The organism is Streptomyces virginiae (genome assembly GCF_040638905.1).
In the GTDB taxonomy this organism is placed as follows: domain Bacteria; phylum Actinomycetota; class Actinomycetes; order Streptomycetales; family Streptomycetaceae; genus Streptomyces; species Streptomyces virginiae_B.
The window spans coordinates 1-43328 of the sequence record NZ_JBEZYV010000049.1 but is presented as its reverse complement, the minus strand read 5'-3'; the positions used below and the strand labels follow the sequence as shown (position 1 = coordinate 43328).

28 protein-coding genes and 2 pseudogenes are annotated in these 43328 nt (G+C 73.5%); 17 read left to right on the top strand and 13 right to left on the bottom strand.

Annotation, left to right across the window (positions count from 1 at the left end):
• Positions 1-183: 183 nt before the first annotated feature.
• Positions 184-369: pseudogene (locus tag AB0F82_RS35690) on the top strand (ArsR/SmtB family transcription factor); the annotation flags it as partial.
• A gap of 70 nt (positions 370-439) precedes the next feature.
• On the opposite strand, the gene AB0F82_RS35685 reads toward AB0F82_RS35690, so the two are convergent.
• Positions 440-691, bottom strand: a complete 252-nt coding sequence (locus AB0F82_RS35685) for a hypothetical protein (RefSeq protein WP_362635274.1) — start codon at positions 689-691, stop codon at positions 440-442.
• A gap of 307 nt (positions 692-998) precedes the next feature.
• On the opposite strand from AB0F82_RS35685, the gene AB0F82_RS35680 reads away from it, so the two are divergent.
• From AB0F82_RS35680 to AB0F82_RS35665, 4 genes are all read left to right on the top strand, one after another.
• Positions 999-3425, top strand: a complete 2427-nt coding sequence (locus AB0F82_RS35680; protein ID WP_362635272.1) for an MMPL family transporter — start codon at positions 999-1001, stop codon at positions 3423-3425.
• On the top strand, positions 3422-8122 hold the full coding sequence (locus AB0F82_RS35675; protein WP_362635269.1) for a type I polyketide synthase: 4701 nt from the start codon (positions 3422-3424) through the stop codon (positions 8120-8122). Before AB0F82_RS35680 ends, AB0F82_RS35675 begins: the two co-directional genes overlap by 4 nt.
• Entirely contained in the window at positions 8119-8835 is a 717-nt protein-coding gene (locus tag AB0F82_RS35670; RefSeq protein ID WP_362635267.1) for a 4'-phosphopantetheinyl transferase family protein, read from the top strand. The genes AB0F82_RS35675 and AB0F82_RS35670 overlap by 4 nt, the downstream gene beginning before the upstream one ends.
• A gap of 79 nt (positions 8836-8914) precedes the next feature.
• Positions 8915-11356: a SpoIIE family protein phosphatase gene (locus AB0F82_RS35665; RefSeq protein ID WP_362635264.1), complete on the top strand. Its 2442-nt coding sequence runs from the start codon at positions 8915-8917 to the stop codon at positions 11354-11356.
• A 15-nt stretch (positions 11357-11371) separates the two neighbouring features.
• Here the strand turns inward: AB0F82_RS35665 and AB0F82_RS35660 are convergent, their stop codons facing one another.
• On the bottom strand, positions 11372-12352 hold the full coding sequence (locus AB0F82_RS35660; protein ID WP_362635261.1) for a serine/threonine-protein kinase: 981 nt from the start codon (positions 12350-12352) through the stop codon (positions 11372-11374).
• 91 nt (positions 12353-12443) lie between these two features.
• Between AB0F82_RS35660 and AB0F82_RS35655 the strand changes: the two genes are divergently transcribed.
• Positions 12444-12797, top strand: coding sequence for a hypothetical protein (locus AB0F82_RS35655; protein ID WP_436842250.1), 354 nt, complete (start codon positions 12444-12446; stop codon positions 12795-12797).
• A gap of 1276 nt (positions 12798-14073) precedes the next feature.
• Here AB0F82_RS35655 and AB0F82_RS35650 read toward each other — a convergent pair.
• The 4 genes from AB0F82_RS35650 to AB0F82_RS35635 all read right to left on the bottom strand — a co-directional run bounded on the left by AB0F82_RS35650 (position 14074) and on the right by AB0F82_RS35635 (position 20168).
• Positions 14074-17085 carry a helix-turn-helix transcriptional regulator gene (locus tag AB0F82_RS35650; protein ID WP_362635258.1) on the bottom strand — a complete coding sequence of 1004 codons (3012 nt, stop codon included), beginning with the start codon at positions 17083-17085 and terminating at the stop codon, positions 14074-14076.
• 106 nt (positions 17086-17191) lie between these two features.
• Positions 17192-17851 (bottom strand): response regulator transcription factor, encoded by a 660-nt coding sequence (locus AB0F82_RS35645; RefSeq protein WP_362635256.1) that lies wholly within the window; start codon positions 17849-17851, stop codon positions 17192-17194.
• Positions 17839-18966: a sensor histidine kinase gene (locus AB0F82_RS35640; protein ID WP_362635253.1), complete on the bottom strand. Its 1128-nt coding sequence runs from the start codon at positions 18964-18966 to the stop codon at positions 17839-17841. The genes AB0F82_RS35645 and AB0F82_RS35640 overlap by 13 nt, the downstream gene beginning before the upstream one ends.
• 224 nt (positions 18967-19190) lie before the next feature.
• Entirely contained in the window at positions 19191-20168 is a 978-nt protein-coding gene (locus AB0F82_RS35635; protein ID WP_362635251.1) for a helix-turn-helix domain-containing protein, read from the bottom strand.
• A gap of 99 nt (positions 20169-20267) precedes the next feature.
• Between AB0F82_RS35635 and AB0F82_RS35630 the strand changes: the two genes are divergently transcribed.
• Together AB0F82_RS35630 and AB0F82_RS35625 are read left to right on the top strand one after the other, a co-directional pair.
• The gene (locus AB0F82_RS35630) at positions 20268-21296 is read left to right on the top strand and encodes a saccharopine dehydrogenase NADP-binding domain-containing protein (RefSeq protein ID WP_362635248.1); all 1029 of its coding nucleotides are present in this window, start codon (positions 20268-20270) and stop codon (positions 21294-21296) included.
• A gap of 87 nt (positions 21297-21383) precedes the next feature.
• Entirely contained in the window at positions 21384-23015 is a 1632-nt protein-coding gene (locus AB0F82_RS35625) for an alpha/beta hydrolase (RefSeq protein ID WP_362635245.1), read from the top strand.
• 328 nt (positions 23016-23343) lie between these two features.
• Here AB0F82_RS35625 and AB0F82_RS35620 read toward each other — a convergent pair whose 3' ends face one another.
• Positions 23344-23979, bottom strand: a complete 636-nt coding sequence (locus AB0F82_RS35620; protein ID WP_356814258.1) for a TetR/AcrR family transcriptional regulator — start codon at positions 23977-23979, stop codon at positions 23344-23346.
• A gap of 57 nt (positions 23980-24036) precedes the next feature.
• The gene (locus tag AB0F82_RS35615) at positions 24037-24657 is read right to left on the bottom strand and encodes a sigma-70 family RNA polymerase sigma factor (protein ID WP_362635243.1); all 621 of its coding nucleotides are present in this window, start codon (positions 24655-24657) and stop codon (positions 24037-24039) included.
• Positions 24658-24804: 147 nt separating this feature from the next.
• Between AB0F82_RS35615 and AB0F82_RS35610 the strand changes: the two genes are divergently transcribed.
• Positions 24805-25809 carry a MerR family transcriptional regulator gene (locus tag AB0F82_RS35610; RefSeq protein WP_362635241.1) on the top strand — a complete coding sequence of 335 codons (1005 nt, stop codon included), beginning with the start codon at positions 24805-24807 and terminating at the stop codon, positions 25807-25809.
• On the opposite strand, the gene AB0F82_RS35605 is transcribed toward AB0F82_RS35610, so the two are convergent.
• The 3 genes from AB0F82_RS35605 to AB0F82_RS35595 form a co-directional block, all read right to left on the bottom strand.
• Entirely contained in the window at positions 25800-27176 is a 1377-nt protein-coding gene (locus tag AB0F82_RS35605; RefSeq protein ID WP_362635238.1) for a cryptochrome/photolyase family protein, read from the bottom strand. The two genes, AB0F82_RS35610 and AB0F82_RS35605, sit on opposite strands and share 10 nt — an antisense overlap.
• Positions 27173-28741, bottom strand: coding sequence for an SDR family oxidoreductase (locus tag AB0F82_RS35600; RefSeq protein ID WP_362635235.1), 1569 nt, complete (start codon positions 28739-28741; stop codon positions 27173-27175). The genes AB0F82_RS35605 and AB0F82_RS35600 overlap by 4 nt, the downstream gene beginning before the upstream one ends.
• 101 nt (positions 28742-28842) lie before the next feature.
• Positions 28843-29841, bottom strand: coding sequence for a GlxA family transcriptional regulator (locus AB0F82_RS35595; protein ID WP_362635232.1), 999 nt, complete (start codon positions 29839-29841; stop codon positions 28843-28845).
• A 205-nt stretch (positions 29842-30046) separates the two neighbouring features.
• Here AB0F82_RS35595 and AB0F82_RS35590 point away from each other — a divergent pair, with 205 nt between their 5' ends.
• Complete coding sequence (locus tag AB0F82_RS35590; protein WP_356814276.1) at positions 30047-30640, top strand: isochorismatase family protein; 594 nt, start codon at positions 30047-30049, stop codon at positions 30638-30640.
• Between the two features lie 871 nt (positions 30641-31511).
• Here the strand turns inward: AB0F82_RS35590 and AB0F82_RS35585 are convergent.
• Positions 31512-31871: a zinc ribbon domain-containing protein YjdM gene (locus AB0F82_RS35585; RefSeq protein WP_362635230.1), complete on the bottom strand. Its 360-nt coding sequence runs from the start codon at positions 31869-31871 to the stop codon at positions 31512-31514.
• 100 nt (positions 31872-31971) lie between these two features.
• On the opposite strand from AB0F82_RS35585, the gene AB0F82_RS35580 reads away from it, so the two are divergent.
• Both AB0F82_RS35580 and AB0F82_RS35575 read left to right on the top strand, forming a co-directional pair.
• A complete protein-coding gene (locus AB0F82_RS35580; protein ID WP_362635228.1) occupies positions 31972-33600 on the top strand; it encodes an AMP-binding protein in 1629 nt (542 codons plus the stop codon).
• Between the two features lie 132 nt (positions 33601-33732).
• Positions 33733-34944, top strand: coding sequence for a serine hydrolase domain-containing protein (locus AB0F82_RS35575; protein WP_362635225.1), 1212 nt, complete (start codon positions 33733-33735; stop codon positions 34942-34944).
• Positions 34945-34978: 34 nt separating this feature from the next.
• Here AB0F82_RS35575 and AB0F82_RS35570 read toward each other — a convergent pair whose 3' ends face one another.
• Positions 34979-35281: a hypothetical protein gene (locus tag AB0F82_RS35570; protein ID WP_362635223.1), complete on the bottom strand. Its 303-nt coding sequence runs from the start codon at positions 35279-35281 to the stop codon at positions 34979-34981.
• A 273-nt stretch (positions 35282-35554) separates the two neighbouring features.
• On the opposite strand from AB0F82_RS35570, the gene AB0F82_RS35565 reads away from it, so the two are divergent.
• The 5 genes and pseudogenes from AB0F82_RS35565 to AB0F82_RS35545 all read left to right on the top strand — a co-directional run bounded on the left by AB0F82_RS35565 (position 35555) and on the right by AB0F82_RS35545 (position 43178).
• Positions 35555-37618 carry a galactose-binding domain-containing protein gene (locus AB0F82_RS35565; RefSeq protein WP_362635220.1) on the top strand — a complete coding sequence of 688 codons (2064 nt, stop codon included), beginning with the start codon at positions 35555-35557 and terminating at the stop codon, positions 37616-37618.
• Positions 37619-37758: 140 nt separating this feature from the next.
• Positions 37759-38406: a TetR/AcrR family transcriptional regulator gene (locus AB0F82_RS35560; RefSeq protein WP_362635217.1), complete on the top strand. Its 648-nt coding sequence runs from the start codon at positions 37759-37761 to the stop codon at positions 38404-38406.
• A gap of 312 nt (positions 38407-38718) precedes the next feature.
• Positions 38719-40527, top strand: a pseudogene (locus AB0F82_RS35555) (DNRLRE domain-containing protein); the annotation flags it as partial.
• Between the two features lie 267 nt (positions 40528-40794).
• Positions 40795-42678, top strand: coding sequence for an amidase domain-containing protein (locus AB0F82_RS35550; protein WP_362635276.1), 1884 nt, complete (start codon positions 40795-40797; stop codon positions 42676-42678).
• Positions 42675-43178, top strand: a complete 504-nt coding sequence (locus AB0F82_RS35545; protein WP_356814274.1) for a hypothetical protein — start codon at positions 42675-42677, stop codon at positions 43176-43178. Before AB0F82_RS35550 ends, AB0F82_RS35545 begins: the two co-directional genes overlap by 4 nt.
• Positions 43179-43328 lie beyond the last annotated feature (150 nt).

Here is a 43328-nt window from a genome sequence, read left to right as displayed (position 1 = left end):
CAACCACTGATCCCATGGCAGACAGTCTCCCCGCGGGGACGGTCCGCGATCAAGGGCCGACGTCGTCTCTAGCTCAACCAAATGAGATGACTTCTAAGGCAGAGGTAGACGAGGGCGCGGGCGCGGTGAGGGCCTTCGCGGTGGGTGCCGGGGTAGCGGTCGGCGGCCTGGGCGAGCCAACGGCACAGCACCAGGGAGCTGGCCCATGCCTGGGAACTGTCACCGCCGGAGGTGTCCCGTCATCTCGCCGTCCTGCGCCGCGCCGGTCTGCTCACGGCCCGTCGGCGCGGCCGGTACGTCCGCTACACCCTCAACCTGCCCGACCTGACGGCGCTGGGCGCCGACCTGCTGGCGGCCGTACTGCGCTGAGCGGAGGCGGACGGCACGGCGCAGGTCCCGGCCGGACTCGCGGCGGCGCGCCACCTTCCCGCGGCGCATTTCACCCACCGGGCCTCGGTCCCGGCTTCAGGTCCCTTTTGATGCGCTCCTCGAAATCCGGCCTTTTCACGGTCACCGTGGAATACCCCGTGTGAATGGCGCCCGCGGCGTCCGGGGGAAGGAGCACGACGGCCGGGCGCGGGGTTGCGGCGGGGGCGGCCATCGAGGTCGCCAGCAGGCCGATGCCGGTTCCCACCAGGGCCACGGAGGCTCCGGCGAGAACGACACCGCGGATCCAGGAACACTCGAACACGACGATTCTCCATCCGATTCAGGGAACGGCCGCCGGGGATTTCCGGTGAAGGCGTACGTCGAATACACCCCGGTCCACGTGCGGGCGTCATGCCACTGGAACGCGTGACTTGACGCCCGGGGGAGATCCCTGCGGCCCTCCGCCGACCCTCTTTCCGGCGGGTGCACCTTCTGTCAAGTAACGAATGGCCGGGACTACGGCCTCTCCCCCGCCCCGGGCAGGGTGGCAATCGACCGTCCTGCGGAAAAGCAGGAGCGAAATGCGATCCGGACCGGAGGCCCCGATGTTCCGTCGTGCAGGAAGCTTCGTGACCCGTCGTCCCCGACCGGTCCTCCTCGCCGCGCTCGTTTTCCTCGTGCTGTCCGCCGTGTTCGGCGCGGGGGCGACCGGCCGGCTCAAGACGCAGGGGTACGACGATCCGCGGTCCGAGTCCAGCCGCGCCGCGGCAGTCGCCGCCCGGCATTCCGGGGCCTCCCCCAACCTGGTCGTCGTCGCGCAGGCCCGCGGCGGCACGGTCGACGGCCCGGCGGCCCGGAGTGCGGGCGAGGCCCTGACCCGGCGTCTCGCCGCCGAACCGCACGTGAACGCGGTGACCTCGTACTGGACCGGCGGCGCGGCCGAGCTGCGCAGCCGGGACGGACGCGCGGCCATGGTGGTCGCGCACGTGGACGGCGAGGGGGACCGGCTCGGAGCACGGGTCGAGCGGCTGAGCGAGGAACTGACCACCTCTGCCGACGCCGGGGTGACGACGGCGCCCCTGACGGTGCGGGTCGGAGGGCCCGCGCTCGTCGACGCCGAGCTCCAGCACCTCTCGGAGTCCGACCTGAAGCGGGCCGAAGCCGTCGTCCTGCCCGGCACGCTGATCCTGCTGGTCCTGGTGTTCGGCAGTGTCGTGGCCGCCGCCCTGCCCCTGCTCATCGGCGTTCTCGCCGTCGTCGGGACCCTGCTGGCCCTGAGCGTCCTCGGCAGCGTCACCGACGTGTCCGTCTTCGCACTGAACCTCACCACGGCGCTCGGCCTGGGCCTGGGCATCGACTACGGGCTGCTGGTCGTCTCCCGGTTCCGCGAGGAACTCGCCGCCGGCTACGGGCAGCGCACCGCCGCCCTGCGGACCGTCCGCACCGCCGGCCACACCATCGCCTTCAGCGCCGCGACGGTCTCCGCCGCGCTCGCCACCCTGCTGGTGTTCCCGCCGTACTTCCTGCGTTCCTTCGCCTACGCGGGCATCGCCGTCGTGGCGATCGCCGCGGTGAGCGCCGTGACCGTGCTGCCGGCCCTGCTGGCGCTGCTCGGCCGGCGGGTGAACGCCTGGGCGGTGCCCTGGCGCCGCCGGGTCCACTCCGGGTCGCGCTCACGTTTCTGGGAGGGGCTGGCGCGGATCGTCGTACGCCGCCCACTGCTGGCGGCGCTGCCGGTGATCGGGCTGCTGGCGCTGCTCGCCGGCCCGTTCGCCCACGCCGGGTTCGCCACTCCCGACGACCGGGCGCTGCCCGCGGGTTCGGCCGGCCGTCAGACCGGTGACCTGGTGCGCGACGCGTTCGACATGAAGGGCGCCGGTGCGCTCACGGTCCTCACCACGGGTACGGCGTCCCCGTCGGCGCGGGAGGACCACGCCCGCCGGCTGTCCGCGCTGCCGCAGGTCGCACAGGTCGTGACGCCGGAGGGCACCTTCCGCGGCGGGGCGCCCAGCCCGCTCCCCGGCTCCACCCGGTCCGGCGAAGCCCGGTCCGGCGAAGCCCGGTCCGCCGGTGCCCGGTCCGGCGAAGCCCGGCCTGCCGGAGCCCGCCCCGCCGACCCCCGGTCCGCCGACGTCGTCGACGGCCACGCCCGGCTCACCGTGGTGCCGCTGGTGGACCCCCGTTCTCGCGCCGCCCAGCAGCTCGTGCACGACGTCCGGGCGACCCCCGGCCCGGCCGGCACCGAGGTCCTCGTAGGCGGGCCGAGCGCGGTGCTGGTCGATGCCAAGGCCACGGTGGGAGACCGGATTCCGCTCGCTCTCTGCCTGATCACCGCGACCACCTTCGTACTGCTGCTCGGCTTCACCCGCAGTCTGCTGCTGCCGCTGAAGGCCATCGCGCTGAACGCCCTGAGCCTCGCGGCGGTGCTCGGAGCCATGACGTGGATCTTCCAGGCGGGCCATCTGCACCACCTGCTCGGTTTCACCCCCGGGCCGCTCAGCACCACCATGCCGGTACTGCTGTTCTGCATCGTCTTCGGCCTGTCGGTGGACTACGAGGTGTTCGTCCTCGCGCGCATCAAGGAGGCGCACGACGCCGGGCAGGACGACGACGCCTCGATCGTCTCGGGCATCGCCCGCACCGGCGGCATCGTCACGACGGCCGGCGCGCTGCTCGCCTTCACCCTGTTCGGCTTCGGCACCTCCCAGGTCTCGCTCCTGCAGTTCTTCGGGATCGGCGCGGGTCTCGGCGTCCTCCTCGACGCAACGCTCGTCCGGGGCGTCCTCGTACCGGCGCTCATGCGGCTGGCGGGCGGTCTGAACTGGTGGGCGCCCTGGCCCCTGCGGCGCGGGGTGGCGTGCCCGGCGTCCGGTCCGCCGCCGGACCGCCCGGCACCCACCGCGCGCCTCCCGGAGTGCGCCGTGTGCCGGCCGCGGCCCGCACCGCAGCCCTCCCCGGCCGCGGTCCCCGCCCTCAGCTGCCCCACCTGCCCCACCGTCCCCACCACCCCGGCTGCCGTCCGGCCCGGGCACCACGACAAGGAAGACCCGTCATGAACGACATCGCCATCGTCGGACTCGGCTGCCGCTTTCCCGGAGCCCGCGACGTCCGCGCCTACTGGAAGCTTCTGATGAGCGGGGAACGGCAGTTCTCCGCGGTCCCGGCGGAACGCTGGAACCACCGCCCCTTCCACGAGCCCGGCAACCCGTCGGCCCCCCATGCCGCCTACACCGACCAGGTCTCCTTCCTCGACGACGTGGACCGCTTCGACGCCCTGCACTACGGGGTGCCACCCGCCCGCGCCCGGGCCATGGACCCCCAGCACCGGCTGATGCTCGACGTCACCCGCGAGGCCCTCGACGACGCGGGGCTGGGCCGGGGCGACTTCGACCGGGAGAACACCGGGGTCTTCTGCGCGATGTCGGTGTCCGACTACAAGGACGTCATGACGGCCCCGATCCGGGCCATCGCCCTGGCCGACCAGGCGCGGCGGTCGGCGGCCGACGAGGACGGCGTCCTCGAAGCGGTCAAGGAGCACGCCGGACGCCTCGGCACCGTGCAGCCCTTCAGCCTGCCCGGGAGCCTGCTCAACATGGCGGCCGGCACCGTCAGCCGGCAGTTCGACCTCGGCGGCCCCAGCTTCGCCGTCGACGCCGCCTGCTCCGGTTCCCTGGTGGCCCTGGACCAGGCCGTCGCCCAGCTGCGCCAGGGCGGCTGCCGGATCGCCGTCGTCGGCGGCGTCTACGTCAACCTGACCCCCGACAGCCTGATCGGCTTCTCCACGCTGCGCGCGCTCTCCGCCACCGGGGTGTGCCGCCCGTTCGACGAGGAGGCCGACGGCTTCGTCCTCGGCGAGGGCGCCGGGGCCGTCGTCATCCGGCCCCTCGTGGACGCGCTCGCCGCCGGCGACCGCGTCTACGCCGTGATCAAGGGAGTCGGCTCGGCCAACGACGGCGCGTCCCCGGGACCGCTGGCTCCCGCCCCGGAGGGCCAGCTCCGCGCGCTGCGCCGGGCGTACGACGACGCCGGCGTCGCCCCGTCCTCCGTGGGCTTCCTGGAGGCCCACGGCACCGCCACCCGGTCCGGCGACCGCGCCGAGGTCGAGGCGCTGCGGCGGCTGCGCACCGAGTGGCCCGACGACGACCCCTCGCTGTGCTACCTCGGCGCGGGCAAGGCGCTCATCGGGCACTCCCTGGCCGCCGCGGGCATGGCGGGGCTGATCAAGACGGCCCTGGTCGTCCACCACCGCACGATCGTGCCGCAGCCGGGCACCACTCCCCACCCCGACCTGGGCATCTCCGCCGCGGGCCTGCGGTTCGCCGAGAGCGCGCGGCCCTGGCCCCGTACGGGCGGCCCTCGGCGGGCAGCGGTCAGCTCCTTCGGCTTCGGCGGTACGAATGTCCACGTGGTGCTGGAATGCGCGCCCGCCCCGGCGGCCGCACCCGCCTTCGCACCCGCACCCGCACCCGCACCCGCCCCGGCGGCCAGTAGCACGACGGTGACCGTCGGCGGCGCGGGCAGCACACCGCAGGTCCTCCTGCTCTCGGCCGGCGACGCCGAGCTGCTGGACCTGCACATCGGCGACGTACTGGACTCGGTGGAACGCGCCCCCCGCACGCCGGTCGGAGCGCTGGCGCACACCCTGGGCGGGCGCGCGCCGTTGAAGGCCCGGCTGGCGGTCGTGGCCGCGGACACGGACGAGTTCGTCCGGCGGCTGCTGCGCGCCCGCGCGCGGCTGGCGGACGGTTCCCGCGGTGACCTCGGCGGGGGTGCCTTCGCGGCGGATGCTCCCCTGCCGGCCGCGCGGCGCCGCATCGCCTTCGTCTTCCCCGGTCAGGGCAGCCAGCGTCCGGGAATGATGCGGGACCTGTACGAGGGGTTCGCCGGCTTCCGGGCCGCCTTCGACGCCCTCGGCTCCGTGGCACGCGACGACGCGGGCCTCGACCTCGCCGGGCTGCTGTACGGCGTCCCGGCGGCCGCCGACGGCGACGGCGACGGTGGCGGTGGCGGTGGCGGTGACGAGGAGCTCAGGCGGCGAATCGCCGGCACCGAGGTGTGCCAGCCGCTGCTCGGTACCGTCCAGATCGCCGCCACCCGGCTGCTCGCCGAATGCGGTGTCGCCCCGGACCTGGCGCTCGGCCACAGCGCCGGGGAGTTCGCCGCGGCCGCGGCGGCCGGCGCGCTCGGCGCGGACGAGACCGTCCGGCTGCTGGTGCGCCGCGGCGAGGCCCTCCGGCGGGCGGAGAACGGTCTGCGGGGCGGGATGGTCGCCGTACAGACCGACAGGGAGACCTGTAGGCAGCTGGTCGTCGGCATCGACGACGTGTGGCCGGCCTGCTTCAACCAGCCGCGGCAGGTCGTGGTCAGCGGCACGCAGCAGGGCCTGGCCGTCCTGCGGCGGGCCTGCGCCGAGGCGGGCATCGTCACCGTGGAGCTGGACGTCTCCAACGCCTTCCACTCACCGCGGCTCGCCTGCGCCGAGGAGGCCGTGCGCGCGGACCTCGCCGGCCGCCGCGTGAGCGCTCCGGTCCTGCCGTTCGTCTCGTCCGTGAGCGCGGAGCTGTGCGCCGACCCCGCGGAGCTGCGCGAGCTGTGGGCGCGGCACGCCTCCGTCCCGGTGCGGTTCGGCGATGCCGTGCGCGCCTCGTACGACGCGGGGGCGCGGCTGTTCCTGCAGGTGAGCGGTGGCGGATCGCTCCTCGACCCGGTCCGCCGCAACCTCGCCGACCGGTCCGACGTGCACGTCGTCGCCGCGAGCGGCACGACACCGGACGGCGGACGCGACTTCGTCCGGGCCCTCGCCCGGCTCGCGGTCCTGGGCGTCCCCGTCGACCCGCGCGTCCTGGTCCCGGCGGAGGTCCGCAGGCTGGTCGACCTGCCGGTGGCGAGGCTCGCCGGGCAGTCCTACTGGGCCGGGCGGCCGGCCCCGTCGAAGGAGGACCAGGCGGACCCGGTGCCCCACCCCATGGACGATCTGCGGCAGGCGGTCCGGCAGCAGGTGGACCTCATGTCGCGCCTCTCCGCAGCCGAGTCCGGCTGCGCGGCGGCCGCAGGCCCGGCGGCCACCGCGCAGCCCGCAGTGCCTGTCGCGGAGCCCGCAGTGCCTGTCGCGCAGCCCGCAGTGCCTGTCGCCGAGCCCGCAGTGTCCTACGCCGAGCCCGGACCGGCCGGGGACGCCGGCGAGGTCACGGAGGCCGTGTTCGCGCACATAGCCCGGATCAGCGCGTTCCCGGTGGGCCACCTGCGCCCCGAGCAGCTGCTGGTGGACGACCTCGGCTTCGACTCCCTGATGCTGACCGACCTGTTCACCGCCCTGCAGCGGCAGTGGCCGCTGTGGACCTTCGACGAGCGGGCCGCGGACCGGCCGACCGTCGGGGGCGTCGCTGCGGCCGTCGCGGGCGTCACCGGGAGCACCACTCCGGGAGCCGTCCCCGAGCAGCGCGCCGCAGGCGACGTACCTCCGGGGCCGGCTGCCCCGGAGCCCGTCCCCGAGCCGGCACCGGAGGCCGCCGCAGTGCCCGCGGCGCTGCCCGAGCAGCACACACGCATCGGCTGCTTCCCGGAGGTCACCGCCCACGCCGAACGCATCGGCGCGTTCTCCGGCACCGGCCTGTCCAACCCGTACTTCGTCGTGCACGAGGGCGGTATGACGGACACGACCGTCGTCGACGGCCGCAGGCTGCTGTCCTTCTCCGGCTACAACTACCTGGGCATGGCCACTCACCCCCGGGTGAACGAGGCCGCGAAGGAGGCGATCGAGACCTACGGCACCTCGGTGTCCGCCAGCCGGCTGCTGTCCGGCAGCCGCCCGCTCCATCTGGAACTGGAGGCCGAGCTCGCCGACCTGCTCGGCTGCGAGGCCTCGGTCACCCTGGCCAACGGGCACGCCACCAACGTCACCGTGATCGGCCACCTCCTCGGGCCGGGTGACCTCGTCGTCCACGACTCGCTCGCCCACGACAGCATCCTCCAGGGCTGCAGGCTGTCGGGCGCGACCCGGCGGCCGTTCCCCCACAACGACGCCGCCGCCCTCGACGCCCTCCTGCACCGGGTCCGCCACCAGTACCGGCGGGTGCTCGTCGTCGTCGAGGGCGTCTACAGCATGGACGGCGACATCGCCGACTTGCCCGCCCTCGTCGAGGTCAAGCGACGCCACGGCGCCCTGCTGATGGTCGACGAGGCGCACAGCCTCGGAACGACCGGCGCGACGGGCGCCGGCGTCGGCGAGCACTTCGGCATCGACCGCCGGGCCGTCGACCTGTGGTCGGGCACGCTGTCCAAGGCCCTCGCCGGCTGCGGCGGCTACGTCGCCGCGAACCGTCCGGTCGTCGAGTACCTGCGCTACACCGCTCCGGGCTTCGTCTACAGCGCCGGCATGACCCCGGCCGACACCGCAGCGTGCCTGGCCTCCCTGCGGCTGCTGCGCGACGAGCCGGAGCGGGTGGCGCGGCTGGCGGAGAACGCCGCGCTGTTCGTCCGCCTGGCGCGCGAGGCGGGCGTCGACACCGGGGACTGCCACGGCACGCCGGTCGTCCCGTGCATCGTCGGTGACTCGCTGAAGGCGCTGCGCCTGGCGGAGGCGCTGTTCCGGCGGGGCGTCAGCGTCAACCCGATCCTCCACCCGGCCGTACCGGAGGAGATGGCACGGCTGCGCTTCTTCGTCACCCGTGACCACACGTCCGGGCAGATCCGCCACACCGTGGCCGCACTCGCCCAGGAGCTGAGCGGGCTCGACGCGGTGCGTGCCGCATGAGCGGCGACAGCGCCGTGCGGCCCGGTTTCCCGCCGCTCGCCCCGGGCCCGGTCCACCGGTGGGGCGGAGCCGCCCTCGTCGTGGCCCGGCGCTCCGGACCGTACCGGCCACCGCCCCTCTCGGAGGCGGAGCGGCGGGTGCTTCAGGCGCTGCCGGCGTGGCGGCGGGCCGAGTGGGCGCAGGGCAGGCTGCTCGCCAAGCGCCTGGTGGGGGAAGCGCTCGCCGTGCCGCCGGGCGAGGTGGAGGTCCTGCCGCGCGACGACGGCAGCCCGCGCGTCGTGGTCGGCGGCGTCCCGGTGCCGGCGGTGCACGTGTCGATCAGCCACACCGCCCGGCATGTGGCGGCGGCCCTCGCACCGGATCCGGTCGGGGTGGACCTGTGCGAGACCGCCTCGGCGGCCGCGGTACGCCGCGTAGCGGACCACGTCCTGTCCCCCGGGGAGCTCGCCCTGGTCGCCGCGCACGGTCCCGAGGCCGCGGCCGCCGCCTGGGCTCTGAAGGAGGCCGCGGTCAAGGCGGACCGGAGCTCCGTCTTCGGTGCGGCCCCGCGCCGCGTCGTGCTCCTCGGCCTCGGGCCGCCCGTCCTGGCCGGACGGCGCCGCGCGATGGTGTGGCGGGCGGGCGACGCGGTCCTCGCCCTCGTGCTGGCGCACCGGCCGGCCGGACACCCCTCACGGCAGCACTGCGTTGGTGCTCCTTGCCCCGGCGGATGATGCTTGTCAGTGGGGCCCCTGGCCGTGCAGGTCCCGTGGGACAGCGGTGACGGATCTAGCGAGGGCGAGATGAGCGGCGATGGAGCAACTTCCCACCCCTCCCGGTGAGCGGCCGGAGCAGACCGATGCCCCCCAGCAGCCCGCGTACACGGCGACGGCCGCCGTCGACGAGCAGGGCATCGTGACCGAGTGGGGTGAAGGCGCCGCTCGGCTGCTCGGTTACGCGCCCGCCGAGGTGGTAGGGCGGGCCGCCGAGTTCCTGCTGGCCGATCCCGTCGGCGACGAGGCGCGCCGTATCCCGCCCGAGCAGGAGCGGTGGAGCGGCACCGTGGCGCTGCGCCACCGGGACGGCAGGCGCCTGGAACAGGGGCTGCTCGCGCACCGCTGGACGTCCACCGGCGGAAGCACCAAGTGGTACGTGGTGTCCGCGGTGGCGGGCGGGCGGGGCGGTGACGGCTCCTCGTGGGGCGATCCGCTGCACGAGTGGTCGTTCTCCCAGTCGCCCTGCTTTCTGGCGGTGTTCGACGCCGATCTGAGGCTGGTACGGGCGAACGCGGGCATGGAGCGCACGCTGTCCCTCACGGAGTCCGAGATGCTCGGGCTGCGCCTGCCGGAGATCGCCCCGGACCCGGTGAGCGAGGAGACCGAGCACCGGATGCGCCTGGCGCTGGAGTCCGGCGAGCCGCAGCACATGGAGGCCTTCGTCCGTGCCACGGGGGTCAGCGCGGAGCACGGCTGGGCGACGTCGGTGGCCCCGCTGCGGGACCGGGACGGTGTCGTGCGCGCCGTGTACCTGGCCGCGCACGACCGGACGGGGGCCGAGGTCGAGACGCAGCAGATGATCCTTCCGGACGCCGCCGGCGCGCGCATCGGGACGACCGGGGACAGCACCCGTACCGCGCAGGAGCTCGCCGACGTGGCGGTACCGCGGCTCGCCGACTTCGCGGTCGTCGACCTGCTCGAACCCCTGCCGCGCGGCAACGGCCACGCCTCCGGCCCGCCGTCGGGTCCCGTCACCGTGTGCCGTACCGCGGTGCGGTCGGCCGTCGAAGGCAGTTCCGAGGGGCGGGTCGCTGTCGGTGAGACGGCCGTCTACGCACCGTTGTCGCCGCCCGCCGAATGTCTGGCCTCGGGTCATGGTGCCGTGTACGCGACGACCGCCCCGGCGGTCGCGGAGTGGATGGCGCGCGACCCGGCGGCCGCCTGGCTCGGTGCGCACGGGGCCCATTCGATGCTGGTGGTGCCGATGCACGCCGACGGCGTCCGTCTCGGCGTGGCCGTCTTCGGACGCCGCAAGAGCCGGGAGCCCTTCCTGCCGGAGGACCTGACGCTGGCCGAGGAGCTCGCGGGCAGGGCGGCCACGAGCATCCACACGGCGCACCGGTCCGCGCGGGAGCACACCAGCACCATGACGCTCCAGCGCAGTCTGCTCCCGCAGACGCTGCCCGACCACCCGGCGCTGGAGACGGCCTCCCGCTACCTTCCGGCCGGTACCGAGGCGGGTGTGGGCGGCGACTGGTTCGACGTGATCCCGCTCTCCGGTGCGCGGGTGGCCCTGGTCGTGGGCGACGTCGTCGGCCACGGCATCCGCGCCTCCGCGACGATGGGCCGGCTGCGCACCGCCGTACGCACGCTGGCGGACGTCGACCTGCCGCCGGACGAGCTGCTCACCCACCTCGACGACCTGATCATCCACCTGTCCGACGACGAGGGCGGCCGGGACGCCGTCGACGAGAGCGCCGGCGGCATCGGTACGACGTGCCTGTACGTGGTCTACGACCCGGTCACCCGGCGCTGCACGCTCGCCCGGGCCGGTCACCCGCCGCCGGCAGTGGTCTCCCCGCAGGGTTCGGTGTACCTCTTGGACGTGCCGGCCGGCCCACCGCTGGGCCTGGGCGGCCTGCCCTTCGAGACGCTGGAGGTCGACCTTCCCGAGGGCAGCGTGCTGACCCTCTACACGGACGGGCTGCTGCAGCCGCGCGAGCGGGACATCGACGAGGCCCTGGACGCGATGTTCGGGGCGCTCGCGCAGCCCGCCTCCACACTGGACACGGTCTGCGACCGGGTCCTGACGGCGCTGCTGACCCACCGTCCCGACGACGACGTGGCCCTGCTCGTGGCGCGGACGCGGGCCCTGCACGCCGACAAGGTCGTCGTGTGGGACCTGACCTCCGATCCCTCCGACGTCTCCCAGGCCCGCCGGCAGACCACGGACCAGCTGGCGGCGTGGGGGCTGGAGGAGGCGTCCTTCGTCACCGAACTGCTGGTCAGCGAGCTGGTCACCAACGCCATCCGGTACGGCGAGCCGCCCATCCAGCTGCGGCTGATCCACGAGAAGGACACCCTGATCTGCGAGGTCTCCGACGCCAGCAGCACGGCCCCGCACATGCGGCGGGCCCGGACCTTCGACGAGGGCGGGCGCGGTCTGCTGCTGGTGGCGCAGTTGGCCCAGCGCTGGGGCACCCGGCACGCCCCGGTCGGCAAGACCATCTGGGCCGAGCAGTCGCTGCTCGGCTTCTAGGCCGCTGCCCGGCTTCTAGGCCGGGCTGCGGAAGACGGGCAGGGCCCACTCGGGGGGCTCCGGAGGTGGTGCGGCCACCACCTCCGTGGCGCGGCGGGGCTTCTGGTCCGGACGGGGGCCGTTCTCCGCGGCGACCCGCAGGGCCGCCACGAACTCCAGGCAGGATCCGTACCGGTCCTCCGGGACCTTGGCCAGTGCCTTGGCGAGTACCTCGTCGACGGCGGGGGCGATGTCCTGGCGGCGCTCGGTCAGGGGAGGCGGCGCGTCGTACTGGTGCGCCCACAGCAGGGCCGCGTCCTCCTCGCGCACGAAGGGCGGCCCGCCCGCGAGGGTCTCGTAGACGACGCAGGCCAGGCTGTAGAGGTCGCACCGGCCGTCCACCGGCCGGCCGGAGATCTGCTCGGGCGCCATGTAGTCGAGCGTGCCGACGAACTCCCCCGCCGTGGTGAACCCGCTCAGCGACAGGGACTTCTTCGTCAGGCCGAAGTCCGTGAGGTAGATGTGCTCCGGGTGGTCCCGGTCGGGCCCCGCCGCGACCAGGATGTTGCCGGGTTTGACGTCCCGGTGCACCAGGTCGTGGTCGTGGGCGGCGTCGAGGGCGGACGCCACCTGGGCGGCGATCCGCAGGGCGGTCGGGACGGGGAGCGGGCCCTCCCGGTCCAGCAGGCCCCGCAGGTCCAGCCCGGGTACGTACCGCATGGCGATGTAGAGCACGCCGTCGGTCTCGCCGGCCTCGAAGATCGGCACGATGTGCGGGTGCTCGATCGAGGCGGCCACCCTGGACTCGTGGGTGAAACGGCGCCGGAAGGTGTCGTCCCGGGCCCGCTCGGGGGCGATCAGCTTGATCGCGACCGTGCGGTCCAGGCGCAGGTCCTTGGCGCAGTAGACGACGGCCATGCCGCCTCGGCCGATCATGCGCTCGATCTTGTAACCGGCGATCTGCTGCCCGACCAGCCCGGAGGGCCGGCCCGTGTACTGGCTCAGGTCCGCGCCCATCAGGCGCCCCCCTTCCTCAGCATTGAATTCTATCGAGTGCCCCCTCCACCCGCCCGACGGGCACATCCCAGGCATGAGGGGAAGGCGGCAGATGGCGCGCACGGGTCTGACGGCCGACCGGATCACCCGGGCCGCGGCCGACCTGGCCGACGAGGCCGGCATCGAGGACGTCACGGTGTCCGCGTTCGCACGGAGCTTCGGGGCACGGACGCGAGCGAGCCTGTACTCGCACGTCCGGAACGTCCAGGACCTGCGCGAGGGTGTGGCCGTGATCGCCGCCTTCGGCGACGCCTACCGGGAGTGCGCGCTGCACCACCCCGGGCGGTACGCGGCCCCGCAGATCCAGCTGAACCCGGCTCGGGCCGCCGCCTCCCCGGACGCCTGCGGAGCACCGAGCCGACATACGGGATGCTGCGCGGCTACGGCCTCGGCGAAACGGACATGACCGACGCGGTCCGGCTGCTGCGCAGGGGCGGGGGTCGTGCCGGGGAGTGGACCACCACCATTCGCCGGATGGCGGGGCGGCGCCCGGATGGGTGGCGCGGCCGGGGAAAATGGGGGGCCGGCACCCATGTGCGGGGAGCGCGGACGGCGTTGACTCGGGAGTGCCGATCGGCCGGCGCCAGTCCTACTCCAGCCGCGCGTCCCGCGCATTCGACCTTTCTAGGAGGTGAACCGGGTGAGCGTACTCAAGCCCCATCACACGGAGGCCCGCAGGACGCAGCGCGGCCCGGGATACCTGAACTGACCCGGCGGATCCGGGCGGGGGCGCTCCCCCGTGCCCCGGCCCGGATCCCGTCGTTCCCACCGGCTGCTGCCGGCGGCGCCTCGGACGATCACAGAGGCTGACAGCTCACATGCGCAACGAAAGAGGGGGCGACCGCTCCCCCTACGTCTCCACGACCCGAACGCCGGGCATGGTTCGTCCGCCGCGGCGACCGGTGGAGCCACCGGCACGTTCCGGCACCGCCGGAGCAGGACCGGAAGATCCACACCTCGGCGGGCCGCCGGCAGGGGCGCGAAATCGCCGCCCCGGTGATCGGCACCTGAGCGCACGCGGCACCGACTTCGAGGGCGCCCTCGATCCCACCGACTTCGCGATGCGGGGCGGAGGCCGACTCGCCACCGTCCACCCGCACGACGTCGAGGAGTTCAGGAGCTGCCTGGCCGGCCCGGCCCGCCTCCTGGGCGGCGGGGAGGGACCCTGCGTCCCGTCGGACACGCACCACCGGGACAGCAAGGCGCTGTACCTGCGCCACGGCCCGTTCCACGACGCCCGCACCGTCGACGTCCTCGGGCGCCGGCTGCCGCCCGCGCCGCGCCGGCCGACGACGCGGGGCCCCGGAGCCGTCCGTCGAGGCGGGTTCGGCGGGCTTGGCGAAGGTACTGCTGCGCTACCGGGCCCTGGCCTCGGCCCGCGCCGTCCTGCGCGGCCTGGACCTGCGGTCTCGGCAGGGTACGCCTGCGGTATGTCGGGGGTCACCGTCGCGCTGCGGCCGCGGCGGACTTCTCGGGCGACCCCTCGCACCGCGAGACGGCGCTGCGGCAGCTCGTGTGCGCGACGCCCACGGGCGGCCCCTGCTGGGGGGGTGGCCGGTGAGGATCTGCAGCGCTGCTCCACCGACTACCTGACCGGTTCTGTTCGGCGGGCGTGCGGCGGGCGTGCGGCGGGTGCTGTCCCGCATCAACTCCCTTGTTCGATCAGGGCGGATCAGGGCGGATCAGGCCGGCACGGGCGGGACGAGGTCGCGGGCGGCGGTGGCGAAGGCACCGCGGTTCGGGTGGCCGGTCTTCTGCAGGACGCTCGCCACGTGCTTCTCGACGGTGCGCGGCGAGATGTGCAGCCGGCCGGCGATGTCCCTGTTGCTGATCCGTTCCGCGACCAGCCGGGCCACCTCGAACTCGCGGACGGTGATGCCGGACCTGCGCAGGTGTGGCGGCACCTGCTCGGTGCCCGTGCGCCGCTGCCGGACGGACGCGCCCATCCCGCGCAGCAGGGCCCGGCCGACGGCGGCCGCCTGATGGTGGCCGGCGGCGTGGAAGTACTCCTCGGCCTCGCGCAGCCACTCGACCGGCGCGCCCCAGCCGTCCTCGTACGCCGTCCTCGCCACCAGCCGCAGGCACAGGCGGCGGGCCATGGGGTACGGGGCTGCCGCCGCCAGCGCCTCGTCCGCGACGGCCGTCGCCTGCTCACGGTGTCCTTCGCGGCCGAGGAGCACGGCGTGGGCGAGACCGGCGAACTGGCGGTTCCAGCGGGTGCCGCCGGCGCCGGCGTCCGTGAGGCCGCCGCAGTGCCGACGGCCCATGCGTCCGGCCAGTACGCCGAGGAGTACGGCGATGCCGTGCCGGCCGAAGTCGCCGGTGGCCGGGTTCTCGGTGTCGTAGGCGAGCGCCCGCGCCAGCTCCTGTTCCGCGGCGTCGTGCCGCTCCTCCAGCAGCGAGCAGAAAGCCCGGGCCAGTCCGTACGACATGGCGCGCAGGCCGGGCGCGGCGTCGAGGTACGGCTCCAGTCGCTCCAGCGCCCCGCTCATCTCGGCGCGGCGTCCTTGGTGGGCGTACCGTACGGCGTCGGCGAGCCGGAACATGGCGAGGGGCCGGTCCAGGCCCAGGCCGGAGGCTTCGGCCGTCCCCCGGCCGATCCCGTCGCGGGCCTCGTCGAAGGCGCACCGCTGGATGCGCTCCAGTGCGAGGGCGAAGCCGGCCTCGTGTGCCGGCGGCAGCAGGCCCCGGCGCCGGGCTGCCTGCCGGGCCTGCTCCAGGCGGGTCGGCCGCTCGTCGTGTCCGGCCGCGGTGATGGCCAGCTGTACGTCGGCCGCCGCGCGCGGCACGGGGAGTCTGTGGGCGAGGGCGATCGCGCGGGCCCGCTCGAAGTGGGCCGTCGCCGCGGACTCGTCCTGGGGCCGGGCCAGTTGGCCGAGCAGCAGCAGGGCTCCGCACTCGACGTCCGGCCGGCCGCCGGCGCGGGCGGCGTCCAGGGCCCGGCGGGCGAGCCGGGCGGCGGTGTGCAGCCGGTCGGGGGCGGGCCTGCCCAGCTCGGCGTGGGCGGCCGCGAGGTCCACCAGGGCGCTGTGGCCGTCGGCGGGACGGCCGGGGAGCAGCGAGCGGGCGGTGTCGAGCTGGCGCAGGGCTTCGGCGGGGCGACCGGTCAGGGTGGCGATGGCGCTGAACCGGGCGTGGATCCCGGCCCGACGGGCCGCGGGAATGCCCTGGTCGACGGTGTGCGGGGCCGGTATCCGGTCGAGGCGGGCCGAGCGGGCGACCGTGTCCAGCAGCATTTCGAGCACCGTGGCGTGCAGTTCGGGTGGCGCGGTGCCGGGTTCGAGGAGGCGGTGGGCCCGGGTGAGCAGTTCCAGGGCCTGCTCCGAAGGCTGTTCCGGGGTGTGTTCCGGGCTGGTCCCGTCCGTCGCCCACCGTGCCGCTTCGCAGTACAGGCGTACGGCTTCACGGACTTCGCCGGCGTGTTCGTACAGCCGGGCGGCGTGTGCGCGCCAGGCTCCGGGCAGTTGCGGGTGGAGCTGGGCCAGTGAGCGGGCCGCGCTCCGCGCGTGCCGGGCGCGTTCGCCCGGCCCGAGGTCGTCGAGGAGTGCCTCGGCCGCCAGCGGGTAGCGGAAGGCGTACCACTGGCTGCCCGGCCCGTCCGGTGTGATCAGGGACGAGGCGAGGGCGGCGCGCAGGACCTCGGACAGGGCCGTGTGGTCGACGCCCATGGCGTGCTCCAGTACCGGCAGGGGGAAGCGCCGGCCGAACAGGGCTGCCGTGCTCAGGAACCGCGTGCCGAGCGGCCCGAGCGATGCGGTCCGGCGCCTGATGTCGTCGGCGACGGTGGAGGGTACGGCCACCGTCCGGTCGCCGTGGTGGGCGGGGCGGCCGGCGTGGTCGCGGACGAGTTCCTTGACGACGAACGGGATGCCGGCGCTGCCGGTCACCGCGCGGTGCAGGAGTTCGGGGCAGACCTCCCCCGGTGCGACGCCGAGCTCGGCCGCGACGAGGAGGCGTACGTCGGGGTGGGTCAAGGGGGTCAGGTCGAGCGTCTCGGCCGCCTCCCGCCGGCGGGCGCGCAGGGCCAGTTCGGCCGCCGCGCGGGGGGCGGGCCCCGCGACGAGCAGGAGTACGGCCGGCTGGTGCCCGATGTTGTCGAGGAGGTACTCGACGACGGCCAGGGTGCCGGCGTCGGCGTCGTGCAGGTCGTCGAGGACGAGCAGGCAGCCCCGCTGCCGTCCGACGGCCGTGAGCAGACGAAGCACCGTTTCGGCGACGGTGAGGGGTGACGGTGCGCGGTACGCGGCGCCCGGAGCGTCCGCCGCGCCCGGGGTGTCCGCCGCGCCCCGGGTGTCGCTCAGCAGTCCGGCCATGACGGGGCCGTAGCCGCCCAGTTCCTCCGGACCGGGCAGCAGCCCGGCACGGGCGAGCAGGAGCAGCGCCTCGACGAGCGGCCGGTAGGGGACGGGCGGGCCGACGGTGCTGGCCCGCCCGCGTACGGTGACCATGTCCGCCGCGGCGGCCTCGGCGAGGGCCGCGGTGGCGAGCCGGGTCTTGCCGACGCCGGGCTCGCCGGTGACGAACAGGGCTCCGCCCCTCCCGGACCGGGCGGCGGCCAGTGCGGCCGCGATCCGCCCCATCTCTGCCGTACGCCCGACGAGGCGTCCCCGCCCCCGGTGCGGGCCGCAGACGGGGTCCGTGGCGGTGCGGTCCTCGGCCGGCCCTGCCGGCCCTCCCGACCCGAGTGCGGTCACCGGCTCGTCCCCTTCCCGGCGGGCCGTCCGAGGCACCGCCGGGACAACCGTACGAGAGGCGCGGGTGCCCCCTGAAGCCGTCCGTTTGGGGGGCTTGCGCCGGGCGTCAGCCCCCGTCGAGGCTGTCCTCCCGTACCCGCAGGGCGAGGTCGAGCTTGGTGTAGGTGGGGCGTCCCGCCTGCTGGTACTTGGCCTTGACGCGGTCGAGGTAGTCCTTGGCCGTGTGGACGGTGATGCCGGCGCGCCGGGCCGCGGACTTGAGGGTCATGCCGGACGCGTAGTCGAGCAGGATCTGGCGTTCCCGGGGCGAGAGCCGGGGGCGGGCGGGACTGTCGTCGTAGGCGCAGGCGAAGGCGAGTTCCATGGAGTGGGCGCCCCGGCCCTCCGCCACGTCCTTGACGGCGGCGACCAGGGTCGGCAGGTCGTGGTCCTTGGTCAGGTACCCGTCGGCGCCCGCCCGGATCGCCTCGATGATCCGGGAGCGGTCCGGCACCGTGCTGATCATGAGGACGCGGCTCCCGGTGCGCAGCAGCCTGCGGATGTTGTCGGCGGGGTCCGAGCCGTCCCGCAGGACGAGGTCGAGGAGGACGACGTCGGCCGGGGTGCGCTGCGGGTCGCCGCACCGGCCCGGGTCCGCGAGGAGTTCCCCGACGGTGGCGACGGTCGCGACGAGCCGCAGGTCGGGTACGCCGCCGAGCCAGGCCCGCAGTCCGTCGCGGAGCATCCGGTCGTCGTCGACCACCGCGACCGTGATCACCCGGGCCATCTCAGCTCCACCCGTACGCCCTCGCCGGGGGCGGTGTCCACGGCGGCCCGGCCTCCCGCCTCGGTCATCCGGCCGTGGACCGAGCCGCGCAGGCCGAGGCCGGGCTCGCACCGCGCGGGGTCGAATCCCGGGCCGCGGTCGACCACGGTGACGACGGCTCCGCCGCCGCCGTCCGGGTCCGCGGTGGCGGTGAGGTAGGCGTGGCCGGTGCCGGCGTGGCGCCGTACGTTGTTGAGGGCTTCCCGTACTGCGTGTCCCAGTGCGGCGGCCACGTCGGGCGGTACCTGCGGCAGGGCGTGGTACTGGGCGGTGACCCGCAGTCCGAGGCTCTCCACGGAGCCGACGGCCTCCTCCAGTGCGGCGCCCAGCTCCCGGTGCGGGACCTCGTCTGCGGTCTGCTGGATCAGGCGGCGCAGGTAGGCGGCCTCGCGGGCGCACCGCTGCCGTACTTCGGGGGCGTTGGCGTCCACGGTGCCGGCCGCCAGGGTGGTCAGGGTGGCGAGGACGGTGTCGTGCAGGGCCCGGTGGTGTTCGAGGCGTTCGGCGTAGCGGGCCTTGTGCGCTTCCGCGGCCAGCGCGCGGGCGTTGGCCTCGTCGAGGAGGCGGCCCTGGCGGAGCAGGTACCAGCGGAAGGCATAGGTCATCACGGCGGACGACACCAGCGAGTTGAGGTGGCCGACGACGACGGCGGGGGTCGCGCCCACGGCCTGGTAGCCGATGAAGTGGGTCAGTACGAGGAGCGCCACCACGGCGAGGGCATGGAGGCGGTCGAGGGCGATGGCCGCGGTGGCGCTCGCCGATCCGCCGAGCAGCATCGCCCAGGCGATGGTGGGGGGTTCGCGCACGCCTCCCCAGGCGCACAGGGCCAGGGGCAGGACGCATCCGGTCACGATGACGTCGGCCCAGATGTGCCGCCGGTCGAACCGGCCGCGTCGCAGGGCCGTGCCGTAGGTCAGCGCGCTGAGGCCCAGGGCGGCGGCCAGGCCCAGGTGTTGCAGGGGCGGGCTCCACGGGCGGTGGGCGACGGCCATGACGGCGACCGTGAGGTGGCTGCCCCGGTAGAGCAGGGTGGCCACGATCAGGAAGGACTGGGCCCGGTCTGTCCCCGACCTCACGGAGGCCGTTGCGCGCAGTGCTCGTATGCGGCGTATCTGTAAGGACTGCAACGCCAGAACCACTCCTCCCCAATCCGTGGGCGGCGCGGGGTCCCAGGGGGCGTGCCGTAGGGGACGGATGTGCCGCGAAGCCCGCAATTGCCAGTGACACCAGGCATTTTGCCCCAACCGGTGCACGCCAGAAAGGCACGTCCCGGACGGTCGGTACCGGGCCGAGGCCGATTTCACCGCCCGCGGCGGACGGCCGGGCCGGTTCGGGCGGGCCCGGCGCCGCGGAAGGAGTGCCGGTAGGCGGCGGGCGGGACTCCGACGATGCGTTTGAACTGGCGTCGCAGCGTGGTCGCGGTGCCCATGCCGGTGGCGAGGGCGACGGTCTCGATGCTCTCGTCGGTGGCCTCCAGCAGCTCCTGCGCGCGGCGTACGCGCTGGGTGAGGAGCCACTGCATCGGGGTCTGCCCGACCACCGACCGGAACTGCCGTCCGAGGTTGCGGGGGCTCGTGTGCGCCTCGCGCGCCATGTCGGTGACGGTCAGCGGCCGGTCGAGCCGCTGCTGGGCCCAGGCGAGCACGTCGGCGAGCCGGTGGTCGCCCCGGGCCTGGACGGGGGTGCCCACGAACTGGGCCTGTCCGCCGGGGCGGTGCGGTGACATGACGAGGCGGCGGGCGACGGCGTTGGCGACGGCGGCGCCGTGGTCGAGGTGGACCAGGTGCAGGCAGAGGTCCACGGCGGCGGCCTTGCCCGCGGCGGTGAGGACGCTGCCGTTGTCCGTGTAGAGCACGTCCGGGTCGACGACGGCCAGCGGGTGGCGTGCCGCGAGCTCCGCGGTGTGCGCCCAGTGGGTGGTGGCCCGCCGGCCGTCGAGCAGGCCGGCGGCGCCGAGTACGAACGCCCCGGTGCACAGGGAGGCGACGCGGGCTCCGGCCTCGTGGGCGGCACGGACGGCCTCGACGAGCTCGGGCGGCGGGGGGACGTCCACGTCGGCGCAGGCGGGCACGATCACGGTGTCGGCGGCGGCCACCCGGTCGAGCCCGTGGTCGGGTTCGACCGTGAACGGGCCGACCCGCACCGGGCCGGGCCCGCAGAGCTGCACGTCGTACCAGCCGTCGGTCGCCTCGCGCGGCGGGTTGCCGAAGATCTCGTAGGCCACCCCCAGTTCGAAGTGCAGGAGGTCTCCGGCGGTGGGGAGCACGACGGTCGGCATGTCCGAAAGTGTACGGGCGGTGTCGTTGCGGACCATCACGGCCGGGCTCCCGCCACGGCGAGACTTGGCCCGTCGGCACGTCGAGAGCAGGGGGAAGCCATGGGTACAGCGGCAGTGGTGGTCTACGGGGCGACCGGACACACCGGCCGGTTCGTCGTCGCCGAACTGCGACGGCGCGCAATCGCCGTCATCGCCTCGGGCCGGGACGCGTCCCGGCTGGAGGCGCTGGCCGCGCGGTGGGGGGACGTGGAGGTGCGCCCCGCCACCGTCGACGACGCCGGGTCGCTGGACCGGGCCCTCGCCGGTGCGGCGGCCGTCGTCAACTGCGCCGGGCCCTTCGCGGTGACCGCGGGCCCGGTCGTCGAGGCGGCTCTGCGGGCGGGTATCCCGTACCTGGACGTCGCGGCGGAACTGGAGGCGAACGTCGCGACGTTCGCCGACCACGAGCGGGCGGCCGCCGCGGCGGGCACGGCCGTGGTGCCGGCGATGGCGTTCTTCGGCGGTCTGGGCGACCTGCTGGTGACGGCGGCGATGGGCGACTGGACCTCCGCGGAAGTGGTGCACGTCGCCTATGGATTGAACAGCTGGCACCCGACGTCCGGCACCCGGGCGGCGGGCCGGGTGTCCCACGAGCGCCGCGCGGGCCGCCGTGTGCGGTTCGCGGACGGCGCGCTCCAGTACCACGACGATGCGGCGAGGGAAGAGGACTGGGTCTTTCCGGAACCGCTGGGCCGCCGGTCGGTGATCGCGGAGTTCACCATGGCCGACGCCGTGACCGTGCCCACCCACGTGGCCGTGCCGGAGGTCCGTACCTACATGACCGTCGAGGCCGCGAGGGACCTGGCCGCCGAGGACACCCCGGCGCCGGAACCGGCCGACGACCTGGGGCGGTCGGACCAGACGTTCGTCGTGGACGTGGTGGTGGGTTCGGGTGGCGTCGAGCGCCGGGCCACGGCCCGCGGCCGGGACATCTACGCGGTCACCGCGCCCCTGGTGGTGGAGGCCCTCGAACGCGTACTGTCCGGGCGCACGCGGACCACGGGGGTCGCGTCGGCCGGTGCGATGTTCGACGCGCCCGACTTCCTGCGGGCACTGGCCCCCCACGTGTCGGTGGAGTTCCCGCGCTGAACGGGCGGACGGTGGGGGTGGCCGCACTCCCGTTGGGGGGTCAGCCGTAGTGAGTGGACACCGCCCCCGCCCCTAGCGTCTCCACGTATGACACATGGACAGAACACGGTGAAGAACGGCAGCTTGGGACCGGGGCGGCCATGGCGCGCCCGGCGGTACGCCGTGGCTCCCGCCCTGGCCGTGGCCGTACTGGCCGCCGCCGTCCCGGCGGCGTACGCGACGGCCGCCCCGGCGCAGGGCGGCGGGGACGGCCTCGACCGTTTCCACCGGCAGCGCCTCGCCTGGGGCAGCTGCGCCAAGGGCCCGGACGACACGGCGGGTCACGCCCTGGACGGGGCCGGCGTGAGCTGCGCCGATGTGACCGTCCCACTGGACTACGCGAACCCCCGCGGCCGCACGATCAGCATCGCCGTCTCGCGGCTCAGGGCCACCGACACCCGCCACCGCATCGGCGCCCTCCTCCTCAACAACGGCGGCCCCGGCGGCACCGCCGTCGAGTCCCCTCCGCACATCCGTGAGGCGATGAAGGAGGTCGGCGCGCGCTACGACATCATCGGTTTCGACCCGCGGTTCGTCGGCCGCAGCACCCCGCTGGACTGCGGCTGGCCCGTCGGCACGGCGTGGTTCTCGGCCGGCTCCGCCCGGGCCGGCTTCGAGCGCCAGGTCGCCCTCCAGAAGGACCTGGCCGCCAAGTGCCGTGCCGCCGGCGCCTCGGTGCTGCCGCACATCAGCACCCGCAACACCGCCCGCGACATGGACGTCATCCGCGGCGCGCTCGGCGAGCGGAAGATCTCCTACCTGGGCTACTCCTACGGCACCTACCTGGGCACGGTCTACACGCAGATGTTCCCCGGGCGCCATGACCGGGTCGTCCTCGACGGGGCCGTCACCCCCGGCGACTACAAGGCCCGGCTGCTGCAAGGCGCCGAACCCGAGAACGAACGGGCGCTCTCGGACTGGGCCGCCTGGGCCGCCGGGCGGCACGACGCCTACGGGCTGGGCCGCACCCGCGCCGAGGTCCTCGCCACCGTCGACGCCGTCGTCAGGGCGTCGGCGCGGGGACCTCTGACCGTCGGCGCCGGCCCGGACGTCTTCCGGCTCGACGACTCGCACATCCCGTTGATCCTGTTCATGGGGATCGCGGACGACACCGACCCGGCGCGGGCCGCCCTCGCGGAGCAGGTGTCCGCCCTGGCCCGGGCGGCGCACGGACAGCCCGCACCGCTGTCGCCGGACTTCGCCCGGCTGCTCCGGTACACGCTGGGCGGCGAGCAGGCGATCTCGGGCGGCGTCCAGGCCGCGATCATCTGCGGGGACGTCGCCGCCCCGCGCGATCCCGAGGTCTACTGGCGCGACATCGAGCGCAGCCGGGCCGCGCACCCGCTGTTCGGGCCGCTGACGAACAACATCGGCCCCTGCGCCTTCTGGGACCGGCCGCGGGAAGCGCTCACCCAGGTGCGGCGTGACGTCCCCGCGCTGATCGTCGCGGCCACCGGGGACCCGCGCACCACCTACCGGAGCAGCGTCGAGCTGCACGAGCAGCTTTCGAGTTCGAAGCTGATCACCCTTGAGGGCGCCAACCGCCACGGCCTCTACGGCGAATACGGCAACACCTGTGTCGACGACGCGGTCAACGCCTACCTCGCCTCCGGGAAACTGCCGCAGCAGGACCGTACCTGCGGCGCCCGTCCCACCTCCGACCCCCTTCCCACCCGGTGAGGTTCCCTGCGACCGACTCGGTCGCCCGCGGCCCGGCCGAGGGGCGGCCCGGTACGGGTGCGGGCCGACGCGACGACCGACCGCGGCAGCCGGTTCGAGGCCGGCATCACCCTCGACAGCGTCACCCGCGAGAACGCCGGCTTCACGGCGGACTCGGCGTCGGCCCGCTTCACCGCCCCGTACGACTCGCTGGGCGACGGACCGGACGGCGACACCCGGATCTCCGACGCCGGCAACGGCCGACTCCTCATCCGCAGCAGCGTGCTGGGCGCCCCCGGGCCGAGGGCGTCCGCCCGGTCTGAGGGCCCGTCGGGTGCGGCCCCGCCGCTCATCCGCGCGGGTGGTCGCCCGCCGCGAGCAGGTTCAGCACGGTGGCCTCCATCGCCGCGCGGGCCTGCTGCGGGCTCTTCCCGCCGGAGCGCCAGTGGTGCCAGGCCCCCCACGTGGTGACGGCGTCCAGACCGTCGAGGAGTTCGGCCGCCCGGTTGTCGTCCAGGCGGCCGAGCTCCTCCGCGAAGACCTCCGCGACCTTCCGCCGCGCGTCCGCGAACGCCTCGTCCGTGACCTGCCGGATGCGCGGCGACGGGTGGTCGATCCGCATCAGCGTCAGCCGCGCCGGGGTGATCCACTCCAGGATCCGCGCCCGCTGCTCGACCAGGGCCCGCACCCGGACCCGGCGGGGGCCGGTCACGGGCAACGGCCTGATCTGCTCGGCCAGTTGCTCCAGCCGGCGGGTGATCGCGAGGTCCACCAGCTCGGACATGTCGGCGAAGTGGTGGAAGACAAGCCGGCGCGAGACACCCGCGCGTTCGGCGACCCGCTCGGCCGGGAACTCCACGACGCCCTCGTCCAACAGGTCGAGCAGCGCGTCCACGATCTTGTCCCGGGTACGGCGTCCGCGCTCGGTCCGCCCGTCCACCCGTACCGGCGCCGGGCCGGGCACCCGGTCGTCCGTCTCCGCCACCGCCGCTCCCTCCGCCGCCCTCTCCGGTATTTTCGCACCCCCTGGCTCGGGGGTGTCCTACGCGTACCCCGCCACGGCCGGCTCCGCGGCCGGGGACGCGGCGGTGAAGCGGTGGCGCATCCGGTGCAGGCCCCGCCGGGTGTGGCTCTTCACCGTGCCGAGCGGCATCCCGGTGCGCTCGGCGATCTGGCTCTGGGTGAGGTCCCCGTAGAAGGCCATGGCCAGCACCTCCCGTTGCGGACCGGGCAGTTTCGCCAGCTCACCGGTGATCAGCAGCCGGTCCAGGACGGCCTCGGGACCGACCGCGGGCTCGTCCGGCGGGGGCAGGGCGGAGGCGGCCGCGGTGACCAGGGCCAGCCGCCGGGTGCGCTCCGCGAGCGCGTCGGCGGTCTTCCGGCGGGTGATGCCGACGAGCCAGCCGGGGAAGGCGCCGCGCTCCGGCCGGTAGCCGGCCCGGCCCCGCCAGGCGGCCAGGAAGACCTGCTGGCTGATGTCCTCGGCCTCCCTGGGATCCCCGAGGGTACGGGCCGCCAGGGCCTGGACGAGGCCTCCCCATCGACGGTACGCGGCGGTCAGGCACTGCTCGTCTCCGCGTACGAAGCCCTCGGCGACCTCGTGGTCGAGGAGGCCCTCCCAGGTCGCGGGGGACGGCTGGACGGTGGCGCTCCGGGCGGTCATGCGGCTGCTCCTCGGGCCGGGACGGAGCCGGCAGCGGGCCGGTCGGCGGACGGGTCGCCCCGTGGGGGGCGGGTCGGACCCCTCCAGATTCGGGCCCGTGCACGCTTCGGCACCACTCGCATCGGTTGTGCGTCGCATCATGGACCCATGACGGAGTCCGCACACGGCTTGACCACGGGGGCGGTGGCCCGCCGGCTGGGGGTCGCCCCGACGACCCTGCGTTCCTGGGACCGGCGCTACGGCATCGGACCGGCCGCCCGCGAGGACGGCCGGCACCGGCGGTGGACGCCCGAGGACGTCGCCGTCCTGCGGGAGATGTGCCGGCTGACCTCGTCGGGGATCCCGCCCGCGGAGGCCGCGCGGGCCGCTCTGGCGGGTCCGGCGCCCGCCCCGCCCGCCGACCGGGAACCGCTCCCCCGGCCGGCCCGCCCGCCCGGTTCGGGCAACGGCCTGCCGCTGGGCGCCGTACGGCAGGAGTGCCGCGGGCTGGGGCGGGCGGCGGTACGTCTCGACGCCTGGGCCGTGGACGACATGCTGGCCTCCGTGATCGCCCAGTACGGCCTGGTCACCGCCTGGGAGGAGGTGATGGCGCCGACCCTGCACGCCGTGGGCCGCAAATGGGAGACCTCGGGCGACCGGTACGTCGAGGTCGAGCACCTGCTGTCCTGGCACGTGTCGAGCGCGCTGCGCCGCGCCTGCGGGCCCCCGCCCTCCGGGTCGAGGACGGGTGTGCCCCCGGTGCTGCTCGCCTGCGTGCCGGGCGAGCAGCACACCCTCGCGCTGGAGGCGCTGGCCGCGGGGCTGGCCGAACTGGGCCTGCCCACGCTCATGTTCGGGCCGGCCGTGCCGCCCGAGGCGCTCGACCAGGCGGTCCGCCGGACCGGTCCCGCCGCGGTCGTGCTGTGGTCCCAGGCCCGGTCGACCGCGAATGCGCCGCTGGCCCGGCACGTGGCCGACACCGTGTGGGGCGTCCGGGGCGCCCGCGCCCGGCCCGCCGTACTGCCGGCGGGCCCGGGCTGGGCCGGTCAGCCCCTCGCCCCGGGCACGCTGCGGCCCGGCGGGCTGCGGGACGCCCTGGCCCTGCTGCGCGGGCTGTGCGACACGGCGGCGGGGGCGGGGGCGGGGCGGCCCGCCGCCCCGGGTCAGTCCTGACCACGGGCCCTGCGGAAGCGGGCCAGCCCGTCCGGGAGTGTGATCAGCGGATCGGGATAGCGGTCGTACCGGGCCCGTTCGGGACCGTCCAGCTTCCACGGCTCGTGGATCCGGGGCCCCTGCAGCCCGGCGAGTTCGGGCACCCACCGGCGTACGTACGCGCCCTCCGGGTCGTAGCGCTTGCCCTGGATCACCGGGTTGAGGACCCGGTTGGGGCGGCTGTCGGTGCCGGTGCCGGCCATCCACTGCCAGTTGAGCTGGTTGTTGGCGACGTCCCCGTCGACCAGCAGGTCCAGGAAGTGGCGGGCTCCGGCGCGCCAGTCGATGTAGAGCGTCTTGGTCAGGAACGAGGCGGTGAGCAGCCTGCCCCGGCCGGGCATCCAGCCCTCGTGGGCGAGTTGGCGCATGGCCGCGTCCACGACGGGATAGCCGGTACGGCCGTCCTGCCAGGCCCGCAGGTCGGCCTCCGCCTGCAGGCCGCTCCGCCATCGGTCGGCCCGGGTGCGGTAGTCGGCGTCCGCGAGGGCGGGGCGGGCGGCGAGCAGCTGGTGGTGGAAGTCGCGCCAGCAGAGCTGCCGTACGAAGGCCTCGGCGCCCGCTCCACCCCGGTCGCGGGCGCGGTGCACGGCCTCGGCCGCCGACAGCGCGCCGAAGTGGAAGTACGGGGAGAGGCGGGAGGTGGTGTCCGCGGCGAGGTCGTCGTGTCCCTCCTCGTAGGCGTCGGCGTACCGGTCGAGCCAGTACGCGAGCCGCTTGCGGCCCTCTTCCTCGCCTCCGGTGACCAGGCCCGCCGAGACGGCTCCGGCGGCCGGCCGGAGGGGCAGGGCCTCGGAGCGGATGCCGGGCGGCACCAGGACCGCGCGCGGGGCCGCGAGCGGCGGGCGCAGCCGCTCTGCCGACCAGCGTCTGAAGTACGGGGTGAACACGGCGAAGTGATCGGATCCGGTCGGTGTCACGGCGCCGGCCGGCAGCGCCGTGACGACCGCGTCATGGACGTACAGGCGGCGGCCGTCGGCCTCCAGGGCCCGGCGCAGCCGCTGCTCCCGCCGCAGGGCGAAGGCACTGCACCCGGCGGCCATGTGCACCTCGTCGGCGTCGGCCTCCCGCACGACGGCGCACACTTCGGCGACGGGGTCGCCCGAGCGGACGACGAGCCGGCCGCCCCGCCGGCGCAGCCCCTGGTCGAGGTCGGCGAGGCAGTCCGCGAGGAAGGCGAGGCGGTTCGGCGGGGCGAAACCGGCCCTGTCCACCGCCGGGTCGCGGACGAAGAGCGGGACGGTCTCGTTGCGCGGGCCGAGCGCGGCACGCAGCGGCGGATGGTCGTGGACCCGCAGGTCCGAGGTGAACAGGACGACCGACACGTTCATGATTCCGCTCCCGGGGTGGGGCCTCCGGCGGGGTGGGGCCTTCCGGCCGTCGCTTCCGCCGTGCGCGCGATGTTGCGGGCCATGCCGCCGAAGACGAGGGCGTGGAAGGGCGAGACGCTCCACCAGTAGGCGTGGCCGGCCAGGCCGCGGGGGTGGAAGAGCGCCCGCTGCCGGTACCGCGTGCGGCCCTCGTCGTCGTGCTCGGCGTACATCTCCAGCCAGGCGAGGCCGGGGAGCCGCATCTCGGCGCGCAGTCTGAGCAGGCGCCCGCGTTCGATCTCCTCGACCCGCCAGAAGTCCAGGGAGTCGCCGATCCGCAGGAGGGTGGCGTCGCGCCGGCCCCGGCGCAGTCCGACTCCTCCGATGAGGCGGTCGAGCCAGCCGCGGACGGCCCAGGCGAGCGGGAAGGAGTACCAGCCGTTCTCACCGCCGATGCCCTCCACGACCCGCCACAGCGCCTGGGGCGGAGCGTCGACGATGCGCTCGCGGACGTCGGTGTAGAGGCTGCCGCCGGCCCAGTCGGGGTCGGTGGGCAGCGGATCGCTGGGCGTGCCGGGCACGGAGGCCGAGGACCAGCGGGTGTCGACCTGGGCGTCGCGGACCTTCTGGAGGGCGAGCGAGAGCGCCCTGTCGAAGGAGATCGGAGTGCCGGGCGGATCGGGCACCCAGTCGGCGATGTCGTGCTCGTCGCAGACGACCTCGTACTTGAGGGACTCCGCGAGCGGGCGGGCGATGGACCGGGGCACGGGGGTGACCAGGCCGACCCAGTGGCTGGACAGGCGCGGTGTGAGGACGGGCACGGGCAGGATCAGCCGCCGGGGCAGTCCGTCGACGTCGGCGTAGCGGCGCATCATGTCGAGGTAGGTGAGGACTTCGGGGCCGCCGATGTCGAAGGCCCGGCTGACGTGGCCGGGCATGGTGGCGCTGCCGACCAGGTAGCGCAGCACGTCGCGGACGGCGATGGGCTGGATGCGGGTGCGCACCCAGCTGGGGGTGACCATCACGGGCAGCCGCTCGGTGAGGTACCGGAGCATCTCGAACGACGCCGAGCCGGAGCCGATGATGACGGCCGCGCGGAGCACGGTCGTGGGGACCCCGGAGTCGAGGAGGATGCGGCCGACCTCGGCGCGGGAGCGCAGGTGGGGCGAGAGGTCGCGGTCGGGGACCCCGCGCGGGACGAGTCCGCCGAGGTAGACGATGCGGCGTACGCCGGCGGCACGGGTCTGGTCGGCGAAGGTGCGCGCGGCCCGGCGGTCGGTCTCCTCGAAGTCGCGCCCGCTGCCCAGGGCGTGCACGAGGTAGTAGGCGACGTCGACGCCCCGCAGGGCGGCGGCGAGCGACGCGGCGTCGGTGACGTCGCCGCGGACGATCTCCGCCTGCCCCGCCCAGGGGTGGTCGCGCAGCTTCTCGGGGGTGCGCGCGAGGCACCGGACGCGGTGTCCGGCGGTGATCAGCTCGGGGACGAGCCGGCCGCCGATGTAGCCGGTGGCGCCGGTGACCAGGCACAGCGATCCGGGGGGCCGCGGGCCGGGAGGCCGGGCCGGGTGCCCTTGGGTGTCGGTCATGGAGGTGCTCCGTTCCGCCGTCGACCGGGGTGGTTCCCTGATCTCTTCCGCGATCGCGGGCGGGACGGATGCACGGGGTAGGCCGGTTGGGCGTGCGCTCTTCAGCGGACCGGGGAGCGGAAGCGGTTGCGGTACTCGGTGGGGGTCGTGTCGAGGGTGCGGCGGAAGGCCCGGATGAGGGTGTCCGTGGTGTTGAAGCCGCAGGTGGACGCGATGCGGTCGAGGGTGGCGTCGGTGGATTCGAGCTGGTTGCGCGCCACCTCGACGCGGGCCGATTCGATGTAGGCGGCCGGGGTCGTGCCCAGTTCCGTCTTGAAGATGCGGGTGAGCTGCCGTTCGCTGACGTGGGCGTATTCGGCGAGGTCGGCGACGGAGAGCCGTCCGGCGATGTTGCGCGTGACGTAGTGGCGGAGGTCCTCCGTGCGCCGTGTGGTGGACAGGGGTGCCAGGGGGACGCTGAACTGGCTCTGTCCGCTCGGCCGTTTCAGGTACATCACGAGCTGCCGGGCGACGCGCAGGGCGACGGCCTCCCCGAAGTCGTCGGCGACGAGGGCGAGGGACAGGTCGAGGCAGGCGCTGATGCCCGCGCCGGTCCACACGTCGCGGTCGCGGATGAAGATCGGGTCGGCGTCGACCTCGACCGCGGGGTGGTCGGCGGCGAGCTGCTGCGCGGTCGACCAGTGGGTGGTGGCGCGCCTGCCGTCGAGGAGTCCTGCCTCGGCGAGGATGTGGGCTCCGACGCAGACGGACGCGAGCCGCCGGGTCCGGCCGGCGAGCGCCTTCACCCGGTCGACGACGGCGGGGTCCGCGACGGCGCGTGCCCGGCCGGTGTTGTCGATCTCGACCGAGCCCGGGACCAGCAGGGTGTCGATGCTCCTGCCGGACAGCTCCAGGTCCGTGAAGGTCGTGTCGGGCAGGATCCGGACGCCGGCTGAGGTGGTGACGGGGTCCGCGGTCTCGGCCGCGAGGACGACGTCGTAGCCGTCGGCGCTGCCCACTTCGCGGCGCAGCAGGGCGAAGACCTCCGGCGGGCCGGTGACGTCCAGGAGGTCCACACCGTCGAAGAGGACGACGACCACGAACCGTGCGGCGCTGTTCACGGGGTCTCCGTTCGGTCGGCCGGGGAGGCCGGAATGCTCTCGTGCGGCATGTCTGTTTCTGCAAGTCGGATGACATTGCAGACACTACCCGGGGCTCATAGCGTTCATGGCACGGCCGCCGCACGATGCGGCCGGAACCTTCCGACATGACGCCCGAGGGGGCACCTCCATGACCACGACCGCGCCCGTGACCACGACCGCGCCCGTGAACACGACCACCCTGCGCGAGCTCAACGGCCTCGACCAGACCCCGGCTCCGCTGGCCGGGGCGACGCTGATCCTGGTCGACTACCAGAACACCTACACCCGCGGCGTGCTGGAGCTGACGGGCTGGGAAACCGCCCTCCACGCCGCGGCCGACCTGCTGGCCCGCGCCCGGGCCGCCGGCACGAAGATCGTCCACGTGCAGCACGACGGCGGCGCGGGGACCCCGTACGACATCCGCGAGGACATCGGCCGGATCCACCCCCGGGTGGCTCCCCTCGACGGCGAGAGCGTCGTCGTCAAGACGGCCGCCCCCAACGCGTTCGTCGGCACCGACCTCGGCGAGATCCTCGACGCCGCGGGCAACGAGCACGTCATCGTCGTCGGGTTCATGACCCACATGTGCGTGGCTTTCACCGCGGAGGGCGCCTTCCTGCGCGGCAACCGCCCCACTGTGGTCGCCGACGCCTGCGCCACCCGGCCGCTGCGCTCGGCGGTGGCCGGGCTGCCCGCGGAGCAGGTCCACCACGGCGCCCTCGCGACCATCGCCGACCTCTACGGCGTGGTCGTGCCTACTGCCTCGGACCTGGGCTGAGGCACGGGGCGGCCGGCCCTCCGCGTCAGAGTTCCTCGCCGAGCGGCAGCCGGTGGATGCCCGGCAGGTAAGCGTCGAGCTCCCCCGGCGTGAAACCGGGTCATGCCCCGCACGTGCCAGAGCCCCCGGCCGTCGCCCGTCGTACTTGCAGCCGCCGGGCGGTGTCAGGGCCGTCCAGCCGTCCGCCACGCCCATCAGCGTCGCGCGCAGCGACGGCGGTTCTCCGTCCGCCGGGATGCTCCACATTCGCTGCTCGGGCATCGCCCGCCGGGACCCGCGGGCTCGCCCGCCCGACCGTGTACGTCACCGCCACGCGGGACCGGGAGTTCCCGGGCACCGCCGAGGCCGGCTTCACCCACCCGCCCGAGGCCGTCTACAGCGCCTGCGCGGCGCGAACGCCGAGCTCGACCAGGTGGCCCGTCCGCATCGTCCCCCTCCCGCCGCCTGTGACGCCCCGGCTGGTGTGTCGCGACCCGCTTCCACGGCGTGGTGCTGTCCCCCACCAGCTCCATGCAACGCGCGCAGTCGCGGACCGACATCAACCACCCGATGTCCTTCGACCACCCCGTCGACACGCCCCGGGCATGCTGCTGCTGGAGGCCGTACGCCAAGCCGTACGCCAGGCCGTGCGCCCCTCGCGCGCCTTCACCGCGCCCTGGCCTGCCCCAGGGGGTGTCCGCAAAGTCCCGCCGGTCCCGCGGTGCCTGGCACCGCACCTCGCCATGCTCGCTGTCGGGCGCGCCCGGGTACGTCCGGTACCCGGGCGGTCGGCGCTGCCTTGCGGACACGCCCCCCACGCGTACGACGAAGGCGCCTGCCCGGCCTCCGCCCGGCAGGCGCCTTTTCCATGCCACGGATCCCCCAGGTCTCCTCAGACCTTGCGGACCACACGGGACTTGAGCTGCATCTGCCCGAAGCCCTCGATCCTGCAGTCGATGTCGTGGCCGTCCACGCCGTCGACGAGGCGGATGTTGCGCACCTTGGTGCCCGCCTTGATGCCGGTCGGACTGCCCTTGACCTTCAGCCCCTTGACGACCGTCACGGTGTCGCCGTCGGCCAGCACGTTCCCGACGGCGTCCTTGATCACCCGCTCCTCGGGCGCCTCGGCCGGTCCGGCGCCGGCGGTGAGGGGCCACTCGTGCCCGCACTCGGGGCAGATCAGCAGCGAGCCCATCTCGTAGGCGTAGGCACCCGCACACTCGGGGCAGGCTGGCAAGAGGTCCTCAGTCACCCCATCAGTATATTTCAGGCGCCATCGCCCCAGATCGCCCCGTCCATCCGCCCGCCCGTCCGCCCGTCCGCCCGCCCGTCCGCCCGTCCAGGAGGTCCATGTGTCTGCCGCATCGAGTTACGCGTCCGGGTCCTGCGAAGTGCCGTTGCTCGGTGACACCATCGGCGAGAACCTGGACCGCACGGTGCGGAGGTTCCCCGATCGCGACGCCCTCGTCGACGTGGCCGCCGACCGCCGGTGGACGTACGCGGAGCTGGCCGCCGATGTCGACGCCCTCGCCCTCGGGCTGCTGGACCTGGGCATCGTGAAGGGCGACCGCGTCGGGATCTGGGCCCCCAACCGCGCGGAGTGGACGCTGGTGCAGTACGCCACGGCCAAGATCGGGGCGGTCCTCGTCACCGTGAACCCCGCCTACCGCTCCCACGAACTGGAGTACGTACTGCGGCAGTCCGGCATCCGGCTGCTGGCCGCCGCGGACCGCTTCAAGACCTCCGACTACGCCGCCATGATCGAGGAGGTCCACCCGCGATGTCCGGACCTCGAGTTCGTGGCCCTGCTCGGAGGGCACCTGTGGGACTCCCTGCTGGAGCGCGGCCGCCGGGGCGACCCGGCCGACCTGGCCCGGGCACAGGCCGCGCTGAGCCCCGACGACGCCATCAACATCCAGTACACCTCCGGGACCACCGGATTCCCCAAGGGCGCGACGCTCCCGCACCACAACATCCTCAACAACGGCTTCTTCGTGGGCGAGCTGTGCCACTACACCGAGCAGGACCGGGTCTGCATCCCCGTGCCCTTCTACCACTGTTTCGGCATGGTCATGGGCAACCTCGCCTGCACCAGCCACGGCGCGGCCATGGTGATCCCCGCGCCGGCGTTCGACCCGGTGGCCACCCTGGCCGCGGTGGAGTCGGAGCGGTGCACCTCGCTCTACGGCGTCCCCACGATGTTCATCGCCGAGCTGGCGGAGCCCGCTTTCGACTCGTACGACCTGTCCGGCCTGCGCACGGGGATCATGGCGGGCTCGCCCTGCCCGGTCGAGGTCATGCGGGAGGTCATCGAGCGGATGGGCATGACGGAGGTGTCCATCTGCTACGGGATGACGGAGACCTCCCCGGTGTCGACGCAGACCCGCGCCGACGACTCGGTCGAGCGCCGGGTGTCCACCGTGGGCCGTGTCGGGCCGCACCTGGAGGTGAAGGTGGTCGATCCGCGGACCGGGCGGACGGTGCCCCGGGGGGAGCCGGGCGAGCTGTGCACCCGCGGCTACTCGGTGATGCTCGGCTACTGGGAGGAACCGGAGCGGACCGCCGAGGCCGTCGACGCGGCCCGCTGGATGCACACCGGCGACCTGGCCGTCATGGACGACGACGGTTATCTGAGCATCACCGGCCGGATCAAGGACATGGTGATCCGCGGCGGGGAGAACCTCTACCCGCGCGAGATCGAGGAGTTCCTCCACACACATCCGGACGTCCTCGACGTCCAGGTCATCGGGGTGCCCGACCCCAAGTACGGCGAGGAGCTGATGGCGTGGGTGCGGATGCGCGAGGGGGCCGAACCGCTGACCGCGGACGCCGTCCGCGCGTACTGCGCCGGCCGGCTCGCCCACTTCAAGATCCCGCGGTACGTGCACGTCGTGGACGAGTTCCCCATGACCGTCACCGGGAAGGTCCGCAAGGTGGAAATGCGCCAGGAAGCCCTCCGCCTGCTGGAGCTTCCTTCATAGGACAGCGCGTTGCGGCTCACGCCGCCGCCGCTCCTGATCGATGATCTTTCTGGGCCCGTCGCGGTCGCGCCGTCCGGCCGTCCGCGACGCCCCGCCCTGTGCCGCCGACTGACCACCGACCAGAGGAACACCGTGCCGCTGCCCGTGCACCGACGTCTCGCCCTGACCGCCGCCCTGCTCGCCGTGACGGCCGCCGTCACCCCCGCGGCCACCGCCCAGGCGGCCGGGACCGCGGCCCCCGATCTCGAAGCGCTGACCCGGGCGCTGCGCAACACGACGGCCGCCGGAGCGCCCGGCGCCATGGCCCGCTTCAGCGGCCCCGGCGGGGTCCGCACCCGGGCCGTCGGCCTACGTGACAAGGCCACGGGCGCGGCCATGGACCCGCGGGCCCGCTTCCGGATCGGCAGTGTCAGCAAGACCTTCTCCTCCGTGGTCCTGCTCCAGCTCGTCGGGGAGAAGAAGATCGACCTGGACACGGCGGTCAACCGCTACCTGCCCGGCCTGCTGCCCGACGACCGGATCACGGTGCGCCATCTGCTGACCCACCGCAGCGGACTGGCGGACTACACGGACGCCATGTTCGAGCAGACGGTCCCCGGCTTCGAGGCCGTGCGCAACCGGGTGTTCAGCCACCAGGAGCTGGTGGACCTCTCACTGCGCGAGCCCAGGACCACCGAGCCCGGCGTGGCGTACAAGTACTCGAACACCAACTTCGTCGTCGTCGGCATGCTGATCGAGAAGGCCACCGGCAACCGGGTGGGCAAGGAGTACGAGCGGCGCATCTTCAAGCCGCTGGGCCTGCGCAGCACCGCGTACGTGCATCCCGACACCGAGATCAAGGGCCTGCACGCCCGCGGCTACCTGCACCCCGACGAGGCGGGCGCGCCGCTGGTCGACTCCACCGAGCAGACCGTGTCGTGGGCCCAGTCCGCCGGTGCGGTGATCTCCAGCCCGGCCGACCTGAACACCTTCACGTCGGCGCTGCTCGGCGGCCGGCTGCTGCCGCCCCGGCTGCTGGACGCCATGGTGACCGCGACCCCGACCGACGCCACGAACACCCGGTTCTACGGACTGGGTCTGCGCCGCTACGACCTCTCCTGCGGCACGTCGGTCTACGGGCACACGGGCACGGTGCAGGGCTTCTACACCTACGCCTTCTCCACGCGCGACGGCCGGCGCAGCCTGTCCGCGATGGCGAACACCTCGAACCGCGGCGAGGCCAACACGGCGCTCGGCGGCACCCTGGAAGCCGCGTTCTGCGGGAAGCAGACCGAGAAGAAGGGCGCGCGCGGCTTCGGCTTCGCGCCGGCCGAGACGGACCTGCCCGAGCGCAACGCGCGCTGACGCCCACCCGGCGGACCCGCGCCGGCCCGGCGCCTCAGTCGGTGCCCACCGCGTCGTCGCACGCGGGGCAGACCCGGTCCGCGTACTCCGTGTCGTACCACGTCGCGCCGGGCTGCCCGGCGGGTTGCCCCGCCTGCCCCGGCTGCGGCGGGGCGGCCCGCATCGCGAAGGTGTCCCTGCCGCAGAAGGTCCGCGGACCGGGGACACCGGACATCCCGGGCGCCGCGGGCGCCGCGTGCACGCGCACGACGACCGCCTCACCGCCGCCGTCCACGGTCCCGTCGGGGTGCGCCGCCACCGGCTCCTCGACCTCGTACACCACCGCCATCGCACTCATGGCTCGACGGTAGGCCGTCCCGGCGTCTCCGGCCGACCGGCCACGCCGGACCCCGCCCGCCCGTACCGCCACTCCCCGAGCGGAGCTACTGACGTAGGCTACTGACGGATCATCAGGTCATCCGTCCCGGACTCTTGACTCTGTCGGCGCCAGTGGCGATTCTCGGATCACCGTTTGCGGGTTCATGACAAATCAGCTCTCCCGTGTGGCCGTCGCGTCCCCGAACGGGTCCGGCTCCTCCACCGCGCCATCCGCTGACCGAAGACGTGAGTGATGACCATTTCCCGACACACGCACCACAGGCGCAGCCCCCTCGCGGTCCTGTCATTGCTCCTCGCCGTGGTGGCGATGGTGCTCGGCCCCGTGCCCAGCTCCGCCGCCGACCCCGGCTGGTGGAATCCGGTGGCGCGGCCCGCACCCGACTCCGACATCAACATCACCGGCGAACCGTTCAAGGGCACCGACTCCCAGGGCCGGGTGCGCGGTTTCGTCGACGCGCACGACCACCTGATGTCCAACGAGGGCTTCGGCGGCCGCCTCATCTGCGGCAGGCCCTTCTCCGAAATGGGCGTGGCCGACGCGCTCAAGGACTGCCCCGAGCACTACCCGGACGGCACCCTGGCGATCTTCGACTTCATCACCAAGGGCGGCGACGGCAAGCACGACCCGAACGGCTGGCCGACCTTCAAGGACTGGCCCGCCCACGACTCGCTGACCCACCAGCAGAACTACTACGCCTGGGTCGAGCGCGCCTGGCGCGGCGGCCAGCGGGTGCTCGTCAACGACCTCGTCACCAACGGCGTGATCTGCTCGGTCTACTTCTTCAAGGACCGAGGCTGCGACGAGATGACCGCCATCCGCCTCGAAGCGCAGAAGACGTACGACATGCAGGCCTACATCGACAAGATGTACGGCGGCCCCGGAAAGGGCTGGTTCCGGATCGTCACCGACTCCGCCCAGGCCCGCGAAGTCGTCAAGCAGGGCAAACTGGCTGTCGTCCTGGGCGTCGAGACCTCCGAGCCGTTCGGCTGCAAGCAGATCCTCGACATCGCGCAGTGCAGCAAGGAGGACGTCGACCGCGGCCTCGACGAGCTGCACAAGCTGGGCGTGCGCAGCATGTTCCTCTGCCACAAGTTCGACAACGCCCTGTGCGGCGTCCGCTTCGACCAGGGCGCGCTCGGCACCGCGATCAACGTGGGCCAGTTCCTGTCGACCGGCACCTTCTGGAAGACGGAGAAGTGCACCGGCCCACAGCACGACAACCCCATCGGGCTCGCGGCCGCTCCACAGGCGCAGAAGGAACTTCCGGCGGGCGTGTCCGTGCCCTCGTACGCGGCGGACGCGCAGTGCAACACCCGCGGCCTGACCGAGCTGGGCGAGTACGCGGTGCGCGGGATGATGAAACGCAAGATGATGCTGGAGATCGACCACATGAGCGTCAAGGCCGCCGGCCGGGCCTTCGACATCCTGGAGTCCGAGTCCTACCCGGGCATCATCTCCTCGCACAGCTGGATGGACGACAACTGGACCGAGCGGCTGTACAAGCTCGGCGGATTCGTCGCCCAGTACATGAACGGGGCCGAGGGCTTCAGCGCGGAGGCCAAGGCCAAGAACGCCCTGCGCGACAAGTACAACGTCGGCTACGGCTACGGCACCGACATGAACGGCGTCGGCGGCTGGCCCGGCCCCCGCGGGGCCGACACCCCGAACCCGGTGCGCTATCCGTTCCGCAGCGTCGACGGCGGCTCCGTCATCGACAAGCAGACCACCGGACAGCGCACCTGGGACCTCAACACCGACGGCGCCTCGCACTACGGCCTGGTCCCGGACTGGATCGAGGACATCCGGCTCGTCGGCGGCCAGGACGTGGTCGACGACCTCTTCCGCGGCGCCGAGTCCTACCTCACCACCTGGGGCTCGTCCGAGAAGCACAAGGCGGGCGTGAACCTCGCCGCGGGCGCGTCCACGGCGGCCAGCTCGGCGGAGTGGAACCCCTTCACGAGCTACGCCCCGTCCCGGGCCGTCGACGGGAACAAGGGCACCCGCTGGGCGAGCGACTGGAGCGACGACCAGTGGATCCAGATCGACCTCGGTGCGGCCCACCTGGTCAAGCGCGTCACGCTCGACTGGGAGCGGGCACACGGGCACGCCTACCGCATCGAGCTGTCGAACGACGGCACCGACTGGCAGTCCGCGTGGTCCACCACCACCGGTGACGGCGGTCTGGACACGGCGCTCTTCACCGGCACCACGGCCCGCTACGTCCGTGTCCACGGCGTGCAGCGCGGCACCAAGTGGGGCTACTCGCTCTACGAGGTCGGCGTCTACAGCAGCTGACGCCGCTCAGCCGACCCATTCAGGTCCCGGGGCCGGGGCCGGCCGGATCCGCCGATCCGGCCGGCCCCGGCCGCCTTTGCCGCGACTGCACCACTGCACCACTGCGCTAGGAACGAACGGAACGAAGGGAACCAGCGCCCATGGCACGCATGCCGTCGGCCGAGCGACGCCGCCAGCTGACCGAGGCGGCGATCCGCGTGATGGCCCGCGACGGCGCCGCCAGGGCGACGACGCGGTCGATCTGCGCCGAGGCCGGCGTGTCCCTGAGCGTCTTCCACTACTGCTTCGAGTCCAAGCAGGCCCTGCTGGAATCCGTGATCGTGGCGATCACCGAGCACGGCATCACCGTGGCGAGGGAGGCCATCCGGCCCCGGGCCACCCTGCGGGAGACCATCCGGGCCGGCTTCCAGGCGTACTGGGACCACGTCGCCGCCAACCCGGGCGAGCACATGCTCACCTACGAGCTCACGCAGTACGCCCTGCGCCGGCCCGGGTTCGAGCACCTGGCGCGACGCCAGTACGAGCTGTATTCCGACACCTACACCGAGCTCATCGAACAGCTCCGCCTGCTCATGCCCTTCGAGCTGCGCGTACCGGTACCCGTACTGGCCCGCTACCTGGCCGCCATGACGGACGGGCTGACCCTCAACCACCTCGTGCTCGGCGACGCCGAAGTCGTGGCGGCCATCCTCGACATGGTCACCGACCATGTCGCGGGGCTGACCGAAACCACGGACGGGGACCGGCCGTCCGTACAGGAGCACACCGGTCCACCGCTCTCCGTTTGAAGGGACCCGCCCGCCCCGCCCGTCGGCGCAGCCGGCGCCCACCTCAGTAGACGGCCTGACGCCGAGCCGCATCTGGAGCCAGATCCAGTCATGGCGTGAATTGCGTCACTGCGACAGAAGTTGTGTCCCGCTTGTCCGTTTACGAGTACGAACTGCCTGGTCAGGGCGCTACGTTGCTCCCCTCGTACCTGGTTCATCGGGTACTCGCAGAAAGACCGAGGAAGTATGGCTACTCGCTTCTCCACGGCAAGACGCCGTGGAAGAGGGCCCTGGGGGACCACCCACTGGATAGCGGGCGGAGCGGCACTCATCGTGACCGCCACCCTGATCCAGAGCTCGCACCCGGCCGGCGCCGCTCCGGCCGAGGCCGCCACGGCCAAGCCCGGCGCCGTGACCGAAGAACTCAACCTCGCGCGCGCCCGGGTGGCCGCGCGGACGGCGGGGCACCGCGTGGAGGCGGTCTCGGAGCGGTCCGAGACGTCCACGACATGGGTCAACCCGAACGGCACGCTCACGACCGAAGTGGCCGCCGGACCGATCCGCTTCTACGACCAGCAGGCACGCGCCTGGCGCGGGGTCGACGTGACCCTGGGCCACGCCCCTGACGGGTCCGTCGCGTCCAAGGCCCATCCGCAGGGCCTGAAGTTGGCCGCGGGCAGCCTCCCGCGGATGGCCAAAGCCGTGCCCCAGGCCGCGCCCCAGGCCGCGCCGTCCGTCAACTACATCAGCACCGACCTCGTCACGCTGGGCGAGGGCGAGCAGCAGATCACCCTCAAGTGGAAGGGCGCCCTGCCGTCGCCGAAGCTCGACGGGGCCCGCGCCGAGTACACCAACGCCGTGCCCGGCGGTGACGTCGTCATCGAGGCCACGCGCAGCGGCTTCGAGCAATTCGTCGAGCTGAAGCAGCGTCCGGCCGGCGGGAACTACGCGTACACCCTGCCGCTGGTGGCCAAGGGCCTGAAGGTGGAACAGCAGGCCGACGGCAGCGTGCAGTTCACCGATCGCAGGAGCAAGAAGACCGCGGTCATGCCGGCACCGGTGATGTGGGACTCCACGGTCGATCCGGTCTCCGGCGAGCACACCCGCAAGGTGCCCGTGGCGATGAAGGTCGTCCAGGGCAAGGGCACGGTCGACCTGGTGGTCACCCCGGACGCGAAGTTCCTCGCGGACCCGGCCACCAAGTACCCCGTGACCGTGGACCCCTCGACCTCCTCGCTGGGCAACGTCTTCGACACCTACGTCCAGCAGGGCGAGACCGTCGACTGGTCGGGCGACACCGAGCTGGACCTCGGCAACCCGGGCACCAAGAACGCGAACGGCACCTTCCGCACGGCGCGTTCGTTCATCACGTGGAACACTGCGCCGATCGCGGACGCACTGGTCTCCGACGCCAAGCTGTCCCTGTGGAACTTCCACTCGGGCAACACCGACTGCGTCGCGCAGCCGTGGGAGGTCTGGGACTCGGGCACCCCGAGCACCGCGTCGCGCTGGACGAACCAGCCCGCCATGGGCACCAAGTACGCCACCTCCACCGAGACCCGCGGCAACCCCGGCTGCGGCTCGGCACCGGACGGCTGGATCAACGCCGACGTGACCACCCTCGTCCAGACGTGGGCGTCCGCAAAGGCGACGCTGTCCAGCATGGGCCTGCGCGCCACGTCGGAGTCGGTCGTCGGGCAGTGGAAGCGCGTCAACTCCGCGAACGCCACCTCCAACCCGCCGAAGCTGACGGTGACCTACAACTACCGTCCGCAGACCGGCACCAAGCAGGAGGCCGGCCCTCCGTTCGTCCAGGACAAGACCCCCGCCTGGCGCGTCGAGACGACGACGCCGATCCTGCGGGACACGTTCGCGGACAAGAACGGCGACACGGTCAACGGCACCTTCCAGATCTTCGACGCCGCCACCAACACCCAGGTCGGCGGCAACCTGGTGTCGCCGTTCGTCCCGCAAGGCACCCCGGCCTCGGTCGTCGTACCGGCGGGCGTGCTCCAGCACGGGCGCATGTACCGCTTCCGCACCTCGCCCTACGACGGCACCCACTACAGCAACAGCTGGTCGCCCTGGTCCAACTGGAGCACCTTCACGGTCAGCCCATTGCCTGACGCCCCGCAGGACATCCAGGCCGGTGCCCAGGAAACCCTGACGCCCATCCTGTCCGCGGTTGTCACGACCCCGGCGCAAACGCGCGTGAGTGCCGAGTTCTCCCTGAAGGACTCGGCCGGCAACCCGGTCCCGAACCTGCCGCTGCCCCCCGTATGGGTGGAGAGCGGCAACCGGGCCGCCCTGCAGATCCCCGAGGGCAAGCTGACGGACGGCGCGACCTACCGCTGGTCCGTGCGCGCCTGCACCAGCACCGGGTGCTCGCCCTGGTCGGCCGAACAGAACATGACGGTGCGCGTTCAGGCTCTGCCTCCGATGCCCGCCGCGCAGTCCCTGGTACTCGGTGACGCCGCTCTCGAGAGTGCGTCGGTCGCCACCGACTGCGCCACGGCGGGCTGCGCCACGCCTCCCGCCGGTCAGCTCCGGCTGGGGACGGCCGACGGCCACTCGTGGGCGACGCGGCTGAAGGCGAACTTCGCCGGGCTCCCCAAGGGGGCCCGGGTCACCTCGGCCAAGCTGTCGCTGAGCAGGGCCGACTGCACCACGCAGTGCGTGGTGCAGCAGCCTGACGTCTTCGAGCTGTCCGCCCCGTGGACCCCGGCGCAGAGCGGCAAGGATCTCCTCACCGCCGCCGGAACCGAAAGCTACGCTTCCCAGATCGCGCTGAACGAGATCGAGTTCGGGATGCTCGTGCAGTCCTGGCTCGACCGCGGCGAGAACGAAGGCCTGGCCCTCACCGTCCCCGGCACGGTGCAGGGCGCCGCATACCACTCGGGTGCGGCGACGGACGCCACCAAGCGGCCCAGGCTCACCATCGAGTACCTGCCGCCGACGGCTCCCGGCGCGGTCAGCGAAGTCGTCGCCACCGCAGGCGACACCGGTCTGCTCGCCACGTGGAACGCTCCCGTCGACGGGGGTGCGACCGGCGAGACCGGCTACGTGGTGAAGGCCGAGAAGAACGACGGCACCGTGGTGGGCACCTGGGAGGGCGCCGCGACCCGTGCGGCCTTCACCGGCCTCGACAACTCCCTGTCCTACCGGGTGGCGGTGACGGCGAAGAACGCCGTGGGCACCGGTCCGGTGTCGCGCTCCGCGTCCGTCCAGGGGGCATCGGTGCCCGGCGGGGCGACCCGCTACAAGGACTACGTCCAGGCCTATCTGAGCGCCCGGGGCAAGCTGGTCACGGGCCTCAGCCTGACCGCCGCCGATGCGGCAGCCGCTTCCCCGCACGGAACCACCTTCGGTGACTTCCTGGGCACGCAGGAAGGCGCCCTCGTCGCGACGCGTGAAGCGCTGGAGGGCAAGGGCCAGGCCTACGTCGGTTCCTCCTCCGCGCTGACGGACACCGTGGTGGCCAAGGGCTCGACGGCCGGACGTGTACTGGTACGCACCACCGTGGTCCAGACGATGACGGTGCGGATCGACGGCGTCGACCAGGTGTCCGAGGACACGAGCACCAAGCGGTTCGTCTTCGGCCTCACAGGCGACGCGGCGAAGCTGGAGAGCGAGTCCGACGACACCAGTGCCGGCCAGACTCTGTCGACCACGGCGACCGCCGGCACCCAGGTCGTCGCCACACCTGCGGAGCCGGGCGCGGCAGACGACTCGGGCGCGCTCACACTCGGCGCGGACGGCTTCCCCGTGGAGGCGCCGGCGGCGCCCGGTGCGCAGCCGGCCGCGTACTTCAACGCGGCGGGCACCGGTGCCTGGGCCTTCCACAACACTGGAGTGAAGAAGGAGTACGACCAGGACTGCACCAATTTCGCGTCGAAGGCCCTCTACTACGGTGGTGGCATGAAAATGCGCACCGGCTGGTACCGGTCGGACAGTGCCTGGTGGAAGAATCCGAGCTGGGCCGTGTGGCCCAAGAACAGTTTCGCCTGGTCGGGGGCGGAGAACCTGCGCCGGCATCTCCTCGGCTACCGCTCCCAGTACTACGTGACCGACGTCAATTCCCTGCGCTCCGGTGACCTGCTCTTCTTCAAGTGGAAGAGGGAGGGGGTGTACAACCACGCGGCGGTCGTGACCGGCAGGGGCCAGGGCCAGGTCAACCTCGCCCAGCACGGCTGGACGAACCACACCACCCTGAACGCGGCCATCGGCCGGTACCGCGGCGGGGACAACCCCATCGTCAGCGTGGTGGCGATCCGACTGGTGAGCACGAATTGAGCACCGCACCGGTGAGGTCGGCGTTCCTGGGCTGTCTGATGGCGGTCTCCGTCCTGACGGGCTGCTCAGCCGGGTCGGACCTCGCCTATGACGACGACTATTCCCAGCACGAACCGCTGGCCGTGGTCGGATACCCGAGCCGAGGGACATTGGAGATCACCCAGCGGGTGGTGTGGGGGATCGCCGACGGCCAGGCGGGCGAACTCGCCGCTCTCGGGACTGACGGGGAACCCCGCAAGACCGCCGAGAACTGGATCGCGGCGTTCGGCCAAGGAGCCCGTGGCAAGGTCACTGCGGATTTCTACGACTCCGGTTCCACCAGGCAGGTGGTCGTGCTGTATTTCCACGACACCAGCCAGATCAAGGAACTCCAGGTCCGGACCGTGGGCGACGACGGCTGGCGCGTGGTCATGGGCCAGCCGGACCCCAAGGACGCCACCGCCGTGTACCCCTGGGTGCCGAAGAAGCCGGGCGAGCTCGGTTCCAGGAGGGAAGGGTGAGCTGACCGGCTTCCGGCCTGCATGAGGGGCGTCGTCCCCGTGGGAGACCACGGGAGGGAGCCCGAGGCGGCGATGGCCTCGACCGTGGCCATCTGGGGCCAGTCCTGCTTCTCGATGCCCAGCTCGCTGACGCCCTGCGCCGCGATCATG

What these genes read in the sequence shown, in the direction of transcription:
- AB0F82_RS35675 (WP_362635269.1), top strand. Translation starts at nt 3,422, where the DNA reads ATGAACGACATCGCCATCGTCGGACTCGGCTGCCGCTTTCCCGGAGCC.
- AB0F82_RS35670 (WP_362635267.1), top strand. Translation starts at nt 8,119, where the DNA reads ATGAGCGGCGACAGCGCCGTGCGGCCCGGTTTCCCGCCGCTCGCCCCG.
- AB0F82_RS35665 (WP_362635264.1), top strand. Translation starts at nt 8,915, where the DNA reads ATGGAGCAACTTCCCACCCCTCCCGGTGAGCGGCCGGAGCAGACCGAT.
- AB0F82_RS35660 (WP_362635261.1), bottom strand. Translation starts at nt 12,352, where the DNA reads ATGGGCGCGGACCTGAGCCAGTACACGGGCCGGCCCTCCGGGCTGGTC.
- AB0F82_RS35655 (WP_436842250.1), top strand. Translation starts at nt 12,444, where the DNA reads ATGGCGCGCACGGGTCTGACGGCCGACCGGATCACCCGGGCCGCGGCC.
- AB0F82_RS35645 (WP_362635256.1), bottom strand. Translation starts at nt 17,851, where the DNA reads ATGGCCCGGGTGATCACGGTCGCGGTGGTCGACGACGACCGGATGCTC.
- AB0F82_RS35635 (WP_362635251.1), bottom strand. Translation starts at nt 20,168, where the DNA reads ATGCCGACCGTCGTGCTCCCCACCGCCGGAGACCTCCTGCACTTCGAA.
- AB0F82_RS35630 (WP_362635248.1), top strand. Translation starts at nt 20,268, where the DNA reads ATGGGTACAGCGGCAGTGGTGGTCTACGGGGCGACCGGACACACCGGC.
- AB0F82_RS35625 (WP_362635245.1), top strand. Translation starts at nt 21,384, where the DNA reads ATGACACATGGACAGAACACGGTGAAGAACGGCAGCTTGGGACCGGGG.
- AB0F82_RS35615 (WP_362635243.1), bottom strand. Translation starts at nt 24,657, where the DNA reads ATGACCGCCCGGAGCGCCACCGTCCAGCCGTCCCCCGCGACCTGGGAG.
- AB0F82_RS35610 (WP_362635241.1), top strand. Translation starts at nt 24,805, where the DNA reads ATGACGGAGTCCGCACACGGCTTGACCACGGGGGCGGTGGCCCGCCGG.
- AB0F82_RS35605 (WP_362635238.1), bottom strand. Translation starts at nt 27,176, where the DNA reads ATGAACGTGTCGGTCGTCCTGTTCACCTCGGACCTGCGGGTCCACGAC.
- AB0F82_RS35600 (WP_362635235.1), bottom strand. Translation starts at nt 28,741, where the DNA reads ATGACCGACACCCAAGGGCACCCGGCCCGGCCTCCCGGCCCGCGGCCC.
- AB0F82_RS35570 (WP_362635223.1), bottom strand. Translation starts at nt 35,281, where the DNA reads ATGAGTGCGATGGCGGTGGTGTACGAGGTCGAGGAGCCGGTGGCGGCG.
- AB0F82_RS35565 (WP_362635220.1), top strand. Translation starts at nt 35,555, where the DNA reads ATGACCATTTCCCGACACACGCACCACAGGCGCAGCCCCCTCGCGGTC.
- AB0F82_RS35560 (WP_362635217.1), top strand. Translation starts at nt 37,759, where the DNA reads ATGGCACGCATGCCGTCGGCCGAGCGACGCCGCCAGCTGACCGAGGCG.
- AB0F82_RS35550 (WP_362635276.1), top strand. Translation starts at nt 40,795, where the DNA reads ATGACGGTGCGCGTTCAGGCTCTGCCTCCGATGCCCGCCGCGCAGTCC.